Origin of the sequence: Siminovitchia thermophila (assembly GCF_016909185.1) — a bacterium.
GTDB classification, from domain to species: Bacteria; Bacillota; Bacilli; order Bacillales; family Bacillaceae_C; genus Siminovitchia; species Siminovitchia thermophila.
Genome location: NZ_JAFBFH010000031.1, coordinates 1 through 57,671, shown reverse-complemented (window position 1 = coordinate 57,671; position 57,671 = coordinate 1). Strand labels below are relative to the sequence as shown.

The following is a 57,671-nucleotide window of genomic DNA, read 5'->3' as shown; positions in this document are numbered from 1 at the left end:
TGAATGCGGAGAGCTTCTAAGCCAATTTTTTCGTGAACTTCGCAGGAAAAAGAAGGGATAAAGTGAAGCTTCAATAGCCGGATAGTTCCACAGAAGGTGGACCATGCAGACATTGCCATAGGATATGTTCTTAGCTTGCCAGTTAACTGTATCCGACTGATTGTTAGTAGAACCAATCGGGCATATACTGGCAGTCGATATCCAATGTCATTTCACTCACAATTTTTTAAAAAGGTGATTTTACTGCCAGTTAATGCCGGACAAACTTTCCTTTAGTAAAGATTGATTTTATGCTGAAAAAGTGGTACAATAATCCTTACCGTGCTAGACGGGGAAATAGCGGAGCCCTGTACCCGCAATCCGCTCCAGCGGGGTTGAATCCCTTCCCGAGGCTGTTGTTTTGTAAGGATCTGCCTCAAGTAAGTGGTGTGGACATCTGGGTCCTGCGCAATGGGAACCCATGAACCATGTCAGGTCCGGAAGGAAGCAGCATTAAGTGGGCCATCCCATGTGCCGCGGGGCAGCCTGGATCGAGCTAACTGCTAGAGTAACGCTTATGAAACACTGTCGACGGAAGGTGCACGGCAATCCATTCAATATCAAATCCATCTGCAATGGCAGATGGATTTTTTAGTTTTCAGTGAAAAAAAAGTATATCCGAGTGTATGTGTATTCGATTCGACGGATTGCTATCTGAAACTTTTTCCTCCTATATCCCGTATAAGAGGAAAGTGAGGTGTTTGTGATGAAGAAAAAGCTTGTTTTCATATTGATTTTGTTTATGATTGGGGCATGGCCTATTCAGACTATGGCAGTGGAATTTTCGATAACGGATGTAACCATCGATGCCTATTTGCAAAAAAATGGGGATGTGCGAGTGACTGAAGTCCATTCTTATTCTTTTGATGACAAATTTCGCGGAATTACCCGGGAAATAATTCCGAAGAAAGGTGCGGAAATAACCGATTTTACAGCGAATGAAGGCGAAAAAGAGCTAAAAGTAAAGAAAGAAAAAGATTTATATAAAGTTTCTCGAAGCGGGAGCGATGAGAATATTAGTGTAGAACTCCATTATATGATTAAAAACGGTCTTTCTAAGCATCCTGATATAACAGAGTTTTATTGGCCTTTTTTGGATAAACGCAATGAAGCGGATTATGGGAACATGACTATCACGGTCCATCCCCCTGCTGAAACGGATGATGTGATTGCCTTTGGGTATGATGAATCGTTCGGTAAGGAGAAGGTTGGAAATAGCGGTGCTGTTACATTCCAGTTACATAAAGTGGAAGCTGGTGAAAATGGGGATATTCGGGTGGCATATGATTCGGCATTATTTCCGGACTTGACTGAAACCTCTGATCAAGAAATGCGCCAAACATTGCTGGATGAGCAACAAAAGTTGATTGACAAAGCACAAACATTTGCGGAAAACAGGGAGAAAACCTCATCAGTTGGAAAATGGTTCTTATTGATATTTGGTGCTCTTTTTATTGGGGTGATCACATCTGAGGCAATGAAGAGTAAACAAAGAAAACGAGCAGCCAAAAATGAAATTAATAGCAGGAAATATATGATTCCAAAACAAAAGTTGAGCATGCCGGCTATTCTTTATTTTTTATATCAATTTTCACCGGAACTGCTGGCGGCAGCTTTAATGGATCTTGTACGAAAAGGATATGTCCGGCAGGTTTCAGAGGACCGGTTTTTGCTGCTGGATGGGGAAGCGGAAAAAGCTCATGAAAAGATTTTGCTTCGTTTGCTCTTTGAAAAGGTGGGGGGGAATAAAACATTTACCCTGAATGATTTGGAACAGTACATACAGTTGGAATCGAACCATGATCGATATGAGGAAGAAATAAGCCGATGGAAAGATGCAATCAAAAAAGAGATCGATCAATCAAATCTCCATGAAAACAATCCATTATTAAAATGGACGCTTGGAACGACGGGTACGGCTATGCTTATTGCTTCTGCTTTTTTCATCGTCTATGACCTATATGGACTCATGTTCCAGGCAGGGGCATTGGGACTCGCCAGCTTATGTTTGGCTATATTTTATAAGCCTATCTCATATGAAGGTATGCTTTTAAAGGAGGAGTGGAACAAGCTCGAAAAAGAGTATGAGCAAATTCCTGTCTCCGAATGGGAACAATCAAGCGAGGATGATAAAAAGCGTTTGCTAATATATAGTATGGGGACGAAAAAGAACCGTCTGGCGGATTATTTTAGCCAAGTTATTCAAAAGAATGAAACAAGCGTGGCCAGCTACTCTACGGTGGACGTTTTCTTCTATTCAGGGTTGAACACTGCTTCTTCATTTGCATTAGCAGATGAACATATAATGAATACGGCTTCTGCTGACAGTTCCGACACCAGCTATTCCGGAGGTGGCGTTGACGGCGGCGGAGGAGGCTCAGGTGCTTTTTAAAGACATTCGTCATTACGGATTGTTTCTGTAATTTCTTGCCTAATTAAGGTATAATATAAACAGCGAAATTCACTAAAATGGCAAAGAAAGGGGGAGAGGCATTGAGTTACCAAGCATTGTATCGAGTTTGGCGCCCACAGGCTTTTATAGATGTAGTCGGCCAGGAACATGTCACCAAAACGTTGCAAAATGCTCTCCTCCAACAAAAAATATCCCATGCTTATTTATTTTCCGGTCCCAGAGGAACTGGAAAAACAAGTGCGGCCAAAATACTGGCAAAGGCAGTAAATTGTGAACGCATGCCGGTATCTGAACCGTGTAATGAATGTGCGGCCTGTCAAGGCATCATGGACGGGTCCATCTCTGATGTGATTGAAATTGATGCCGCATCCAACAATGGAGTTGAAGAAATCCGCGATATTCGTGATAAAGTAAAGTATGCGCCCAATGCCGTATCCTACAAAGTATACATTATTGACGAGGTGCATATGCTGTCCATCGGAGCCTTCAATGCATTATTAAAAACATTGGAGGAGCCGCCCCGACACGTGATTTTCATTTTGGCAACGACAGAGCCCCACAAGATTCCGTTAACGATCATTTCTAGATGTCAGCGTTTTGATTTTAAAAGAATCACCGCGCATGATATTGTAAAAAGAATGGTTCATATTGCAAATGAAACAGGTTTGAAATATGATGAAAAGGCATTACACGTAATCGGCGCTGCTGCCGAGGGAGGCATGAGGGACGCTTTGAGTCTGCTCGATCAAGCGATTTCCTTCAGCACGGATATGGTAACGGTGGAAGACGCACTGACGGTAACCGGCTCCATTTCCCAAAGCAGTTTGAACAAGTTGGCGAAGGCCATTCACGAGAAAGAAGTTGCTGTTGCTTTGGGCGCCCTTGAGGAGTTGCTTTTGCAGGGGAAGGATCCAGCTCGGTTTTCGGAAGATTTTATTTTATACTTTCGCGACCTTTTGCTTTACAAGACGGCACCCGAGTTGGAAGAAGCAATGGTCCGCGCCCGATTGGACGAGGATTTTAAACAGTTATCTGAATCAATGCTTCCTGAGCAGATTTATGAATACATCGATATATTAAGCAAAACACAGCAGGAAATGCGATTTTCAAATCATGCACGCACTTATTTAGAGGTTTGCCTTGTGAAACTATGCCAAACGCAAGTGAAATCTTTCCCAAATGACGCGCCTGAAATGACAGAACTGTATAAAAAGATCGAGGCGCTTGAAAAAGAGATAACATTATTGAAAGAACAATCAACCAAAAGATCGGCAGAAGCAAAAAGCGATCCGGCTCCAAGAAAAGCGGTCCGAAGCAATGCAAAAGATTTTCGGGTCAATGCCCGACCCATCATGCAGGTTTTGGAGAATGCAACACGCCAGGATTTAAATGCCATTAAAAGCCGCTGGGGAGACTTGCTTGAATCGTTGAACGGTCAAAAAATGGTGCAACTGGCGGCACTTCTCCACGATGCAGAACCATCTGCCGCTTCATCGAATGCGTTTGTACTAAAATTTAAACATGATATACATTGCCGGATGGCTATGGAAAATGAAACATATTTTCAAACGCTGTCTCAAACGTTGGAAGAACTGGCCGGTACAGCTTATCAAATTATCGCGGTTCCCGAAAAACAATGGTCGGAAATCCGCCGGGAATTCATAGAAAAGAAAAAGCCGGATGGCGACCAGGTGAAAACGAATGAAGAAGATCCTCTCGTTGCCGAGGCGCTCAAGCTTGTCGGGGAAGATCTTCTCGAGATCAAAAACTAATTTTCTATGTTGGAGGTTTTTAATGATGCGAGGAATGGGAAATATGCAAGGCATGATGAAGCAAATGCAAAAAATGCAAAAGAAAATGGCGAAAGCCCAGGAAGAGCTTGGTGAAAAGAAGATAGAAGGCACAGCTGGCGGCGGTATGGTCACCGTTATTGTTTCAGGCCATAAGGAAGTGCTTGAAGTCAAAATTGATGAAGAAGTTGTCGATCCCGAAGACATTGAAATGCTTCAAGACCTTGTATTGGCCGCGACAAACGATGCGCTTAAAAAGGCCGAAGAATTAACGAGCCAGACGATGGGACAATTTACAAAAGGATTAAACCTTCCTGGCTTTTAGGAGGTTAACAACATGCACTATCCAGAACCAATATCCAAGCTGATCGACAGCTTTATGAAACTGCCGGGAATCGGGCCGAAAACAGCTGCCCGCCTGGCGTTTTTCGTTCTTGGCATGAAAGAAGACACCGTCCTTGATTTTGCGAAAGCATTGGTCAATGCAAAAAGGGATCTTGGATACTGCTCGGTTTGCGGGCATATTACTGATCAGGACCCTTGTTATATTTGTAAAGAGGAACGGCGTGACCGCAGCGTCATTTGTGTTGTTCAGGAGCCGAAAGATGTGATTGCCATGGAAAAAATGAAAGAATATACAGGTCTTTATCATGTCTTGCACGGATCTATTTCTCCTATGGAAGGAATTGGACCGGAAGATATCAACATTCCGGATTTGCTTAAAAGGCTTCAAGACGAAACCGTTCAAGAAGTGATTTTGGCGACGAATCCCAATATAGAAGGGGAAGCGACAGCCATGTACATTTCCCGGCTTCTAAAGCCATCCGGCCTTAAAGTGACAAGAATTGCCCACGGACTTCCGGTTGGCGGCGATCTTGAATATGCGGATGAAGTCACTTTATCAAAGGCATTGGAAGGCAGAAGAGAAGTTTTGTAAGGAGAGGCGCCGCATGTTTCAGAGAAAAAAACTCCGGAAAGAATATGATCAAAAATTCGTTGAACTGATTGAAGAGACAAAAAATAATTGGCTTCATTTAAAACAATTGATGCATTTAAGTTACGGGGAGCATGATGAATTAAAATACAAAGCGCTCATGGCAAAAGCAAAATATATTTATCTTTTACGTGAAGCGAAATTAAGAAAAGTATCAATAAAAAAATAACTACCAAGCCGCCTGCCGTTCTTTTTGGACAGACCGTTCATACAATAAATAATATAGGACGGGAGAACAGGAGGGGAAAGCTTGGAGTCCATTATCATTATTTCATCATTGGCTGGTCTTATCATTTTTTTGCTCATATCGGGAAGGCCCGGTCGGCTGATTCGATTCATCGGTCAATCAGCAATGAAGCTGGTCATCGGAGCGCTATTTTTATTTTTTTTAAATGCCTTCGGCAATCAATTTGGTTTGTACGTCCCAATTAATTGGATCACCGCCGCAATTTCAGGTTTTCTAGGATTGCCGGGTGTTGCAGCTTTGTCTCTCATTCAACTATATGTGATTCCATGAAACATTCGCCAAACCGTGGCGGGTGTTTCGTTTTTTTCTGTTTTTTAAAAGACAAACACAGTAACTGTCTACCCTGCATAGAATTTACAAAGCAATGATTTTAAAAACTAACAAATCTTATAAATTGTGTATACAATTTATCCAGCTGGGTACACTACTTTGTGTGGAGGTGGAGAGATGGAAAAGTGCATTATTTGCGAGCAGCCGAAAAAAATCGGTATACATCTTTATACATCGTTTATCTGTACGGACTGTGAGAGAGAAATGGTCAAAACGGACACGGATGATCCAAAATATAAGTTTTACATTGAACAAATGAAGGTTATTAAAGAAACGAAAATCGTGACATAAAAACCAGGCTTTTGCGGATAAAGCCCGGTTTTTTTTGTTTTTTCCACCCCGAATTAACTGGCAGTATGCCCCCACTGCAAGAAATCGCTGGAAGATGAGAATGTACGGGGGATCAACTGTCAGTAAAAGCCCGATTGGCTTAACTAACAATCAAGTTTCGCTTTATAGTAAAATATGATGCGGGGAGGCAGTTCGCTTCCTTCTTGCTGGGGGATGAGTGATCAATAAAAGATCTGGTGTCAATCATGACAGGTTTCAAGGAGACAGCAAAAGGTTCATTTCCGGTAAAAAGAACGTTATACTAAACGACATATATAGTTTGCGGAGGTAAAGGGATGTGTGGATTGTTTATTACTGTAGAAGGTCCTGAGGGAGCGGGAAAAACGACTATTATTGAAAGACTGCGTATGGATTTTTCCGCTTCCGGGGTACCTGTTCTTGCTACCCGTGAACCGGGAGGAATAGAAATTGCCGAGAAGATCCGAACGATTATTTTGGACAAAGAACATACGATGATGGACGGAAGAACGGAAGCTTTGTTATATGCGGCCGCGCGCCGTCAGCATTTAACGGAAAAAATTATACCGGCACTTCGACGCGGCACGCTTGTATTATGTGACCGTTTTATTGACAGCTCCCTTGCTTACCAAGGATTTGCCAGAGGGCTTGGGATAGATGAGGTATATGCGATTAATCAGTTTGCCGTCAATGGCTTGATGCCTGATATAACGCTATATTTTGATATTGAACCTGAGGCGGGGCTGAAACGAATTGCCAAACATGCGGGAAGGGAGATTAACCGCCTTGATTTGGAAACGATTGAATTTCACCAAAAAGTACGAGAAGGTTATAAATTGCTGTTAAACCGTTTTCCTGAGCGTATGATGGAAATTGATGCGAGCCAACCGATGGATAATGTTTACGAGGCTGCAAAGAATATTATTGAAGAACAATTGAAATCATACGAAACAAAGTAATGGTACTTTTTATGGCTGCAAAGAATATTATTGAACAACAATGTAGAAATATGGTTGATTCGAAATAGAAGATGTTTGGATATAATGGTTCATATAACGATGTCACATATTCGTTTAACTGATATAATAATGATAATAACAAATATTTGTTTTTCACTTTTTTAAAGGGGTGATATACATGAAGTTGATAATGGCCGTAGTTCAAGACCAGGACAGCAACCGGTTGATGAACGCGTTGGTTGAACATAATTTTAGAGCTACTAAACTTGCGACGACAGGCGGGTTTTTAAAATCGGGAAATACAACATTCATGATTGGGACAGAAGATATCCGTGTGGAAAAGGCGCTCGAAGTCATTAGGGAAAATTGCAAATCTCGGGAGCAATTAATGGCTCCGGTTTCACCAATGGGAGGAAATGCCGACTCCTACATTCCTTATCCAGTTGAAGTGTCCGTTGGGGGAGCCACGGTTTTTGTCCTGCCAATCGAGCAATTTCATCAATTTTAGGGTAGCTTATGAAAATTAACGAGACATCCAAATCAAGATCAGGACACTTCGTGACCGGGCAAAAAATAAAACGTACGGACAACCCCAGATTTTCCGAGATGATTTCCTTTCAAGGGATGAAACTGCAAGAGGAGCAGCTTGCCAAGTTAATGGCCGATTTATCTGCAGCTGGCGAACGGCTTGGAAAGACGCGGAGTTTCCAAGACTTGGCTAAATATAAACAGCTTGTTAAAAGGTTTGTTCAGGAAGCTGTTGAATTCGGCATGAACTTAAAACAATCTCATAGTTGGAATCGATTTTCTGACGGAAGAACGCTTCAGATTGTTGAGACGATAGATGAAAAATTGATTGAGTTAACGAATGACATACTGAAAGAAGAACAGCAGTCCATTTATATTTTGGATAAGATTGGCGAAATAAAAGGGCTGCTCATTCATTTATACACGTAAGGGTGAGTTACCGGTGGCCAAAAACTGGGAACAATTTACACGCGAACAGCCCGTCGCGGCCAGACTGTTAAAAAATAGCATTCAATACGGCCGTATTGCCCATGCATATTTATTTGAAGGCGAACAGGGCACAGGGAAACGCGCGGCAAGCATGTTACTCGCATCCAGCATGTTCTGTGAGGATAGTCGTGATCATATGAATCCATGCGGCCGCTGCAGCAACTGTAGAAGAATTGAAAGCAGCAACCACCCTGATGTTCATGTCGTGGAGCCGGACGGTGCTTCCATTAAAATAGATCAAATACGTTCATTGCGGACTGAATTCAGCAAGTCGGGTATGGAATCAAAGAGGAAAATATACATTCTCATTGATGCAGAAAAAATGACCGTACAAGCGGCCAACAGTCTGCTCAAATTTTTGGAGGAGCCGCATGTGCAAACGATGGCAATCCTCGTTACAGAGCAGCCACAGCAACTGTTGCCGACCATTATGTCAAGGTGTCAAAAAGTACCATTTCACCCATTAAGCCGGGAACAGCTTTTGGAAAAGCTATTGCATTCGGGGGTTCATGAAACAAAAGCGGTGCTGTTGGCCGCTGTAACGAATGATTTGGAAGATGCCCTCAGGCTGAATGACGAAGATTGGTTTGCACAAGCCCGAATGATAGTGTTAAAATTATATGACATCTTAAAAGAAAATCCGCTCTATGCAATGACCGCATTACAAAATGATTGGTTGAGCCATTTTAAAGATAGGTCTCAGCTTGATTTAGGCTTATCGCTTTTACTGCTTTTATATAAAGATTTGTTTTATATACACTTGGGGAAGGATCGGCAACTAGTTTATCCGGATATAAAGGAAAAACTGGAAAAAGATGCGCTGCAAACGTCGCTAAGAAGGATTTCGGAACAAATAACAGCCATTTTGGAAGCCAAGAAAAAAATACACGCAAATATGAATCCTCAGCTGTTAATGGAACAGCTTGTGCTGAATTTGCAGGGGGGACCTTCTTTTGTATAATGTAGTGGGTGTCCGGTTTAAAAAAGCCGGTAAAATATATTATTTTGATCCCCAGGATCATCCTGTTGTCAGGAATGACTATGTCATTGTTGAAACGGCAAGGGGAATAGAATTTGGAAAAGCCGTTACAGACAAGAAACAAGTAAGCGAACATGATGTTGTGTTGCCGCTTAAAAAAATTGTCAGGATTGCCGATCAGGAAGATAAGCAAAACGTTGAAGAAAATAAAATACAAGCAAAAGAAGCATATGAAATCTGTGCAAAAAAAATCACCGAGCATCAACTTGATATGAAGCTCGTCGATGTTGAATATACGTTTGACCGCAACAAAGTCATTTTTTACTTTACCGCGGACGGACGGATTGATTTTCGGGAGTTGGTGAAAGACCTGGCCTCTATTTTCCGTACAAGAATCGAATTGAGGCAAATTGGCGTAAGAGATGAGGCCAAAATGCTTGGAGGGATTGGACCGTGCGGGCGTATGCTCTGCTGTTCCACTTTTCTGGGTGATTTTGAGCCTGTTTCGATCAAAATGGCAAAAGACCAAAATTTATCGTTAAACCCAACAAAGATTTCCGGATTATGCGGCCGGCTTATGTGTTGTTTGAAATATGAAAACGACGAATATGAAGCGGCTAAAGCAGAACTTCCTGATGTAGGGGATGTTATTCGTACGCCGAACGGCTCGGGAAAAGTGATTGGTTTAAATATTTTGGAAAGAATTTTGCAAGTGGAAATGTCCGGTCAGGAGCGGATTTTAGAATATACGTTAGAAGAAATTACAGCTAAGAGTGTGACGTCTGTTCAGGCCTCGGACTAATGGGGTGGTATGATGAAAGATAAGAAGGAACTCTATGATTCAGTCAGTAATATGGAAATGCAAATCGGCCAGTTATATCAGCAACTTGGCGAATTAAAGCAGTATTTGGGGGAGCTGATTGAAGAAAATCATGCCCTAAAACTGGAAAACGACCATTTGCGTAGACATTTGAATCAAGAAATGGATCAGGAAAATTTCTTATCGGCCGACAAAAAAAAGGACGAGCACGTTGAATATGATCGAATGAAAGAAATTGGTGAGGGCTATGATAATTTGGCCCGCTTGTATCAGGAAGGCTTCCATATTTGCAATATCCATTTTGGAAGCCCGCGCAGGGATGAAGATTGCTTATTTTGCCTATCCTTCTTGAATAAAAAATAAAGACGAACAAAGGCCTTCCTATAATTGGGAAGGCTATTTTCAAGTGCGGCAAGATGTCTGCTGTAATGGAGTGAGAAAACGTGATAGAGTTATACGAAGACGAACGGCTGGATTATCTTTTGGCCGAAAATCTTAAAATCATTCAAAGCCCGACAGTGTTCGCTTTTTCACTTGATGCTGTCTTGCTGGCCCGCTTTGCTTATATCCCGATTCAAAAGGGAAATATTATTGATTTATGCAGTGGTAATGGGGTTGTGCCGCTTTTACTAAGCAGTAAAACGAAAGCCGCCATTACAGGTGTGGAAATTCAAGAGCGCCTCTATCAAATGGCTGTCAGGAGCATTCAATACAACCGGCTTGAGGATCGAATTCGAATGATTCATGGTGATTTAAAGGAAATCACCGAAACAGTTGGTTACGGCAAGTTTGATGTTGTCACATGTAATCCTCCTTATTTCGCCTCTCCCTCCCCACATGTTATCAATGAAAATCAATATTTGGCCATCGCCCGCCATGAGATTCTTTGTTCGTTGGAAGACGTCATTCGTGTGAGCAGCCAGCTGTTGCGCCAGGGGGGCAAGGCGGCTTTTGTCCACAGGCCCGAAAGGTTGCTCGATATTTTAACGCTGATGAGGCAATATCGGCTTGAGCCCAAGCGCCTGCGCTTTGTATATCCGAAAAGCGGAAAAGAGGCGAATACGATTTTGGTGGAAGGGACAAAAAACGGGAATGCCGGTTTAAAGACGCTGCCTCCTTTGTTTGTCTATGACGAAAATAACGAATATACGCCTGAAATTAGAGAGATTTTATATGGAGAACAATAATAAACATTATTTTTACGTACTTGAATGCGGCGACGGATCATATTATGGCGGCTATACGGTGGACCCCAAGCGCAGGCTGGCGGAGCATAATGCTGGCAAGGGGGCAAAATACACAAGGGCAAGAGTGCCGGTGAGCATGATTTATCTTGAGGAGTTTGGGGAAAAAGGGGAAGCATTGCGGGCCGAATATGCTTTCAAGCGTCTGTCGCGGCACCAAAAAGAGCAATTTTTAAAGGCTGGTGAACAAGATGCGCAGTCAGAAAAGCAATCATGAAAGTGTCGAAGGAATCCTTTATTTAATACCTACTCCGATTGGAAACTTGGAAGATATGACGTTCCGGGCCATTCGGCTCATGAAGGAAGCGGATGTCATCGCTGCCGAAGATACGAGGAATACAAAAAAATTATGCCATTACTTTGAAATTGATACTCCCCTCGTAAGTTATCACGAGCATAATAAAGAATTAAGCGGCCGCCAGATCGTTGATCGATTAATGAAAGGGGAAAAAGTGGCGCTTGTAAGCGACGCCGGAACGCCCTGCATTTCCGATCCCGGTTTTGAAATGGTCAAAGCTGCGATTGAAAAAGGAATTTCGGTCATTCCTTTGCCAGGGGCCAATGCTGCGATTACAGCGCTTATTGCTTCGGGACTGCCGCCGCAGCCATTTTATTTTTTCGGTTTTTTGCCGCGGGGGAAAAAAGAGAAGAAAAAAGCGCTGGAACGTTTGAAGTTTCAACAAGGAGCGATCCTTATCTACGAAGCGCCCCACCGTTTGAAAGAAACACTCCAGCATATGCTGGATATATGGGGAAACCGGAAAATAGTCCTTTCCCGGGAACTGACAAAGAAGTATGAGGAATTTTTGCGCGGGACGATCCAAGAAGCGCTTGATTGGACGAAAACCGAAGAAATTCGCGGAGAATTTTGTTTGGTCGTTGAAGGAAGCAGAGAAGAGAAAGAAGAAGAACCATCATGGTGGGCGCCACTCACGATAAAGGATCATGTGAATCAGTATATATCAGAGAAAGGAATTCAGGCCAAAGAAGCCATCAAACTTGTTGCAAAAGACCGGAAGGTGCCCAAACGAGAAATTTATCAAGCTTATCATATCGGTGAATCATAATGAGGCTAACTATATAAAGTCAATACTGTTATTGGTGAATTCTATCCATTTTCTCAGTGAAAATTAGGCATGACAAAAAAGCTTGATGATTCAAAAATGTAAATTTGGATTATCGAGCTTCTTTATGCTGGGACACAACTAAATCAGCTAATGAAAAAACGAACAATAAAGTGAAACTTCATTCAGTAGGGCTTCTACTGAATGTTAGTTGAACCAATCGGGCACCTTATATGCGGGATAAATTGTCCCAGTGTATCATACGCAAGCTTTTAGCGTAGTCAAAATAGGTAGACCCCTGAGGGAATAGCTCGAGCTGAAGATCCCGCAGGAAAGCGACCTTTGCTTTCCGAGGAAGCTGAAGAGACCTGCGGAAAGCGATGATGGGGATTTTTTTACACAAATAAGGGCTGGAACATAGGTTAAAAGCTGATAGATATTCGTAAAAATCGTGAGAATAAAGCCGCGTGAAATCAAGGTTTTTAAACTTGATTCCATGCGGTTTATTTCATTTTCACAGGGTTTTGTCCCGGCCCTTTTGCTATTTCGTATTTGCTTATGTTCCAGTCTCTTTTTTGCTTGAAGAATACGCTAAAGGCCCATTGCTTTTTTAAAAATCAGATGGTACAGTAATTATACATTAATTCATAGTATTTTTATAAGAAAAGGGGGAAATGGGGTTGACGCGAAAATTTGATAAGTTGTTTGACGACTGGTCAAAAACATATGATCAAACGGTTAGTGGCCGTGACATTGAATATAAAGAAGTATTCGAAGGATATGATGACATTCTTTTGGAGGTTGCAAAAAAAGCAAAAGGGTATATATTTGAATTTGGGGTAGGTACGGGAAACTTGACAGAAAAAATGATCAAGATGGAGAAAGAGGTATATGGCATTGAACCTTCCAAAGGAATGAGAAACATTGCTCGCCATAAATTGCCTGGGGCGACAATTGTTGAAGGAGATTTTCTCGAATTTCCAATGCCGGAACGAAATCCGGATACAATTGTCAGCACATATGCATTCCATCATTTGACAGATGCGGAAAAAGCGGATGCCATTCAAAACTTTGGAAAAATGCTCGGAGAAGGAGGCCGAATTGTTTTTGCTGATACAATTTTCGTGAGTATTGAAGTGAAACAGGATATGATTAAGGAAGCGGAAAGCAAACAATTTAATCGCCTGGCAGCCGATTTGAAGACAGAGTTTTATCCGACTATTTCCACAATGAATCATCTATTTGGCGAAGCAGGCTTTGCTGTAACCTTTACACAAAAAAATCGTTTTGTATGGCTTATGGAAGCGACTAAAAAGGAGTGAGCGATGATGGCAAATCAAAAGATGAATGTTGAAAGTTTTAATTTGGATCATACGAAGGTGAAAGCCCCATATGTCAGGCTTGCAGGTGTCATCAAGGGAGAGAAAGGAGATATCATCAAGAAATATGATATCCGTTTCTGTCAGCCGAACAAGGAACATATGAAGATGCCGGCACTGCATTCATTGGAACATATGATGGCCGAATACAGCCGGAACCATTCCGACAAAATAGTGGATATCAGTCCAATGGGGTGTCAAACTGGCTATTATATGTCTCTTGTGAACCATGATGATTATGAAGAAGTGTTACACATTTTAGAGAAAACATTGAACGATGTGTTGGAAGCGACAGAAGTACCGGCTTGTAACGAGGTTCAATGCGGATGGGCTGCTAGTCATAGTTTGGAGGGCGCCAAAGAAATCGCTCGGAAGATGCTGGATCATAAAGATGAATGGAAGGAAGTTTTTTGAATCACTACGTGAAAAAAGCCGTTTCCTTAAGGATGCGGCTTTTTTATCGTTATACTCCTAGTTCTTTCGCTTTAAAAGCTTCCTGAATTTCATTGATGAGCTGGTCCGCGCCTTCCTTGCTTAATACCAATTTTCCCCCTGCGAGTAGCACGTTGTCATCTGAAACATTTCCTGTTATATGGCAGGTCATGGTTGGCTTGTACTTTTTCAAAATAATTTTCTCATCATCAACATATATTTCCAACGCGTCTTTTTCTTCAATGCCAAGTGTCCGCCTAAGCTCAATCGGGATGACAACCCGTCCAAGTTCATCCACTTTTCGCACTATTCCGGTAGATTTCATTACATTGCCCTCCCCAATTTCTCTTCTCTCTTTCACCCATTTATATCAAAACGATCGTGTTTTATAGCCTATGTAGCTACATCAATAGTACCAGTCTTTCCCATATCCGTCAATTATTAAATAAAGAATTTGTAAATTTATTGAATATAATGGCCTATGAAAAGTTGACTAGTTTTGTCGATATATTGGTAATTAAATAAGAATTTCTATTTGTTATAATAGCCCTCAAGTTGCAGGATTGTTATATTTCACGTATATTTTTACTGTAGAAGAGGACATGATGATGGCAAAAACCGTTTAATATATAGTCCATTAGTAGAGGCAATGATGAGAGGGAGGAAAATAGTGTGAAGGAGAAACTGAAAACTTTTTACTTAACAACACCGATTTATTATCCGAGCGGCAACTTGCACATCGGCCATGCGTATACGACGGTGGCCGGAGATGCGATGGCTCGTTATAAAAGAATGCGCGGTTATGATGTGATGTATTTGACGGGAACGGACGAGCATGGACAAAAAATACAGAAGCAGGCGGAAAAGGAAAACATTACGCCGAAGGAATACGTAGATCGAATGGTGAGCGGCATCCAGGAGCTGTGGAAGTTGCTGGATATATCATATGATGATTTTATCCGCACAACACAGCCGCGCCATAAAGAAGTCGTTCAAAAAATATTCAAGCGCCTTCTGGATCAAGGCGATATATATTTAGATGAATATGAAGGTTTTTATTGTACGCCCTGCGAGTCATTTTTTACGGAGCGCCAGCTTGAAGACGGCAATTGCCCGGATTGCGGCCGCCCGGTGGAAAAGGTGAAAGAAGAGTCGTACTTTTTCAGAATGAGTAAGTATGTCGACAGGCTTCTTCAATATTACGAGGAAAATCCTGAATTTATTCAGCCCGAATCAAGAAAAAATGAAATGATCAACAACTTCATTAAGCCAGGCCTTGAGGATTTGGCCGTATCAAGGACGACATTTGACTGGGGGATTCCCGTTCCTGGTGACCCGAAGCATGTCATTTACGTATGGATCGATGCGTTGACGAACTACATAACCGCTCTTGGATACGGCTCGGACGACGATTCAAAATACGTAAAATATTGGCCGGCAGATGTACATCTTGTAGGAAAAGAAATTGTCCGTTTCCATACGATCTATTGGCCGATTATGCTGATGGCTTTGGATTTGCCGCTACCCAAAAAAGTGTTTGCCCATGGATGGCTGCTCATGAAAGACGGCAAAATGTCCAAATCGAAAGGAAATGTCGTCGACCCGGTTATGCTTGTGAAACGTTACGGTCTCGATGCTGTTAGATATTATCTACTGCGGGAAGTGCCGTTTGGTTCTGATGGCGTTTTTACTCCGGAAGGGTTCATTGAAAGAATCAATTTCGATCTTGCAAATGATCTGGGAAATTTATTAAACAGAACGATCGCGATGATCAATAAATATTTTAACGGTGTCATACCAGCTTATGAAGGGTCTATTACTCCTTTTGACAATGAATTGCTTGATGAGCATAAAGAAACCATTCAAAATTATGAAAAAGCGATGGATCATATGGAGTTTTCCGTAGCCCTTTCGTCTATCTGGCATATGATCAACCGGACGAATAAATATATTGATGAAACACAACCGTGGATTTTGGCGAAAGATGAAGAAAAGCGCCGGGAATTAGGCAGTGTCATGGTGCATTTGGCCGAGTCACTTCGCAGGGCGGCGGTTTTATTACAACCGTTTTTAACAGAAACACCGAAAAAGATATTTTCCCAATTAAATATCGCCGATGACCAATTTACATCGTGGGAAAGCTTGGAAACGTTCGGTAATATCCCGGAAGGGACGAAAGTTGTTGAAAAGGGGGAACCTATTTTTCCGCGGCTTGAACTGGAAGAAGAGGTCAGCTATATCCAACGCGAAATGAGAGGACCCCAGCCGGCAAAGGAACCTGTAGAAAAGCCGGAACAATCACCTGAAATTACGATCGATGATTTTATGAAAGTGGAGTTAAGAGTGGCGGAAGTGATTGACTGTGAGCCGGTTAAAAAAGCGAATAAGCTGTTAAAATTACAGCTGGATCTCGGATACGAAAAGCGGCAGGTCGTTTCCGGCATTGCGGAATTTTACAAACCTGAAGATTTAATCGGTCGAAAAGTGATTGTGGTTGCCAACTTAAAACCTGTCAAACTTCGTGGCGAATTGTCGCAGGGAATGATTTTAGCCGGCGAAGAAAATGGTGTTTTGTCGGTAGCATCTGTTGATCAAAGATTACAAAATGGCGCTATTGTAAAATAAACTTAATGTAAATAAAAATTCAGAAAATGTCCAAAGTATTGGGGGCATAGAGAGAAAGGCTGATTAAGTCCCTATTCCAGCCCGACTCCCTATGTTCTTTTTTTGTAATATAAATGTTATCTTGTTGTGACTTATGTTACTTTTAAATACTTTATACTCGTTAAAGGAGAGAAGAGCCCATGTTATTTGATACGCATGTCCATTTAAATGACGAACAATTTAACGATGATTTGGAAGAGGTTATGAAACGGGCACAAGAAGCAGGGGTAGAGCATATGGTTGTTGTCGGTTTTAATCGGGAAACGATCGAAAGAGCTCTCCAAATAGTTGATAAATATGATTTTTTATATGCAAGCATCGGTTGGCATCCAGTTGATGCCATCGACATGACGGAAGAGGATTTGGTGTGGCTTGAAGAAAAGGCCCGCCATCCGAAAGTAGTTGCTTATGGGGAAATCGGGCTTGATTATCATTGGGATAAGTCCCCGAAAGATATTCAGCAAGAAGTATTTCGCAAACAGATCAGGCTCGCAAAGAAGTTGCGCTTGCCGCTGATTATACATAATCGTGAAGCGACAGAGGATATCATTCAGATCCTGAAGGAAGAAGATGCCAAGGAAATCGGCGGCATTATGCATTGTTTTAGCGGAAGCGCAGAATCTGCCAAAGAATGTTTAAGACTTAATTTTTACATCTCTTTAGGCGGTCCCGTTACGTTTAAAAATGCCAAAAAACCAAAGAGAGTAGCCGAGCAAGTTCCGCTGGACAAGCTGCTGATCGAAACGGACTGTCCTTACTTGGCGCCGCATCCGTACCGGGGAAAAAGGAATGAACCGGCGTATGTAAAGCTTGTGGCTGAACAAATTGCCGAATTAAAAGGAATATCCTATGAAGAAGTCGCCCGGGCGACAACAGAAAATGCGAAAAAATTATTTGGCATACATGAATAATCCTTCATACCCCTAAACTTTACAAACTCTTCCTGATAAACATTGAATGAAAGTAAATCGAAGCAATTCCCGTAAAGGATTGGCTCAAATATAGAAAACGCTCATTCATGAGACGAAAAGGAGGAGTCGTTCCATGGCCAGTTTCATGCAGATGGAAAAACGAAAAAAAATGGGACTCGCCGTTGCGAGTTTTCTCGTTTTTACAGCAACCCTCATTACTTTGATTAACGAGGGAACAAAAAAAACAGTGGCTTTAACTCTGGACGGAGAAAAAGTTGTTGTCAAAACACATGCCGACACGATTCAGGATATGCTAAATGAATTAAATATCGATATAAAAGAATCGGACTATCTATCACATCATCCGGAAACAGCTTTAATTGATGAACTCTCTCTTGTTTGGGAACCGGCGAAAAAAGTTGAGATCACGGAAGGCAGCAATTCACAGGTTGTTTGGACGACTGCGAAAACAGTAAAACAGCTTTTGGAAGAAAATCAGATTGAATTGAAAGAACAAGATCAGGTGAACATGTCTCTAACCGCCCCCGTTGTTGCCGGTATGGACATTCAAATAGAACGGGCTTTTCCTCTTGTTCTCAATGATGGCGGCAACGTGAAAGAAGTGTGGACTACTTCAACGACAGTCGCCGACTTTGTAAAACAACAAGGAATCACTTTCGGACCATTGGACAAGGTGCAGCCTCGGCTAGAAGAAAATATTTCTCCTAATAGCGAGGTACATATCATTCGCGGTCAAAAAGTCACTGATGTAGTGGAAGAGCCGATTGATTTTGAAGTTATTACGCAGAAAGATCCTTCTTTGCCCAATGGCACGGAGAAAGTGATCCAGGAAGGTAAACAAGGTCTTGTAAAAAAAGAGTACGAAGTGACAGTTGAAAACGGCAAGGAAGTGAACCGGACGCTTATTTCAGAAAAGAAAATAAGAGAAAGCGTCCAAAAGGTTGTGGCTGTCGGAACGGGAACGAAACAGAGCACCCCGGCCCCGCAGATCACTAAACAGAGCACCAAGGAAAAAACGCCACAAATTATACAAACAGTGGAAAAAGATAGCGGCGGAAAAGAAATATACGTGAGCGCAACGGCCTATACGGCAACATGCGGTGGCTGTTCAGGTGTCACGGCTACTGGAATTGACTTAAAGGCCAATCCGAGTGCCAAAGTAATTGCGGTTGACCCGAATGTCATACCACTCGGTACAAAAGTTTGGGTTGAAGGTTATGGTTATGCTGTGGCCGGCGACACAGGTGGTGCCATTAAAGGGAATAAAATTGATGTGCATGTTCAAACGAGTGGCGAGGCACACAGCTTTGGAAGCAAAAAAGTCAAAGTGAAAATTTTGGACTAAGCGGGGGAATTGATCCTCTGCTTTTTCTTTTTTCTCATAAGGCGGGTTATAATAAAATTAAGATAAAAAGATCTTTGGCGATTCACTATATGGAGGAAAAATGAAAATAAAAGAAGTTATCGTTGTGGAAGGAAAAGATGATACAAAGGCAATCAGACGGGCGCTTGATGCCGATACGATTGAAACGAATGGTTCTGCCGTATCCAAGGAAACGATTGAAAAAATCAGGCATGCCCAGCGGAAAAGGGGCGTAATCATATTAACGGACCCTGATTTTCCGGGAGAAAAAATCCGTAAAACAGTCAGTGACAATGTGCCTGGCTGCAAGCATGCTTTTATCGATAAGGAAGAAGCAATGGGAAAAGGCGGGAAAGGTGTCGGTGTGGAGCATGCCTCTCCTGAAGCAATTTGCCTTGCCATAAAAGCAACGCACACGCTGACAGAAGAAGTTAAGGAGGTTATTACAAAAAAAGAGTTGCTCGATGCGGGGCTCATCGGTGGAATGCATGCCGCAAGGCGGCGGGCGCGACTTGGTCAGTTGCTTAAAATTGGTTACACGAACGGTAAGCAGCTTCATAAACGATTAATGATGTTTCAAGTGTCCCGTAAAGATTTTTTAAAAGCCCTGGAAAAGGTGCGACAGGAGGAAGGCCAATGACGCAGAAAGATATTGCCACCCCAATAAGGACGAGAGAAATTTTGCGGAAATATGGGTTTTCCTTTAAAAAAAGTTTGGGGCAAAACTTCTTGATTGATGCGAATATTTTAAGGAAGATTGTTGAACATGCGGGTTTGACGAAAGATACAGGGGTGATAGAGATTGGTCCGGGAATCGGCGCTTTGACGGAACAACTGGCGAAAAGTGCCCAAAAAGTCGTTGCTTATGAAATCGATCAACGGCTTTTTCCCATCTTGGAAGACACGCTTTCCCCTTATGACAATGTCCATATCATTCATGAAGATATTTTAAAAGCGGATATTCAACAAATGATCCAGACAAAATTTACAGAGTCAACAGAAATAATGGTTGTTGCTAATTTGCCGTATTACGTCACAACGCCAATCATTTTTAAGCTGCTTGAAGAAAACTTGCCGATCCGCGGGATAGTCGTCATGTTGCAAAAGGAAGTCGCTGACCGCATTTCTGCGCGCCCTGGCACAAAAGAATATGGCTCACTTTCCATCATGATACAATACTATACGTTGGCGGAAACAGCGATGATCGTGCCTAAATCGGTGTTTATGCCCCAACCGAATGTGGAATCGGCCGTTGTCAAAATGATATTGCGGGAAAAACCGGCTGTTGAGGTTAAAAATGAATCATTCTTTTTCCAAGTTGTGAAAATGGGTTTTTTACAAAGGCGAAAAACCATTATGAATAATTTGGCTGGCGGTTTGCCGGGAGGAAAATCAAAAAAAGCGGAGATATTGGCGGCACTTACAGCGGCCGGAATCGATTCTGGAAGGCGTGGTGAAACGCTGTCTGTCGAAGAGTTTGGAGTATTAAGTGACGCGCTCTTTGAAGAGTTTGGCGAAGGAGAACAATAAACAGACACATTGAACAGGAAGGGCGCATAGCCTATGGCAAAGGAATTTAATTTGCGCTGTTTATGGAGTTGACGACCGTGATATCAATTAATACGATTGTCGGCCGCTTATCCTATCAATGTGATCTTTTATTTCGGGTCATTGACATCATGGAGATTGACGGTCAAACAACAGCTGTTCTCTATGGAGAGGATTATCGGCTGGTGGCAGATGCGCCGATTGAAGATCTTGTCCCATTTTCCGAAGAAGAAAGGCTGACAAGATCATCGGCAGTCCGTTTACTGGAGGAACAGTCGTTGAAGCTTTTTCGACAGGATTTGGAGCTGATTAGGTCTAAGCAGGAATATACGGCTACGGACGGCTATAAGAGGGAGTATAATTATTTTCAAATACCCGGACGTGTCCTTCATATGGATGGAGACCCGAATTATTTGAACAGGTGTCTGGACTTATACAAAAAATTTGGGGTATCTGTCAGAGGAGTTCATTGTGATGAAAAAGAGATGTATAGAAAAATTCCCATTCTCATCGATGAATACCACCCTCATATCCTTGTCATTACAGGCCATGATGCCTATTCAAGAGCCAAGGGAAAGAAAATGGATTTAAATGCTTACCGGCATTCCAAATATTTTGTAGAAGCTGTCAGGGCCGCGCGGAGGAAAAATCCAAATCTTGACCAGCTCGTTATATTTGCCGGTGCTTGCCAGTCGCATTTTGAATCTTTAATTCTGGCTGGAGCCAATTTTGCCAGCTCGCCGCAACGCGTCAACATCCATGCACTAGATCCCGTCTATATCGTCACCAAAATCAGCTTTACGCCATTTATGGAGAGAATCAACGTGTGGGATGTCCTGCGGAATACATTGACAGGTCAAAAAGGATTGGGTGGCCTTGAAACGAAAGGCGTCCTCCGTACAGGCATGCCGTTTAGGCCAGTTGATGATGAATAAACGATACATTTGTGAGCGGGTCAATTTTCAATAAAGGAAGTTGGCCCCTGTATTTTAGAGGCTTTTTTTGCTTATACAAAATTTTTGCTGCACAGCACATATATTTATATCGTGGTGTAATACTAAGGTTGTTGTAAAATAGGTCATAATGTAGAAAAAAATTGATTGACAACACCCGGTTTTCATTGATAAAATAATAAATTTGTTTGACCTTTTTTACCAGGCGTGATATAATGGGAAACAGTGAGGTGGAGCGAAAAAATGCCAAAAACATTAGCGAGCATTAAGAAAGCCCTTGATTCTAATTTGGGCAAAAGATTGATGTTAAAAGCCAATGGAGGCCGAAGAAAAACAATCGAACGTTCCGGAGTATTGGCAGAAACTTATCCATCGGTTTTCGTTGTTGAACTGGATCAGGACGAAAATGCATTTGAACGTGTATCTTACAGCTATGCTGACGTTCTGACAGAAACGGTTGAACTTACTTTTTATGATGAAACGACAGGTAATATAGCAATAGGACAACAGTAATGCAGTCTCAGCTTGTAGAGAAAGCGGGTGTTTTTCTTTACAGGCTTTTTGTTTTTTCTTAAAACAGCTTTTCTCGGAAAACGCGATAATTTTTCAGTTTTTTCTGGTAATTTAACCAATAGGCTTGCCTTCGGTTCAGCAAACATTGGCAGTTATAATCGTTCGCGTTTGTATCAAAATATAAAGGCGGGTGGCGAAGGGGGAATTCGCTTTGGGACGGAGAAGAGGAGTCATGTCGGATCAATTGAAAGAAGAATTGGCGAAAGAGTTGGGATTTTACGATGTCGTCCAGAAGGAAGGTTGGGGCGGAATTAAAGCCCGCGATGCGGGAAACATGGTGAAAAGAGCCATTGAAATGGCTGAACGGCAACTCGGCCAATCAAGGCAATCGTGAAGAATGATGTGTTTCTAGCCTGAAGTAAATAAACTACCCGCGAAAAAAGCCGGAGCATTTGCTTCGGCTTTTCTTAGCTGAATGGTCGGCTTATCAAGGGTGATGGATCGAATGGTTTTTCAGAAAAGATCATGGTAAAATGGAAAAAATACGGTAATACGCCAAAGACGAACAAAGGCGCCAAATACATCAGGCTCCTGTCTGTTGCAGTCAGAATGCGAAGTAGGTGAAGCAGTTTGAAACTTTTAATCAAGGCGCCGGCAAAAATCAACTTGACTTTAGATGTGCTCGGTAAAAGAAGCGATGGTTACCATGAAGTAGAAATGGTCATGACAACCATTGATCTGGCGGATCGCTTGGAACTAAACGAAGTGAAGGAAGACAAAATAGCGATTCTTTCCCATAGCCGATATGTTCCAGGAGATGAACGTAATTTGGCTTATCAGGCAGCCAAGTTGTTGAAAGAGCGCTTTAGTATCCGCCAAGGCGTTGAAATATCGATCAATAAGGTGATTCCGGTAGCGGCTGGACTCGCAGGGGGAAGCAGTGATGCAGCAGCCACATTAAAAGGTCTGAACGAATTATGGCAGATCGGTCTTTCGGTGGAAGAACTGGCTGCTCTTGGCTCGGAGATTGGTTCGGATGTGGCGTTTTGTGTTCACGGAGGCACGGCATTGGCTCGTGGCAGGGGCGAAAAAATTACAAAGCTTCCGCCGCCTCCATCTTGCTGGGTAATTTTGGCCAAGCCATCTATCGGGGTTTCCACTTCCGAAATATATGGCAATCTGGATATGAGCCGTATTCAGCACCCGGATACGGAAGGGATGATCCAAGCCATTATGCAAAAGGATTATGAAGGTGTGTGCCAGCATATGGGCAATGCTCTGGAGGGTGTCACGTTTTCCAAGTATCCCGAGGTATTGCACATCAAAAAGCAGATGGAACGATTTGGGGCAGATTCCGTGCTGATGAGTGGAAGCGGGCCTACCGTTTTTGGCCTCGTAAGGCGTGAGTCAAGACTACACCGAATTTATAACGGATTGCGAGGTTTCTGTCATCAAGTCTTTGCAGTCAGGATGTTGGGCCGTTCATAACAATTCTTGCCTAAATACGTACAATTGTGTATATTTGCATTAAAATATTCGCTTATACATATTACTGGAGGTTACAGAATGAAATTTCGCCGTAGCGAGCGGCTTGTTGATATGACGCATTACTTAATGAATCATCCTCGCGAACTCGTTTCTTTGACTTGGTTTGCCGAGCGTTATCAATCTGCAAAATCATCCATCAGCGAAGATCTTGTCATCATTAATGACATTTTTAAACACCAGGGCATTGGCGTTTTGCAAACCATCCCCGGCGCCGCAGGCGGAGTAAAATTTTACCCAATGGTGAAAGAGGATCAGGCAGAAGCGATTATCAACAAGCTTTGTTCATTAATTGCAGACCCAGAACGCCTTTTACCCGGCGAATATTTATTTATGACCGATTTGCTGGGAAATCCAAAAATGATGAATGAAGTAGGAAAGCTGCTCGCAGCCGCAGTGGCAGACCGGGAAATTGATGTTATCATGACTGTTTCCACAAAAGGCATTCCGATCGCGCAGGCTGTAGCGAATCAATTGAACGTCCCTTTTGTGATTGTCAGACGTGACCCGAAAGTCACCGAAGGACCGACCGTGACGATCAATTATGTTTCCGGCTCTTCAAAACGGATTCAAACGATGGTTCTTTCAAAGCGCAGCTTGAAGGAAGGCGCGCGCGTGCTGATTGTCGATGATTTTATGAAGGCCGGCGGAACGGTAAACGGGATGATCAATTTGCTCGAGGAATTTAATGCGTCTGTTGCGGGAATCGCCGTATTGGTTGAATCCGAACATGTTGAGGAAAGGCTTGTTGATGATTATATTTCTTTAGTAAAATTGACTGATGTAAATATGAAAGAAAAAAAGATCAATGTGGTGACAGGGAACTATTTTTCCAAAAAAATAAACTTTCTATGAGGGAGAGAACGAAGATGCGTACGATTTCAACGAATCAGGCACCTGCTGCGATTGGCCCCTATTCTCAAGGCATCGTGGTAAACAATATGTTTTACAGCTCGGGACAAATTGCGCTCACGCCGCAGGGGGAACTTGTTGAGGGCGGTGTCGTGGAGCAAACCCATCAGGTGTTCCGCAATTTGCAGGGAGTATTAGAAGCGGCAGGAGCATCATTTGACACTGTCGTAAAAACGACTGTATTTATCAAAAACATGGACGACTTCGCAACGATCAATGATATTTATGCCCAATATTTTTCCAATCACAAGCCGGCCCGTTCATGTGTGGAGGTTGCCCGCCTGCCAAAAGACGTCCTATTGGAAATAGAAGTCATTGCACTTGTAAAATAAAATGAGGGCCGCCGTTTGATTTCTTAAGCCCTTCAGGGTTGTCGTTTTCACCTTCATAAAAATAAATCGCTCATATATTAAAAAATTCAAAAAAGTTATCAATTTTAGAAGGAGAATAGCAAGTTACGTTGAATAACTACATTATGGTACCTAATTAGAGCGAGAAGGTGGTGAACAAACAATGGAAGTGACTGATGTGAGGCTGCGGCGAGTCAACACCGAGGGAAGAATGAGAGCAATCGCCTCAATAACCCTTGACGATGAATTTGTTGTTCACGATATACGTGTCATTGACGGAAACAATGGGCTGTTCGTAGCCATGCCAAGTAAAAGAACACCAGATGGGGAATTTCGGGATATTGCTCATCCAATTAATTCAAACACCAGAAATAAAATTCAGGAAGTGGTTTTGGCAGAATACCACCGTCTAGGTGACATCGAGGAGCCGGAATTAGAAGAAGCTGGCGCTTCCTAACCATATAACTCATTATTACATCGAGAGCCTACTGAATAGTAAGGCTCTTTTTCATGTTTTCTCTTTTCGGTTCTATCCTTTTTTCCCCTGGCGTTCTTGTGAACATTTTTTGAAGCATACATGGCAAGAAAATGGTGGAATTTTATGGGAATCCGACATGGGGCTTATTCTATATGCTGATCACGTTTGATTGAGCAGCCGCTTGTCCGAAGAACTCCCTCCATGAGAGTGTTTTTATGCTTGTCGGGACATATCCGGGCACCTCCGCATTTCTTATTTTCTTGAAAAAAACCTCTTTTTAGGCTATATTCATTATGGAAAAAAATAATTGGAGGACCGTTTATGTCAAATAGATTCGCGGTAATATTGGCTGCGGGGCAAGGGACAAGGATGAAATCCAAGCTTTATAAGGTACTCCATCCAGTTTGTGGAAAACCAATGGTTGAACATGTCGTTGACAATATATCCGAGCTTCAAGTTAACGAGACTGTTACAGTCGTAGGATTTGGAGCGGATATGGTCAGGCAACACTTGGGTGGAAAAAGCCGATTCGTCATTCAGGAGGAGCAACTTGGCACAGCCCATGCAGTTATGCAGGCAAAAGATGCTTTGGGGGATAAAAAAGGAACGACCCTTGTCATTTGCGGCGATACTCCGCTCATTAAGTCCGAAACGATGTCAGCATTGATTAAGCAGCATGAAGAAACAGGCGCCAAAGCCACTGTTTTGACGGCTTTTGCGGAAAACCCGCATGGTTACGGACGCATAATCCGCAATGCGGAAGGCGCTGTCGAACGGATTGTCGAACATAAAGATGCGAATGAAGAAGAGCTTCGCATTCATGAGATTAATACAGGAACATACTGCTTCGACAATGAAGCTTTATTTGAGGCGCTTGAAAATGTTTCCAATGACAATTCTCAAGGTGAATATTATCTTCCCGATGTCATTGAGATATTAAAGTCTAAAAAGGAATTGATTACTGCTTTTCAAACGGAGGATTTCGAAGAAACTCTTGGGGTGAATGATCGTGTGGCTCTTTCAGAAGCAGAGCGCATTATGAGAAAGCGTATCAATGAGGCCCATATGCGAAACGGAGTTACATTGATTGACCCGGCTAATACTTATATTGATAAAGATGTACTCATCGGCCAGGATACAATTATTTTTCCAGGAACAAGCATTTGTGGAAAAACGGTGATAGGGGAAAACTGCGAGATCGGCCCGAATACTGAAATCAACAATTGTGAAATATCTCACAATGCGACCATCTGCCAGTCTGCTGTATTCGATAGTGCGGTTGGGGCAAACGTAAATATTGGTCCATTTGCACATATCCGGCCTGAATCCACTATCCATGACGATGTAAAAATAGGTAATTTCGTAGAAATAAAAAAATCGATATTCGGAAAAGGCAGCAAAGCATCGCATTTAAGTTATATCGGGGATGCAGAAGTGGGCAAAGACGTCAACATCGGTTGTGGTTCCATCACAGTCAATTATGACGGGAAAAACAAATACCTCACGAAGATCGAGGACGGCGTGTTTGTCGGATGCAATTCAAACCTTGTAGCCCCGGTAACGATTAAGAAAGGCTCCTATATTGCCGCCGGTTCTACGATTACGGATGATGTTCCACAAGATGCTTTGGCGATTGCACGGGCCCGGCAAGTCAATAAAGAAAATTATACTAAAAAGTTAAATTTAAAAAAGTAATGGAGGCTCCCCATGTCTAACGAATATCTTGACTCGTCTTTAAAAATTTTTTCATTGAACGCAAACCGTGTCCTTTCGGAAGAAATCGCCAAAACGATCGGAGTGGAGCTTGGCAAATGTACGGTCAGTCAGTTCAGCGACGGTGAAATTTCAATCAATATTGAGGAAAGCATCCGCGGCTGTGATGTATATGTGATCCAGTCAACGAGCGATCCGGTCAACAAGCACTTAATGGAATTGTTAATCATGACTGATGCGTTAAAGCGTGCTTCGGCCAAGAACATCAATCTTGTCATGCCTTATTATGGATATGCACGCCAAGATCGGAAGGCGCGAGCCCGGGAACCAATCACGGCAAAGCTTGTCGCCAACCTGATCGAAACGGCAGGCGCGACAAGAGTGATTACACTAGACCTTCATGCTCCGCAAATTCAAGGCTTTTTCGATATTCCGATTGACCATTTAATGGGTGTTCCGATTTTAGCGGACTATTTTAAAAGCAAGCAGTTAGTGGAGGACGGGCTTGTGATCGTGTCGCCGGACCATGGAGGCGTAACGCGGGCGCGAAGATTGGCTGACCGCTTGAAAGCACCGATCGCTATCATCGATAAACGCCGCCCTCGTCCAAATGTGGCAGAAGTGATGAATATCGTTGGAAACGTGGAAGGAAAAACGGCGATTTTGATTGATGATATCATTGATACTGCCGGAACGATTACGCTGGCTGTAAATGCATTGATGGAAGCAGGAGCCAAAGAAGTGTACGCTTGCTGTACGCATCCTGTTTTATCCGGACCTGCCATTGAGCGGATTCAAAATTCCAGTCTGAAAGAGCTTGTCGTAACAAACACGATCCCCCTTCCCGAAGAAAAGAAAATCGACAAAATCAAAGAGCTTTCCGTCGCATCTTTGATTGCCGAGGCCATTATCCGCGTTAATGAAAACAAGTCAGTAAGCACTTTGTTTGATTGATCGTGAAAAAATACAAAAATAGAGGTTTAAGTTATTGTATGATAAGGTATAGATAAGGATAGTGATTATTTCATTATTACTTATTACAGGAGAAGGTGTTTATGGTTAACGTATTGAAGGCAAAAGAAAGGACAAGCGAACGCCGCTCACAGGTAAGGGAGTTGCGCGAGCAGGGAGGCATTCCGGCTGTTGTGTATGGTTACAGAATTGATAATACGCCAATCGCAATCAACATGGGCGATTTCATGAAAACGATGCGCGAAGTTGGCCGGAACGGAGTAATCGATCTTGATTTGGAAGGTAAAAAACTCAATGTGATTCTGCATGAATACCAAGAGGATCCGATCAGGAAAGAAGTGATCCATGCCGACTTTTTGTCTGTTGATATGTCACAGGAGATTGAAGCGAGCGTCCGTGTAGAATTGTCGGAAGATGCGGAAGGCCTCAAGGACGGAGGCGTTCTCCAGCAAATCATGCACGAGATAAATGTTACGGCAAAACCGGATGAAATTCCGGAAGCAATCAAGGTTGATATATCTCATCTAGGTATAGGAGAAACAATTTCTATCGGCGAAATTCGCGGAAAGTACTCGATTACAATCAATCATGAGGATGACGAAGCAATTGCAACAATACTGACACCAAGAACGGAAGAAGAAACGGAAGAAGCAGGTGAAGCTGCTGAGGTTTCGGGAACGGATGAAGGGAATGCAACAACTGAATCGGAAGAGTAAAAATAGATTCAATATAGGCGCAGCCAACAAGGTTGCGCTTTTTCCCCGCTTGTTCAGCAGGATTGGGAAAAGTGCGATTGGGGGGTAGGCAGTGAAAATAATTGTCGGCTTGGGAAATCCCGGTTCTCGATATGAAAAAACAAGACATAATGTCGGATTTGAAGTGATTGATGAACTGACCGAAAGACTTGACATCAGCTTACAGTCATCAAAATTTAACGGCTTGTACGGAACAATACATCATGACGGTGAAAAGACCTTATTGGTTAAGCCGCTTACCTATATGAACCTTTCAGGCGAATGTATACGGCCCATAATGGATTACTATCGGATTCCGACTGAAAATCTCCTCGTCATCTATGATGACTTGGATTTGCCAGTGGGAAAAATCCGACTTCGCCAAAAAGGTTCTGCTGGTGGACATAACGGGATGAAATCAACGATTCAACATCTTGGAACAAATGAATTTAATCGGATTCGGATTGGAATTGACCGTCCGCCTTCCGGAATGTCCGTTCCGGATTATGTACTGGGAAAATTCACGGAAGAGGAATGGGGCACAATGCAATCCGTCATCCAAACGTGTGCTGATGCTTGCGAAGAATGGTTGAAAAAACCATTTTTGGAAGTGATGAATCGTTTTAATTCCAATGGATGAATAAGTACGGGCCTCGGCGTTTATACTATAAAGTGTATTTACAAAGCCGAGGAGAGAGTGTTATGCTGATTTCTTATTTTTGCCGCCACTGTTCGGCACAATTAGGTACAATAGAAGATGTTTCTGTGCACTCCGAGGAGCTGGGATTGCATAAATTAACAGAAGAAGAAAGGCAAGAAATGGTAATATATGAATCGGATGGGAATATTCATATTAAAGCAATTTGTGAGGACTGCCATGAGGCACTGTCCCGAAACCCCGAATTGCACCAATATGATTATCTGATCCATTAGTTTGTACGGTGAGGGGCAGATTTCTACCCCCATTTCTTGAAAAGAGGAGAAAGACATGCATGGTCTACGAGATATAATATTACAGCAGAGCGAACTGCAATCTGTCATTACAGGAATAAGGGAAGGATTGCGCGAACAGCTTGTTGCTGGTTTATCAGGCTCAGTAAGGGCGCTCTTTACGGCCGCGATGGCGGAACATACAAACAAGTCCGTCGTCATTGTCACCCATAATTTGTTGCAGGCGCAAAAGCTTCACGAAGACCTTTTACAAATAATTGATGAAAACCAATTGTTTCTCTACCCTGCGAATGAGCTGATCGCTTCCGAGATGGGAATTGCCAGTCCGGAGCTGAAGGCTCAACGAATCGAGACGCTGAATCACATGGTGTCTGGACGACAGGGTGTTTTTGTCGTTCCAATGGCAGGATTGAGAAAAGTGCTTCCTCCGCCAAGTTTATGGAAAAGATACCAGATTAATTTGAAAGTAGGATCTGAATTACATTTGGAGGACACTTTAGAACGGTTGATCCAAATGGGATATAACCGGACTGATATGGTAAGCGCCCCCGGGGAATTCAGTCTGCGCGGCGGAATATTGGACATTTATCCATTAACGGAAATTGACCCGATTCGTATCGAATTGTTTGATATAGAAATAGATTCCATCCGGACCTTCTCAGTTGATGACCAGCGCTCAAAAGAAAAGTTATCAGAAGTGACGATCGGTCCTGCAACCGAGTCTCCCGTCGAATCGAAACATTTGCTCGATGCTGCGGACAGTTTGGAAGAACATTTATCCGCCTCTTTAAAGAAAATAAAAAAGGATGCGGTAAAAGAACTGCTCGTTCAAAATGTGAAGGCTGATATTGAGTTGCTCCGAAATGGACAAAAACCTGAACAATTTTTCAAATACCTCCAGTTTGCCTATAAACCGGGTACAAGTTTATTAGACTATGTTTCTTATAATGGACTCATTGTGTTTGATGAACTAAGCCGAATCCAGGAAATGAATGAACGCCTTGAAAAAGAAGAGGCTGAATGGTTTATGACGCTTCTTGAACACGGGGAGATTCCCCATGATATTGCCATTGCTCATTCGTTCAACAAATTACTGGCGGAATCCAATCTTCCACGTGTTTATTTGTCCTTGTTTTTGCGGCATATCCCAAATACAAATCCTCAAAACATTGCAAATGTTTCGTGTAAGCTCATGCAAAACTTTCATGGACAGATGCATTTGCTTGCGTCTGAAGTGGAACGATGGCGAAAAAACAATATGAAAGTGCTGTTTTTAGCACCAGATCAGGAACGCAGTGTAAAATTGGAGTCGGTATTGCGGGATTATGGAATAGAAGCTCGAATCGCTGGTGATTCAGAAAGCTTCTCCGGGATTCAGATCATTGAGGGTTCGCTGAATACGGGTTTTGAACTTCCGGCCCTGAAACTGGTTGTTGTGACAGAAGAAGAAATATTCAATAAAAAGACACGGAAGGCACGGCGCAGGCAAAAACTTTCCAATGCCGAGCGGATTAAAAGCTATTCTGAGCTGAGTCCCGGTGATTATGTTGTTCACGTAAATCACGGGATCGGTAAATACTTGGGAATTGAAACATTGATGATCAACGGGGTGCATAAAGATTACTTGCACATTACGTATAAAGGCAATGACAAATTATACGTTCCGGTTGATCAAATCGATCTTGTGCAAAAATATGTCGGAGCCGAGGGCAAAGATCCGAAAATGTACAAGCTCGGCGGCAGTGAATGGAAGCGGGTCAAGAAAAAAGTAGAGTCTTCTGTCAAGGATATTGCGGACGATTTAATCAAGTTATACGCAGAGCGTGAAGCGACGAAAGGGTATGCGTTTTCTCCCGACAGCGATATGCAGCGTGAGTTTGAGATGTCTTTTCCATATCAGGAGACTGAAGACCAACTTCGTTCCATTGCTGAAATTAAACGCGACATGGAGCGGGAACGACCAATGGATCGCTTATTATGTGGTGATGTCGGTTACGGGAAAACGGAAGTTGCCATTCGTGCTGCTTTCAAAGCTATCATGGACGGCAAGCAAGTAGCATTTCTTGTTCCGACAACGATCTTGGCTCAACAGCACTATGAGACGATTAAGGAACGATTTAATGGCTATCCGATTAATATTAGCATTATGAGTCGTTTTCGCACGAAGAAACAATTGTCCGAAACGGTCAAAGGATTAAAAAACGGCACGATCGACCTTGTGATCGGCACTCACAGACTTTTGTCAAAAGATGTGCAATTTGCGGACCTTGGCCTTCTCATTGTAGATGAAGAACAGCGTTTTGGTGTAACACATAAAGAAAAAATAAAACAGTTAAAAACAAACGTGGATGTATTAACGTTAACCGCGACACCCATTCCGCGGACATTGCATATGTCGATGCTTGGGGTTCGTGATTTGTCTGTCATTGAAACGCCGCCGGAAAACCGCTTTCCGGTTCAAACGTATGTGATGGAATATAATGGTGTTTTTGTGAAAGAAGCGATTGAACGGGAACTGGCACGCGGGGGACAAGTTTATTATCTTTACAATCGGGTGGAAGATATTGAAAGGAAAGCGGAGGAAATTTCGATGCTTGTCCCTGATGCGCGTGTTGCCTACGCGCATGGGCAAATGGCGGAAACGGAGCTTGAGGCCGTCATATTGAGCTTTCTTGATGGTGAGTTTGATGTGCTGGTGACGACAACGATCATTGAGACGGGCGTCGATATCCCGAGTGTCAATACATTAATTGTTTACGATGCTGATCGAATGGGGTTGTCTCAGTTGTATCAGTTGAGGGGGCGCGTTGGCCGTTCAAACCGGGTGGCGTATGCCTATTTTACGTATCGAAAAGATAAAGTCCTCACAGAGGTAGCGGAGAAAAGACTGCAGGCCATTAAGGAATTTACTGAGCTCGGATCAGGCTTTAAAATTGCCATGAGAGATTTGTCTATCCGGGGAGCGGGAAATCTTCTGGGGGCCCAGCAGCATGGCTTTATTGACTCTGTCGGCTTTGATCTGTATTCGCAAATGCTGAAAGAAGCAATTGAAGAGCGTAAAGGGACATTACTCGAAAATGTTCCGCCGCCGTTTGAAGTGGAACTTGAATTGGATGCCTATATTCCGGATGCATATATTGCCGATGGACAGCAAAAAATTGAGATGTATAAGCGCTTTAGAAACATTGAGACAATGGAAGAGCTTGAAGAGCTGCGCGAAGAAATGATAGACCGCTTCGGCGACTACCCCAATCAGGTAGAATACTTGTTTAAAGTTGCGGAAATGAAAGTGTATGCACGAAAAATCAAATTGGAAGCCATAAAACAATCTAAAACAGAAGTCTCCATTTATTTTTCGGAAGAAGGAACAAGTGAAATGGAAGGCAGGCGCGTTCTCCAGGCAACAACCAAACATGGAAGGAACGTGGGTCTTGGCATGGAAGGAACCCGTCTGAAAATCACGATTCAAACGAGCCGGATGAAAACGGACGAGTGGTTTGCCATCGCGCTTGAAATGATTAAAGAACTGGGAGAGGCCAAAAAAGTTCCCCAGCCATAATAAAAGCGCTCTCCAGCCGATCAAGATTTTATGAAATTGATCCAAAAAATGCACATCATTTGAATAAAACCCTGATTTTGAAAGATACTATTTTCAATCACATATGGAAATGAATTGAAAAACGTTTTTGTGGGAACCTATACAAAGTAGCATTTACTTAAAAAACTCAGTCATCTGATGAAAGAGAGGCAACTATGATGAAGGCAACAGGTATTGTTCGTCGTATTGATGATTTGGGAAGAGTAGTCATACCAAAAGAAATCCGCAGAACATTGCGAATCAGGGAAGGTGATCCGCTGGAAATATTTGTGGATCGCGAAGGGGAAGTTATCCTAAAGAAATATTCCCCGATTAACGAATTGGGCGATTTTGCAAAAGAATACGGAGAAGCTTTATTTGACAGCCTGGGGAGCCCCGTCCTTATTTGTGACCGGGATGCAGTTATTGCGGTCGCCGGCGGGCCGAAAAAGGACTATATGAATAAAAATAATAGCGATATGATTGAAGAGGCTATGGCGAACCGTTCGGCCAAACTGGAAACGAATCCGGGCTCCGTTTCGCTTGTCGAGGGGCATGAGGAAGAACTTTCCTCTTATACGATTGCCCCTATTATAGCGGGGGGCGATCCGATCGGCGCTGTAATTATTTTTTCCAAAGATAAGGTAATCGGTGAAATTGAACAAAAATCTGCCGAAACGGCAGCCAGCTTTTTGGCTCGACAAATGGAATCGTAATGCTCATAAAACAATATTGGAAGAGGGCTTGGCGTCCGCCAAGCCTTTTTCTTATGCTATAATAAATGGAGATTTTTTGTAGAAAGGCGAGAGGTAGCTTGCCAGAAGAAACGAGACCATTTATCAAAGGCGCCTTTATATTGGCGGCAGCAGCGCTGTTTATTAAAATATTGAGTGCCGTGTACCGCGTCCCTTTTCAGAATATCGTTGGTGACACGGGTTTTTATATTTACCAGCAAGTTTACCCACTATACGGAATCGCTTATGTGCTTGCTTCAACCGGCTTTCCTGTTATTATTTCAAGAATAGTCGCTGCAAAAGATCAGCAAAATAAACAAAGTGTCATAAATAAGCTTCAAGCCGCATTTATCGTTTTAATGTTTGTGGGACTCGGCTTGTTTTCCTTTTTTTTCTTTGGCGCAAATATGATTGCTCGCTGGATGGGCGATCCTCTGTTGGGACCCGTTATTCAAGTAACCGCGTTTCCTTTTTTGCTGCTTCCCTTTCTGTCTCTGTGGCGGGGGATATTTCAAGGGAACGGCAATATGGTGCCAACTGCTTTAGCCCAGGTGATAGAGCAGGTCTTCCGGGTCGCGGCCATTTTACTCATCTCCTTTCTTTTAGTGGATAAAGGATATTCCTTTTATGAAGTGGGGCGGGGTACTTGGGCAGGCGCAGTTGTAGGAAGTGCGGCGGGTGCTGTCTTACTGGCTATATTTGCCGGAAGGAACATCAGAATCTTCATAAATGCCGTCCGCCTTCCTTTTCATGAGTTTGTTGCGGTGGGAAAATTGGTTCTTGTACACGGGACGGCGATTTGTTTTAGCGGCCTTCTGCTTATTTTATTTCAACTTGTTGATTCGTTGAATATGTATTCTCTTTTGCTCCATTCCGGTATGGAGAGTGTGGATGCAAAAGTGTTAAAAGGCGTTTTTGACCGGGGGCAGCCGCTTATACAGCTTGGAACGACTATCGTAGGGGCAATGTCGTTAGCCCTTGTTCCAGCCATAGCCGCCGCCTGGTCCCAAGGAAATATAGGAATCCTCCAAAAAAAGATGGAATCAACTATAAAACTGAGTGCTGTTATAGGGGCAGGGGCGGCAATCGGGTTAATGAACATTATTAAGCCAACCAACATGATGCTTTTTAAAAACCAGGATGGCTCCTTAACACTTGGTATACTTGCCGCCGCCATTTTCTTCGCATCTATGGTTATGACGTTTACCGGAATATTGCAAGGGATGGGAGCGGCGCTCGTTCCGGCAAAGTATTTACTCGTAGGAATTGCGTGCAAATATGTATTAAACACATGGCTTGTTCCACAATATGGAGCATTTGGCGCCGCTTTGGCTACCAATATAGGGATGGGCGTCATTTTCATTTTACTGTTAAACGAGTTAAAAAAACGGTTTCCTGTACACATGGTCATATTCAAAACCTTGCCCCGATTGTTGATGGCCTGTACCGCCATGACCGCTGTACTTCAGGTATGGCTGTTTCTTTTTGAAGTATGTGGGCTTGAAGGAAGGCTGTGGAGTACTGTAGCGGCACTTGGCGGAGTGTTAGTCGGCGGATTCATTTATATATCGTTTTTACTTTACAGTAACCTGTTCGACAATGAGGAATTAAAGCATGTTCCGTTTTATGCGAAAGCAACTGCTTTCCGATGGAGAACAACAGAAGAAGGGAGAAGGAAATGAACGAAATATTTGTCGTTGGCTTGGGAGCGGGAGAGCTTGACCAGCTTCCGCTCGGTGTCTATAAAAAGTTGAAAGAAACAGACCGGCTTTTCTTTCGAACAAAGGAGCATCCCGTTGTAAATGAATTGAAAGCGGAAGGAATCGTTTTTCAAGCATTTGATGACGTATATGAAAAACATGACACCTTTGAGGCGGTTTATGAAGAAATCACAGAAAAGCTGCTGGATGAAGCCCGGAAAAAAGAACTGGTGTATGCTGTGCCGGGACATCCGCTTGTGGCCGAAAAGACTGTCCAAATGTTGCTTCAAAACGGTCCGCAACAAGGGATTCAAATTACGATCGGCGGCGGGCAAAGCTTTCTTGATAGCCTTTTTTCAGCTGTTAAAATCGACCCGATTACAGGATTTCAGTTGCTTGATGCGACAATGCTTCGCCGGGATGATATTAACATCGGGCAGCATGTCATCATCGCTCAAGTATACGACCAGTTCGTTGCTTCCGAAGTTAAACTGACCCTTATGGAAAAATACCCGGATGATCATAGCGTGATTATTGTTACAGCAGGGGGCAGCAGCCGGGAAAGTCTCAAAGAGATTCCTCTTTACGAATTGGACAGGCAGGCAGCCGTGGACAACTTGACGAGTCTTTATGTCCCTCCGCTGACGTGCCGGGAGGAAACATTAAAAGAATTTTCGTCATTAAGGGAGATAATAGCCGAACTTCGAGGTCCAAATGGCTGTCCATGGGATAAAAAGCAGACAAACAAGTCTTTAAAGAAATACTTGATTGAAGAAGCATATGAATTGCTCGATGCGATTGACCGCGATCATATAGATGACATGGTGGAGGAACTTGGTGATGTGTTGCTCCAAGTGATGCTGCATGCTCAAATAGGGGAAGATGATGGAATGTTTTCCATTGAAGATGTCATTGAAAGTATTTCCAAGAAAATGATTCGCCGCCATCCACATGTCTTTGGTCATGTCCACGCAGAAACATCTGAAGCTGTTGCAGCCAACTGGGAGCAAATTAAAGCTGCTGAAAAAAACGCTCAGGACGAAGGGGCTTCCTTGCTCGATCATGCTGAAAAGGGAATTCCCGCCTTGCTTCGCGCTTATACATATCAAAAACTGGCAGCAAAAATCGGTTTTGACTGGGAATGCGCGGAAGATGCCTTAACAAAAGTAAAGGAAGAAGTGCAGGAATTTGCGGATGAATTGGCGAAAGAAAACAAAGAGGCTCAGCTTGATGAAATGGGAGATGTGCTTTTTGCGGTTGTCAATGCAGCAAGGCTGGCCGGCATTCATCCGGAAGAAGCCCTTCAGCAGGCAAACGAAAAGTTTTATCGCCGGTTTACGTATGTGGAGTCCAAAGTGAAAGAGAGCGGGCGTCCATATAGTGATGTATCACTCGAACAACTTGACCAGTATTGGAATGAAGCCAAAAAACAAGGCAGGTGAATGGTATGACCGAGATGCGTTTAGATAAATTTCTTAAAGTTTCCCGACTTATCAAAAGAAGGCCTGTAGCGAAAGAAATGGCCGATAAGGGCAGGATCCACATCAATGATCAGCAGGCAAAAGCAAGTTCAAGCGTAAAAGCGGGTGATGAACTGACGATCCGTTTCGGGCAGAAGCTTGTCACTGTCAAAGTGAAAGAATTAAAGGATTCTACGAAAAAAGAAGATGCCGCCGCCATGTACACATTGGTAAATGAAGAACGGCTGGAACAATAAAAAACCTGTAGAAACTGGAAAGAAGGCTTGTTCTATTTCATTCCCCCGATACATACATTTATCACAAACGGTATGAAAAAGAGGGGATGAAGATGAGCCAATATTATGATTCAACGCAAACCGGAACGAAGCCGGCTCCAGAGCATGATTTGATTATGCGCGGCCGCAGATTGATTGATATAACGGGTGTAAAGCAAGTTGAAAGCTTTGATAATGAGGAATTTTTGCTGGAAACCGTCATGGGATTTCTGGCCATTCGGGGTCAAAACTTGCAAATGAAAAATCTCGATGTGACCAAAGGGGTCGTATCCATCAAGGGCAAAGTGTATGACATCGTATATCTTGATGATCACGACGGAGGAAAAGCTAAAGGGTTCTTTGGCAAGTTATTCAAATGAGTTTATCCGTCCAATTCCAAACATTACTTGCCATGATTGTCATGGGAAGTCTATTTGGAGCCATGCTTGATACGTACCAGCGCTTTTTAAACCGTGTAAACCGCAAGCGTTGGATCGTATTTATTAATGATTTGCTATTTTGGTTTATTCAAGGCATCCTTATTTTTTACATTCTTTTTTTGGTCAATTCGGGTGAATTGAGGATTTACTTGCTCCTCGCCCTTTGTCTTGGGTTTGCCGCTTACCAGGCTTTGTTCAAGCAGAGTTATGAACGTTTGCTTGAATGGGCCATTCGCCTTGTCAAAGCAGCCGTTCACATCATAAAAAAGCTTGTTCATCTCCTCATCTATCAACCGGTCAGGGGCCTGTTTTTACTGATCAAATATATCGTAATCTCTCTCCTTTCAGTTGGATTAGCGCTTGTAAAAACAGTTGGGAAAGTGTTAAAATGGTTGGTAACGACTGTCTTTCGACCAATATTATGGATCGGAAAGATGATCGTTCCAAAAAAAGTGGAAAAGTTTGTCGTGAAAATGGGAAGCACTTTAGAAGGGTTTTTTCAAAACACGAAGAATAAAGTAAGTAAAATCATAGAATTTCTTCGTAGAAAGAGATAGGAGGCGACAGAGACAGGATGGGAACCAAGCAAAGACAGGCTATTGCTTCTCTTGAAAACAGTTATACAAAACAGCAGGAGGTTGCAGCCCGTTCGGCAGCTAGAAGGAGAAAGTTATTGTTTCGGCGGCTTACCGTTTTCTTTGTCATGGCCATCGCAGTCAGCGCCTTATTAATTTCTACGCTGATGTCACGAGAAGAAAGTTTAGCGGAAAAAAAAATGGAAAAGGTGCAAATGGAAGAAAAATTGGCCAAGCTGGAAAAAGAGCAACTCATACTTGAAAATGAAATTGCCAAATTGAATGATGACGAATATATTGCCAAGCTCGCCAGAAGCGAATACTTCCTCTCTGATAAAGGTGAAATCATCTTTAATATCCCAAATTCCGAAAAGAAAGAAAAAGAGAAAAAGAGCTCATATTGACACTTTTTTTTGCAGTTAGCTATAATATAAAGTAAAGCTTTATTTTTTTATACACTTTAAGGAGGAAAAATTTTTTTATGTCGATCGAGGTAGGCAGCAAGTTACAAGGTAAGGTAACAGGCATTACTCATTTTGGGGCTTTTGTGGAGTTGCCCGAAGGCTCAACCGGACTTGTCCACATAAGTGAAGTGGCCGATAATTATGTGAAGGACATTAATGAGCATTTAAAAGTCGGTGATGAAGTACTTGTCAGGGTTTTAAATGTTGAGAAGGACGGAAAGATTGGATTATCTATCCGCAAAGCGAAAGATCAGCCCCAGTCACAATCTCACTCCGGTCAACGCCCGCGTCATGGCAGGATGAATGATTTTCGCACCAAAGAAAGTTTTGAACAAAAAATGAATCGCTTTTTGAAAGAAAGTGAAGATCGTTTATCATCGTTAAAACGCCATACTGAGTCCAAACGGGGCGGCCGTGGCTCAAGGCGTGGCTAATAACTTGCTGTCACTTTCCATATAGCAGGTACGGACGTTAAATGGGAGAATCTCTTGGAGATCCTCCCATTTTTTTATGGTAAATATTGGAGCGAAGCGTGATCTATGTAAATAATATCCATGGGGTTTTTTTGTTTTCCCTGTTCCGCTAATGAATATTGTTCAAGCCATTCCAATCCATTTTGGCCGATCAATTGAAGGAGAAACGGCAACGGTTCTGATCGGATGCTCCCGCTTGATTTTATCAAGCGCTCATCTACGATATCTTCCTCAAACATTGCGCCAGTATTGTAAACCATCTTCATCGCGAACAATGATATTTAGTTTTGCCAGCTCATTTTTCAAATCTCTCATTGCTTCTTCATCGTCGTTTTCAATCGCTTTTTCTCTCGCTTTCATAAGCGCGTTTTCAGGTATTAATAAATCTGGAGAATCCTCAAACCATAATTGATAGTGATCTTTATACGGATCTCCCTCACTTCTCCAAGGATAGCCATGCTTGTTAAAAGCTTGTTCAATCTTGTGTTTGCTCGTATCATGCGGCTCACGTAAAAGTTCATGTCCCGAAAATCCGACAATAACCAATTCTCCATTATCAAGGAAAACATGCTGGATGTCTTTTCGAAGGATTTCCATATTCAGTAACTTATTTTGAACAGTGACTGTTGCATCTGTCATCTTAATTGAAATGTTCTGTTCCATTAGCCAATGAACAAGAAACAAACCACATAATAAACCTATGACGGACAGCAATACACTGGACCAATCTCCCGTAAAGCTTTGTATTTTTTCAAGAAGGTTCATCAGGAACACAAATGTATTAGAATCACCGATCCATTTCATAAACCATTCTAAATCTATCAGCCAATGTACAATTCTAGTGAAAAAATAGCCTAACGTCATACCTCCGACAGAGAAAATAACGTACCATATGATCTTTTCCGCCATAGACATACTGATCACTGTTTCTCTTGTATCTCGCAATATTTTCAATCCCCTTGTCACTTTCCATCTTAGTAACTTATACGAACATGAAAGCGAAGAGTTTCAATCCAATCGATATTGGATCCCCATGCTCCAGAAATTTTTTAAATGTTTTCATTCTGAGGATAGGTTTTGACACTGGAATATGTTCCACTCAAATCCATTCACCAATGCCCATTCACCCACGACCATTCACTTTCATGTGTTGCGATCATGCCTTTTAACCCTTGAAGAAAGCCTGGCGGTGGAATGCCGGCGTGAAGTCCAGGTGAGCGGCTACGTTCCATAACCTGTTTCGACTCCTCTTTATCTCACTCGGCAAAGGTTGTCTTGCTTTCTTGCTTATTTTTAATAATTCGTGTTCATTATCGGCAAAAGTACAACATATTTTGGCGGAACAACGGAAGGATCGTATGAAACTTGATGGGAAAATCAGCCAAAAAACCGCGCCATTAAGAAGACAAAAGGGTTTTTTATAATGTCGGATATTTGTATCTGAAAGAGTCGAACGATTCTGTCTTTGTTATCCATAAAAATGACAAACTTTTATTCATCGCCGCTATATAATGGGCTTCAATATTTGGAATCGGGGGAGATGAAGATGGGTAAGGGAGAACAGATGCTGATCGGAACTGTTGGAAATATGGAATTGGAGAAAGCGGACTTCGATCTTTTTAAAGGACTAAGAAATGTTCGGAAAAAGCTGGAATACGTTTTTTTGGATAAAGGGATTGCTATGGTGCTGGTCGGCTTTTTGCTTGGACGAGCTTTAATATTATCGCAGCTCAGCCCATTTGCCCTCCCGTTTTTCGCTTGTGCCTATATGTTGCGAAGGCGAAGATCGCCGCTTGTCCTGCTGGGATTGATGGCCGGGGCATTGACCATATCCCTCAGCAATGTGATCTTTATTTTTACAGCAAGTATTCTATTTTTAATTTCATTCAGAATGATGGAAAAAATCCACGAAGCACCTATAAAGGCTGTTCCTTACTATGTGTTCTGTATTTCTTTTTTGATCAAATGCTCAGTTACATATTTCCAGAACGGACAAATTTTACAAAATTATGATCTCATGATGGCTGGCGTGGAAGCGGGATTAGCCTTTGTGCTCGTTTTTATATTCATGCAAAGCATTCCATTTTTGACGACACTAAGGAAGACGAAAGCTTTAAAAACGGAAGAAGTGATCAGCTTGATGATTATGCTTGCTTCTGTGATGACCGGGACGATTGGCTGGACGATATATGACTTGTCCATTGAACATATTATGTCGCGTTATCTTGTTTTGGTTTTTGCTTTTACCGCGGGGGCAGCGGTAGGATCGACCGTCGGTGTTGTAACAGGGCTGATTTTCAGCTTGGCGGACATGTCCAGCTTTTATCAGATGAGTTTGCTTGCTTTTGCCGGTCTGCTCGGCGGCCTTTTGAAGGAAGGGAAACGGGCTGGAACCGCCATTGGTCTCATGATTGCCACGTTGCTTCTAGGAATGTACGGAAGCCAAGGAGGCGCGTTAAGCATTTCCATGTATGAGTCCATTCTAGCTGTGCTGTTGTTATTTTTAACCCCTTTGCCTTTCACAGAACGATTGGCGCGCCATATCCCCGGTACTGCGGAACATGCGCTTCATCAACAACAATACGCCCGAAAGGTAAGGGACATAACTGTTCGCAGGGTGGAGCAATTTTCCTCTGTGTTCAAAGCGCTGTCAACCAGTTTTTCGCAACCCGAGAAATGGGCTGATCCTGAAAAGGAAGAACAAGAGTATGACCTGTTTTTAAGCAAGGTGACAGAAAAGACATGCCAAACTTGTCATAAAAAATCCCAATGCTGGGGAGCGCAGTTTGATAAAACATATGAATTAATGAAGCAAGTTATGCATGAAATGGACGATAAAACCGGTTTTATCCCCGTACAAGTGTATCGGCCGCTGGAAAAGCATTGCAGCAAGGCTGGAAAGGTAAGGGATGTGATCCATCAGGAACTTGTGTTTTATCAAGCGAATAAGAGGTTGCAAAAGCAGGTGCAGGAGAGCCGGAAGCTTGTGGCCGAGCAGCTAATGGGCGTTTCAGAGGTGATGATTGATTTTGCAAAAGAGATGAAACGCGAGCAAAACAATCATCATCGACAGGAAGAACTTCTTTTGGAATCTCTTCAGGACTTTGGGATCGATATTGAACAAGTTGAAATATACAGTTTGGAACCGGGTGGGATTGATATTGATCTTATGATCCCCGGCTGGTACGGAAACGGGGAGGCGGAGAAAATCATCGCCCCACTTTTGTCAGATATTTTTAACGAGACCATTATCGTGAAACATCGGGAAACGGCTGACTTCCCGCAAGGGTTTCATTACGTAACGCTTAGGTCCGCAAAAGCCTATGCGGTTGAAACTGGTGTGGCCCATGCGGCAAAGGGCGGTGGGTTCTTATCAGGAGACAGCTACTCAACAATTGAGCTTGGTTCGGGAAAATTTGCCCTTGCGATCAGCGATGGAATGGGCAATGGCGAAAGAGCCCATCAGGAAAGCAATGAAACATTGAAATTACTTCAAAAGATATTGCAGTCCGGAATCGAAGAAAAAGTGGCGATCAAATCAATCAACTCTGTCCTTTCTTTACGGACAGATGACGAAATGTTTTCCACTCTTGATTTGGCCATGATCGACTTACAGACGATAGAAGCAAAATTCATTAAAGTAGGTTCTGCTCCAAGCTTTGTCAAAAGGGGGAATAAAATTAAAAAAATAGAGGCCGGGAACTTGCCGATAGGGATTCTGGATGACTTTGATGTTGATATTGTCAATGAACAATTGAAGCCGGGCGACTTGCTCGTCATGATGAGTGATGGTGTCTTTGAAGGGCCAAAGCATGTAGAAAATTATGAATTATGGATGAAAAGGAAGTTGCGGGAGATCCAGACTGATGAACCGCAGGCAATTGCAGATTTAATCATGGAAGAGGTGATCAGAACCCGCTCCGGTGCCATTCCGGATGATATGACGATTATCACTGCAAAAATTAAGCATAACACACCAAAATGGGCAGCCATTCCAATCAACAAGGCAACAAGAAAGATTTCAAGTGTCAGCTAGTATAAAAACCCCTATTTCCGGCGACGCTGGTAAAAGTTATCAGGCATGATAAGAGCCGAAAATGGAGGTAATAATTGTGAAAGCAGGCACTTTAAAACAAATACTTTTGATCACGGACGGCTGTTCCAATAAGGGCGAGGATCCGGTTGCCATGGCAGCCTTGGCCCAAGAGCATGGGATCACTGTCAATGTGATCGGCGTGCTTGAAAATGACTCGATCGATGAAAAAGGGATTACGGAAATTGAAGGCATTGCCCAAGCAGGTGGGGGCATCAGCCAAATCGTTTATTCGGAAAACCTATCCGAAACCGTTCAAATGGTAACAAGAAAAGCGATGACACAAACATTGCAAGGAGTAGTAAATCGGGAACTGCGACAAATATTGAGCAAAGAAACTTCCCTTGAAGAGCTTCCTCCGGAGCAAAGAGGAGAAGTCATGGATGTGGTTGATGAGCTTGGTGAAACTGCCGAACTGCAAGTGGCTGTTCTTATTGATACGAGTGCAAGCATGAAATTCAAATTGCCAACCGTAAAGGAAGCACTGCTCGATTTATCTTTAAGTTTGAATGCCCGGACAGGAAATAATCAATTTTCTGTCTGTATATTTCCCGGGAAACGAGTTGACACAGAACAATTGGTGGATTGGACGCCAAAGCTGGATGCGCTGACGAGTGTGTTTCCAAAATTAACGGCTGGCGGCATCACACCCACAGGTCCAGCCGTCCGAGAAGCGATTGGCATGTTCAAGAAAAAACGCTCATTAAGGGGGCTGTTCGCCAGAGATGATGACGAACAAATCCTGGACGAATCGATGTAATGTCCTTCCGGGCACGGTCATACGAGGGAAGTGGCATCACAACAGATACGTCATTATAAAAAAACTGGGGAGCGGTGCCAACGGAATTGTCTATCTTGCTGAAGGCGCAGGCGGTTATACCGCCATAAAGATGAGTGACGATAGTATGTCAATCATATCGGAGGTCAATGTCTTAAAGGAACTTGCAAAGGTCCAGGGATCTGTCCTTGGACCTTCCCTTTTGGATGTTGATGATTGGGAACAGCCGCGTGAAAAAAGCATTCCTTTTTATGCGATGGAATACATAAACGGCCCAAATTTGCTATCATTTATTCGGCAAAAGGGGACTTCTTGGGCAGGCGTGATGATTGTTCAACTACTGCATCATTTGGAGCAGCTGCATCGTCTAGGTTGGATCTTTTGTGATATAAAACCGGAAAATTTAATCGTATCCGTCAACCCGGCAAAAATCCGCTGTATCGATGTTGGAGGAACGACTAGAAGGGGGCGTGCTGTAAAAGAGTTCACTGAATTTTTTGACCGGGGATATTGGGGTCTGGGATCAAGAAAGGCCGAACCGTCTTACGATCTTTTTTCAACAGCGATGGTGATGATTAATTTATTTTACCCAAATCGCTTCCAGAAAAATAGCGGCGGGATTCACCAGCTAAGAGCATACATTCAAAAGTCGGCGGAACTGTCCCGCTACCAAGAGATATTGGAAAAAGCATTAACGGGGCAATATGCGTCAGCCGAACAAATGAAGAAGGAAATGTTATCCATCATGAGCCGGACCGCCATGAAAAACAGGCGTGTCAAACAGAAGAGAAGTCGAAAAAAGGGCTCCCTCATGGAGACAGCGGCAGTTATTTTTGTCACTTCTTTTCTCTACGGATTGTACATATATTTATTTTTATTATAACAGCAGTTTCATACCTTATTTTGGCCAAAAGTGTTAAACTATGTGCAGAGGGAATTGTTTTTTGAATCTAAATAAGGGAATAGGTAATATGCTGGAATTTGAAAGGAAAACGCTCGCTTTTATTGAAAAACATGGATTGATCACATATGGTGACAAAGTGTGTGCTGCTGTTTCGGGCGGTCCCGATTCGATGGCGCTCCTTCACTTTTTGGTAAAAAGAAGAAACAAGTTTCAAATTGAACTTGCAGCAACCCATGTAGACCATATGCTTCGCGGCAAGGAATCCAAGGCGGACCTTGAATATGTGCGCTCGTATTGCGAAAAGAACAACATCCCTTTTTTTTCAGCCTCTATCGATATTAAACAAAAAATGGAGCAAGATCGCGCAGGCATGCAAGAGACGGCCAGGAAATATCGTTATCTGTTTTTGGCGGATGTCATGAAGCAAATCCAGGCCAATAAGTTGGCTGTTGGACAACATGCTGACGATCAGATGGAAACCATTTTGATGCGATTGACACGGGGAAGCAGCGGCAAAGCTCGCGCAGGGATTCAAGCTATGCGCCCCTTTTCGCCGGGAATGCTCATACGTCCGCTCCTCGGTGTAACGAAAGAACAAATTGAAGAATATTGTATTTTTTACCAGTTGGAGCCCAGGAGGGACCCAAGCAATAACCACCCCGATTATACGAGGAACCGCTTTCGACTGGATGTGCTCCCCGTTTTGAAAAGAGAAAACGAAAAAGCGCATGAACATTTTCAGCGATTCAGCGAAGAAGTGTTACAAGATGAGAAATTTCTGGAAGAGCTTGCAAAACGGGAAATGGAGACCGTTTTAAAAAAAGATAAAAGAGAAATTCTTGTCAATATTCCTGCTTTTTTAAAAGTGCCTTTGCCTTTACAAAGAAGAGGTATTCATCTAATATTAAGCTATCTTTACAAGAAAAAAATCGGCCTGATTACAACTCGCCATTTATCGTCAATAGACCGTTTATTAAAAGGAGATCACCCATCTGCAACGCTACAACTTCCCCTTGGGTTGCATATCATCCGGTCTTACGAAAAGTGCCGGTTTACATTTGACAAAAAGGAACTGCCCTTGGAATATCACTATCATCTACATGCCGGGGATAAGGTTTACATCCCGAGCCAATTCACCATTCAATTGGATAAAGTCAGCGGCCAGCGTACTCAGGAAAAGGACGACTTTGTCATTCTGGATCCGGCTTCTATCCAACTTCCGCTCATGGTCAGGACACGGGTTCCCGGTGATCGAATGAGACTGAAAGGCATGAATGGGAGCAAAAAAATCAAAGATATTTTTATTGATGAAAAGGTTCCCTTGGCAAAGCGGGACAGTTGGCCGATTGTCTCGGATGCCGCAGGCCGTATTTTATGGGTGCCCGGAGTGAAAAAATCTTGCTATGATCTCTCTCCTCAAATGAACGAATCCTATTACATATGCATTGCAAAAAGCCTGGGAGGCAGCAAAGTACATGAAAAATGACATTGAAAAAATACTCATTACCGAAGAAGAAATTGAGGCGAAAATTAAAGAAATTGCCAGTCAACTGACAAAAGAGTATGATGGCCGTTTTCCGTTGGCCATCGGTGTGTTAAAAGGGGCTATGCCATTTATGGCGGACCTGTTAAAAAGAGTGGATACATATTTGGAGATGGACTTTATGGACGTGTCCAGTTATGGCAGATCGACCACTTCTTCCGGAGAAGTAAAAATCTTGAAAGACTTGAACACACCCGTTGAAGGCAGGGATATTTTAATTATTGAAGATATTATTGACAGTGGATTGACATTGAGTTATCTTGTGGAACTATTCAGGTACAGAAAGGCAAACTCGATCAAAATTGTCACTTTATTAGATAAGCCATCGGGCCGCAGAGCAGACATACATGCAGATTACGTTGGTTTTGTTGTTCCAAACTCGTTTGTTGTCGGCTATGGACTCGATTATGCAGAGAAATACCGGAACCTTCCTTATATAGGGGTTTTGAAAAGAGAGGTATATGGCAATAATGTTAAAGAATGAATAAGGATGCAATTTGGCGAGCCAATGTGGTTGTAAAGTCTGAAATGTCTATGATACTATTGAATATAGTTTTTTTACCGTGGGAGGAGGCTAGGGATGAACCGGATCTTTAAAAATACGATCTTTTATTTACTCATCTTTCTCGTTCTGATTGGAATTGTCAGTTGGTTCAACAATACCAATGAGACGACAGAAAATATATCGTATAACAAATTTGTCAATCATTTAGAAAACGGGGACATAGATAAGTTTTCCATCCAGCCTGAAAGAGGCGTTTATGAAATAATCGGCCATTTAAAAGGCACTGAAAAAGATAAACAGTTCACGACGTATGTGATGAACAGCCCGGCTATGCTTGACCGCATTGATAAAGCAGCGGCCAACGTTGAAGTATTGCCTGCCAAGGAAACGAGCGGATGGGTCTCGTTCTTTACGACGATTATTCCATTTATCATCATCTTTATTTTGTTCTTCTTCCTTCTCAACCAAGCGCAAGGCGGGGGAAGCCGTGTAATGAATTTTGGGAAAAGCAAGGCAAGGCTTTACACGGAAGAAAAGAAGAAAGTCCGTTTTAAGGATGTTGCTGGGGCCGACGAAGAGAAGCAAGAGCTTGTTGAGGTTGTTGATTTCTTAAAAGATCCGCGCAAGTTCTCGGAACTGGGAGCCCGTATCCCAAAAGGGATTTTGCTTGTAGGACCGCCGGGAACAGGTAAAACGCTTCTTGCAAGGGCAGTTGCCGGAGAAGCGGGAGTTCCTTTTTTCTCCATCAGTGGATCTGATTTTGTTGAAATGTTTGTCGGGGTTGGTGCGTCCCGTGTACGTGATTTATTTGAAAATGCGAAGAAAAATGCACCTTGTATGATTTTCATCGACGAAATTGACGCTGTCGGACGTCAGCGTGGCGCCGGACTAGGCGGCGGCCATGATGAACGGGAGCAGACGCTCAACCAATTACTCGTTGAAATGGACGGTTTTGGCGCAAATGAAGGAATTATCATCATTGCAGCGACGAACCGGCCGGATATCCTGGATCCAGCTTTACTCCGGCCAGGACGTTTTGACCGGCAAATTACGGTAGACCGCCCTGATGTGAACGGCCGGGAAGCTGTACTTAAAGTCCATGCCCGCAATAAGCCTTTAGATGATTCGGTTGATCTAAAAGCAATTGCCATGCGGACACCCGGGTTTTCAGGTGCCGATCTGGAAAACCTGCTTAACGAGGCTGCGCTTATAGCCGCACGGCGCAACAAGAAGAAAATTGACATGACCGATGTGGATGAAGCAACGGACCGCGTCATAGCCGGACCTGCTAAAAAGAGCAGGGTGATTTCGGAAAAAGAGCGAAACATTGTGGCGTATCATGAAGGCGGCCATACGGTGATCGGTCTTGTCCTTGATGAAGCGGAGATGGTCCATAAAGTGACCATTGTACCTCGAGGCCAAGCGGGCGGCTATGCGGTTATGCTGCCGAAGGAAGATCGTTACTTTATGACGAAACCGGAACTTTTAGATAAGATCGTCGGCTTGTTAGGCGGACGTGTGGCGGAAGAAATTGTGTTCGGAGAAGTTTCTACAGGAGCGCATAACGACTTTCAACGTGCCACGAACATTGCCCGCCGGATGGTCACTGAATTTGGGATGAGCGAAAAGCTTGGCCCCCTTCAATTCGGCCAGCCGCAAGGCCAAGTGTTCCTTGGTCGTGATTTGCATAATGAGCAAAACTATTCTGATGAAATCGCTTATGAAATTGATAAGGAAATTCAAAGGATTATTAAAGAATGCTACGAGCGGGCGCGAGCCATTCTCACTGAGCATCGAGATAAGCTTGAGCTGATCGCACAAACGTTATTGAAAGTAGAAACGCTTGATGCGGAACAAATCAGGAGCTTGTTTGATACCGGAAAATTGCCTGAAGCAACGAAAAAGACAATTGATCCGGAAAGTGATGACCAGAAAGTTGAATCCGAAGGCGAGGAGCCAAAAGTGACGATCCAGCCGAAAGACGATTCAACGGATTCATTGGCCATTGAGGAACAACGGCCGGATGATCCGATTGCTCCGCCTGATCATAATGATCCTAAAGATCCACCATCACGCAAAGATGACTAATAATACAAAAGACACCGATTGGGTTCGGTGTCTTTTTGTGCAACGAGTGGTCGTATTCGTGTTGAGCCCAAAGCAACTCTCATCACCATGATGAGCGGATGTGATCGGAAATGTAAGAGGGGAAGTTTTTTTCTGAAAAATGTGATTCTCTATCTACATCCAAATCACAATTATGGTATGATGTGTGAGAAAAAAGTCTGTCATAAAAGTGGTGAGAGTGTTGATTTTTGTCTTGGATGTGGGAAATACGAATACTGTCCTTGGCGTTTATGAAAACGACCATTTAAAATATCATTGGCGAATAGAAACAAGCCGCCATAAAACAGAAGACGAAGTCGGCATGGTCATCAAGTCTTTATTTGAACATGTCGGCCTTCGTTTTGAGCATATTAACGGTATTATTATTTCATCCGTAGTACCGCCACTCATGTTTACTTTGGAGAAAATGTGCGAAAAGTATTTTAATGTCAAACCGTTAATCGTCGGCCCGGGTATTAAAACAGGCCTGAACATTAAATACGAAAATCCCCGGGAGGTTGGAGCGGACCGGATTGTCAATGCCGTTGCCGGAATTCACGTGTACGGCAGTCCGCTTGTAATTGTGGATTTCGGAACAGCCACGACCTTTTGCTATATTAATGATAAAGCTGAATATACGGGCGGGGTGATTGCCCCCGGCATAGGAATCTCGACTGAGGCCTTGTATTCGAAAGCCGCAAAGCTTCCCAGAATTGAAATTACCCATGTTGATGAAATCATTGGGAAAAACACCGTCGCAGCGATGCAGGCAGGGATTCTTTTTGGTTTTGTTGGACAAGTAGAGGGTATCGTTAAGCGGATTATTGAGAAAAGTAAAAAGAGGCCAACGGTCATTGCTACTGGCGGATTGGCAAATCTAATTGCTTCAGAAACGAATATGATCGATATCATTGACCATGATTTAACCTTAAAAGGTTTACATCTCATTTACAAAAGAAATTTATTGGATTGAAAAGGAGAGCTTCTCATGAATGACTATGTCGTGAAAGCCTTGGCTTATGATGGTCAAGTAAGGGCTTATGCTGCTGCCAGTACGGAAACAGTCAACGAAGCCCAATCCCGGCATCATACGTGGCCAACCGCTTCAGCAGCGCTAGGGCGGGCAATGACTGCCGGAGTGATGATGGGAACAATGTTAAAAGGGGAAGAGAAGCTGACCATCAAGGTGGAAGGTGATGGCCCGCTTGGACCCATCATCATTGATGCTAATGCAAAGGGCCATGTAAGGGGCTATGTGGCAAACCCGCAAATCCACTTTGACTTAAACGAGCTGGGCAAGCTGGATGTTCGCCGCGCCGTGGGAACAAGCGGGACACTTACGGTTGTAAAGGATATCGGGCTGCGTGATCATTTTTCCGGTCAGGTGCCGCTCGTTTCAGGGGAGCTTGGAGAGGATTTTACTTATTATTTTGCCACGTCGGAACAAACTCCTTCTTCTGTCGGAGTGGGTGTTCTTGTGAATCCCGACAACTCCATTTTGGCTGCTGGCGGCTTCATTATCCAGTTGATGCCCGGAACGGATGAAGAGATTATTTCAGAGCTTGAGGAGCGGCTCCAACAAACTCCTCCTGTTTCCAAATTGATTCAACAGGGATTGACCCCCGAGGAATTACTTTTTCGCTTAATTGGCAAAGAACATGTTAAAGTCCTTGAAAAATTGCCCATTCAATTTGAATGCAATTGCTCTAAAGAGCGGTTCGCCCGGGCAATTATCAGCCTCGGTAAAGAGGAAATACAAGATATGATAGAGGAAGACGGCAAAGCGGATACACAATGCCATTTTTGCAACGCCGAATACCATTTTACAAAAGCCGATTTGGAAGACATTTTACATGAGGCAACGAAATAAGAAAACTTCTTGAAGCATAGGTGAAAAGGCGCATGTCATCATTGACACTGGGGAAACAACATGGTAAGTTTAAATAAACCAATACAATTACTCGGAATTAGAGGTGGAGAGAAATGGCGCAAATAGCGAACTCGATTACGGAACTTATTGGCAACACCCCGATCGTCAAGCTAAATCGAATAGTTGAAGAAGACAGCGCAGAAGTTTACTTGAAATTGGAATATATGAACCCGGGAAGCAGTGTGAAAGACCGGATTGCTTTAGCGATGATTGAAGAAGCTGAAGCCCAAGGGAAATTAAAAGAAGGAGATACACTCATCGAGCCGACAAGCGGCAATACAGGAATTGGCTTGGCGATGGTGGCGGCCGCCAAAGGATATAAGGCCATTCTTGTCATGCCGGATACGATGAGTTTAGAGCGGCGCAACTTGTTGCGCGCATACGGTGCGGAACTCGTATTGACTCCCGGAGCGGAGGGCATGAACGGAGCGATAACAAAAGCTTTCGAGCTTGCAAAAGAACATGGCTACTTCTTACCGCAACAATTTGAAAACGAAGCAAATCCAAAAGTTCACAGAGAAACTACCGGAAAAGAAATTGTGGAGCAAATGGGAGATCAGTTGGACGCATTCATTTCCGGAATAGGAACGGGCGGAACGATTACAGGAGCCGGAGAAGTCCTGAAAGAAAAATACCCCGACATTAAAATTTATGCTGTTGAACCGAAAGATTCACCAGTTTTATCGGGTGGAAAGCCTGGCCCGCATAAAATTCAAGGGATCGGAGCCGGTTTTGTTCCATCTATTCTTAATACGGAAGTTTATGAAGAAATCATTCAAGTGACGACGGAAGAAGCATTTGAACAGGCAAGGAGAGCAGCTAAAGAGGAAGGAATTCTTGGCGGGATTTCTTCAGGGGCAGCCATTTCAGCTGCTTTGTCCGTGGCTAAGAAACTTGGAAAGGGCAAGAAAGTGTTAGCGATTATTCCAAGTAATGGCGAGCGCTATTTGAGTACGGCTCTTTATCAATTTGAAGATTAATACTTCGAATAGGAACTAGAATACATTTTTTATAATGACATCCGGCAAGCCCAAACGGGCTTGTCTTTTATTTTTCATTTTACAAATAAAACGGTAAACTAAAATGAGACAGTTAACCAAGGGGATGTGAGTGGCAGTGATGGAATGTGGACCATATACACTGGATTTTACAAAAAAAACATACATAATGGGAATATTAAATGTAACGCCGGATTCGTTTTCGGATGGCGGCCGCTATGAGAATTCCACCTTGGCGGTAGAGCATGCCAAGGAAATGGTAAGGAACGGTGCCGATATCATCGACATTGGCGGGGAATCGACGCGTCCGGGTCATGAACCTGTTTCCGCAGAGGAAGAAATTTCGCGTGTCATACCGACCGTTACAGCTATTGCTTCAAGTGTTCCAGTTCCAGTTTCAATTGATACGTACAAAGCGGAAACAGCTCAAGCGGCTGTTCTGGCTGGCGCTCATATGATCAATGATATATGGGGAGCCAAAAAGGACCCGGAAATAGCGGCGGTTGCTGCTGAAGAAAATGTCCCGATCATCTTGATGCATAACCGGGACAATCGACAATATACAAACTTTGTAAGAGATGTTTTGACCGACATTTATGAAAGTATTTCTATTGCTAAAAAAGCGGGGGTCCCTGACTCGCACATTATTCTTGATCCGGGGATCGGATTTGCCAAAGACATCCACGAAAATATAGAAATGATGCGCAATTTGGATAAGCTTGTTGGCCTCGGCTTTCCTGTTCTCCTTGGAACTTCGCGTAAACGGATGATCGGAACGGTTTTAGATCTGCCTGTAGGGGAACGTATGGAAGGAACGGGCGCTACAGTTTGTTACGGAATTCAAAAAGGGTGCCACATCATGCGGGTTCATGATGTAAAAGAGATGAGCCGGATGGCGGCCATGATGGACGCACTTGTCGGAAAGGGAGAGTGGAATGGATAAAATCTTCATGAATGAAATGGAGCTTTATGGATACCATGGTGTTTTTCCGGAGGAAGCCAAGCTTGGACAGCGATTTAGGGTCAGCGTGGTGATTGAAACGGACTTGCAGCCCGCTGGATTGTCGGACGCTTTGGAAAAAACGATTAATTATGCTGAAGTATATGACTTGTGCAAGGAGATTGTGGAAGGCAAACGATACCAATTAATTGAAGCTGTTGCGGAACAGATTGCTGCTGCAATCCTGGACAGTTTCACAATGGCGCATAGCACAACTATTAAAGTCATCAAGCCAAATCCGCCCATCCCGGGGATTTACGAATCAGTTGCCGTGGAAATTACAAGGAGGCGCCATGGATAACATCGCTTATTTATCCTTGGGTTCAAATATAGGTGAAAGGGAAAAATTCCTTCTGGATGCTGTAAGGGAATTAAAGAATACGGAAGGCATTTGTGTTAAGCAAGTTTCTTCCATCTATGAAACCGATCCGGTTGGCTACACAGACCAAGCCCCTTTTTTAAACATGGCCGTCAAAATCGCGACGTCCCTTTCGCCAGAGGAGTTGTTATCCAAGTGTCTTTTCATAGAGAAAACGCTGGGACGGGTGCGTAAATACAAATGGGGTCCCAGAAAAATCGACCTTGACATTTTATTATATAATACCGAAAATATTGAGATGGAGGTTTTACAAATCCCTCACCCTCGAATGACGGAAAGAGCATTTGTCCTCGTTCCGTTATTGGAGATTGATGGAACATTAGAACTTCCAAACAACGATGTTTCTTTAGCTAAACGATTGGACGAAATACCTGACAAAGAAGGTGTTCGCTTATGGAAACAGATAAATGGGGAAGGCGCATCCGCGCTTTTCGAAAATTAAAAGGTTACACGCAAGAGGGTCTTGCGAAAGATATCGGTGTTTCCGTTTCGGTATTGGGAGAAATTGAAAGAGGCAGCCGTTTGCCTTCCGATCATATACTTGTCCAAATTTCAGAGTTACTGAACGTTTCTGTCGAGGAATTAACGCCTCCAGATGAATTGGGCGATGAAAACTAAAGAAAGGAGGATGTATGTAATGTTAAAGATTGGAAATATTAAAATGAAGAATCCTGTTGTGCTGGCACCAATGGCAGGAGTTTGTAACTCCGCTTTTCGTCTGACGGTGAAAGAATTTGGAGCCGGACTTGTTTGCGCTGAAATGATCAGTGACAAAGGAATTGTATTTAAAAATGAAAAAACGATGAATATGCTTTATATTGATGAAAGGGAAAAGCCGCTATCCCTGCAAATATTTGGCGGTGAGAAAGAAACCCTTGTTGAAGCAGCCAAATTTGTTGATAAAAATACGAATGCGGATATTATCGACATCAATATGGGATGCCCCGTCAATAAAATTATTCGTTGCGAAGCAGGAGCCAGATGGCTTTTGGAACCCAATAAAATTTATGATATGGTTGCAGCCGTAGTAGATGCAGTTGAAAAACCTGTTACAGTAAAGATGCGGATCGGCTGGGATGATGAACATATTTTTGCCGTGGAAAATGCCCAAGCCGTCGAGCGGGCAGGGGGCGCCGCCGTATCCATGCATGGGCGAACCCGCGTTCAAATGTACGAAGGGGAAGCGAATTGGGACATTATACGAGAAGTGAAGCAGTCCATTAACATTCCGTTGATTGGAAACGGAGATGTAAAAACCCCGCAAGATGCCAAGAGAATGTTGGAAGAGACTGGAGTGGACGGGGTTATGATCGGCCGCGCGGCATTGGGTAATCCCTGGATGATATACCGGACGGTCAAGTATTTGGAAACGGGCGAACTTATGGGAGATCCGACGGTTAAAGAAAAGATTGATGTATGCAAACTCCATCTCGATCGCCTGATAGCGTTAAAAGGAGAAGAGGTAGCAGTGCGGGAAATGCGCAAACACGCTGCGTGGTATCTGAAAGGCATCCGTGGGAGCGGCAAAGTGAGAAATGCAGTAAATGAATGCAATAAAAGAGACGAGCTTGTCCGCTTGCTTGACACACTTGTGGACGAAGTGGAAGGCAGAGAGAGAAAAGCGGGATAAAGAATGGATCTTATTTTTACTGCCAGCTAATGGCAGTTTTTTTCATAGAGGGTGTTCCTGACATTAATTTTATGTAAAATGAGGGTATTATGGAGAATGGAGTGGAAAAAATGAGCCATGAAGAGTTGAATGATCAAATTCAAGTCCGGCGCGATAAAATGGGCGCTTTGCGGGAAAAAGGAATAGATCCGTTTGGCAAACGATTTGAGCGTACGGGGCTGACAGACGAAGTTATAGAATTATATGGGGAAAAAACGAAAGAAGAGCTGGACGAGCTTGCCAAGTCGGTTACGATTGCCGGCCGCATTATGACAAAGCGCGGAAAAGGAAAAGCAGGCTTTGCACATATTCAAGATCTTGCCGGACAAATTCAAATATATGTACGAAAAGATGCGGTAGGAGAAGAACAATACGATCTATTTTTATCTGCCGACCTTGGTGATATTGTTGGCGTAACTGGCACTGTATTTAAAACAAAAGTTGGCGAGTTGTCGATTAAAGCACAGCAATTTATATTCCTAACAAAAGCGCTCCGCCCGCTTCCTGAAAAATTCCATGGCTTAAAAGACGTGGAACAGCGGTACCGCCAGCGTTATCTAGATTTAATCACCAATGAAGAAAGCAAAGAAACATTTATTGCCAGAAGTAAGATCATTCAGGCGATGCGGCGCTATTTAGATGGTCAAGGGTTCTTGGAAGTGGAGACGCCTATGCTTCATGCCATAGCAGGCGGAGCAGCGGCACGTCCTTTTAAAACACATCATAACGCACTGGACATGCCTTTTTACTTAAGGATCGCTATTGAACTTCACTTAAAGCGCCTTATTGTCGGCGGAATGGAAAAAGTATATGAAATTGGCCGGGTATTTCGGAATGAAGGAATTTCTACAAGGCATAACCCGGAGTTTACGATGATAGAATTATACGAAGCGTATGCCGACTTCAATGATATTATGGAGCTTACTGAAAATATGATTGCCTCTATCGCCAAGGAAGTTTTGGGAACAGTATCCATAAAATACGGCGATCACGATGTAAATTTGGAACCGAAATGGCGGCGTCTCCATATGGTGGATGCGGTCAAAGAATATACAGGCGTGGATTTTTGGCGTGAAATGACGGATGAGGAAGCCATTCGACTTGCAAAAGAGCATAATGTGGAAATTACGGATCATATGACTTATGGGCATATTGTCAATGAATTTTTCGAGCAACTCGTAGAAGAAAAATTAATCCAACCAACATTTATATACGGGCATCCGGTAGAAATTTCACCACTTGCGAAGAAAAACGAAGAAGACCCGAGATTTACAGACCGCTTTGAATTATTTATCGTAGGCCGTGAACATGCAAATGCCTTTACAGAGCTGAATGATCCGATTGATCAACGGCAGCGGTTTGAAGCTCAGCTTCAGGAGCGTGAACTTGGAAATGATGAAGCGCATGAAATGGATGAAGACTTCCTAGAAGCGCTTGAATATGGAATGCCGCCGACAGGTGGTCTCGGAATAGGAATTGATCGGCTGGTCATGCTATTAACGAACTCTCCCTCTATCAGAGATGTTCTGCTCTTCCCTTTAATGAGACAGAGAGATTAAGATGGCCTTGTGAAAGAACCCTATACGTTAGGGTTCTTTCCTCTTCATATCATTTTTAAAATAAAATTTCAAAAAACCTATTGCCAAGCAAGTGAAAAGGTGTTATATTAATAATCGTTGTCTGAACGAGCGAGAGCGTCGCGATAAAAAAGATTTTAAAAAGTTGTTGACATCTTCTCGTCAGATTGATATACTAATAAAGTCGCTCAAAAGAGCGGCGCCAAGTTTGATCTTTGAAAACTGAACGAAACGAAACGTCAATCAATAATTGATTAGTCAGCTTTAATTATGAGCTAACCAAACTTTTACATGAGAGTTTGATCCTGGCTCAGGACGAACGCTGGCGGCGTGCCTAATACATGCAAGTCGAGCGGACAAAAAGGAGCTTGCTCCTTTTTAGTCAGCGGCGGACGGGTGAGTAACACGTGGGCAACCTGCCTGTAAGACTGGGATAACTCCGGGAAACCGGGGCTAATACCGGATAATTTCTTTTTCCGCATGGAGAAAGGATAAAAGACGGCTCTGCTGTCACTTACAGATGGGCCCGCGGCGCATTAGCTAGTTGGTGGGGTAACGGCCTACCAAGGCAACGATGCGTAGCCGACCTGAGAGGGTGATCGGCCACACTGGGACTGAGACACGGCCCAGACTCCTACGGGAGGCAGCAGTAGGGAATCTTCCGCAATGGACGCAAGTCTGACGGAGCAACGCCGCGTGAGTGATGAAGGTCTTCGGATCGTAAAACTCTGTTATCAGGGAAGAACCCGCACCGGAGTAACTGCCGGTGCGTTGACGGTACCTGACCAGAAAGCCACGGCTAACTACGTGCCAGCAGCCGCGGTAATACGTAGGTGGCAAGCGTTGT

Annotated in this window: 63 protein-coding genes, 1 rRNA gene and 1 other RNA gene (1 of these 65 running past the window's edge); 62 read left to right on the top strand and 3 right to left on the bottom strand. The window is 43.2% G+C overall.

All coding sequences use genetic code 11. The annotated features are described in order from the left end of the window. From tadA to JOC94_RS17770, 20 genes are all read left to right on the top strand, one after another. On the top strand, window positions 1-61 hold the 3' end of the coding sequence (gene tadA / locus JOC94_RS17865; protein ID WP_077111895.1) for a tRNA adenosine(34) deaminase TadA. It extends 404 nt beyond the left edge of the window; 61 of the gene's 465 nt are visible here — the last part of the coding sequence; its start codon lies off the left edge, out of view; its stop codon occupies window positions 59-61. 258 nt (window positions 62-319) lie between these two features. Further along, window positions 320-585: signal recognition particle sRNA large type (gene ffs, locus JOC94_RS17860), an RNA gene on the top strand. A gap of 160 nt (window positions 586-745) precedes the next feature. After that, on the top strand, window positions 746-2,431 hold the full coding sequence (locus JOC94_RS17855) for a DUF2207 domain-containing protein (RefSeq protein WP_205180017.1): 1,686 nt from the start codon (window positions 746-748) through the stop codon (window positions 2,429-2,431). 101 nt (window positions 2,432-2,532) lie between these two features. After that, window positions 2,533-4,224: a DNA polymerase III subunit gamma/tau gene (dnaX, locus tag JOC94_RS17850; protein WP_205180015.1), complete on the top strand. Its 1,692-nt coding sequence runs from the start codon at window positions 2,533-2,535 to the stop codon at window positions 4,222-4,224. 22 nt (window positions 4,225-4,246) lie between these two features. Beyond that, window positions 4,247-4,567: a YbaB/EbfC family nucleoid-associated protein gene (locus JOC94_RS17845; protein ID WP_205180013.1), complete on the top strand. Its 321-nt coding sequence runs from the start codon at window positions 4,247-4,249 to the stop codon at window positions 4,565-4,567. A 12-nt stretch (window positions 4,568-4,579) separates the two neighbouring features. Then, on the top strand, window positions 4,580-5,179 hold the full coding sequence (gene recR, locus JOC94_RS17840; protein WP_077111892.1) for a recombination mediator RecR: 600 nt from the start codon (window positions 4,580-4,582) through the stop codon (window positions 5,177-5,179). 13 nt (window positions 5,180-5,192) lie between these two features. Further along, window positions 5,193-5,405, top strand: coding sequence for a YaaL family protein (locus tag JOC94_RS17835; RefSeq protein ID WP_077111891.1), 213 nt, complete (start codon window positions 5,193-5,195; stop codon window positions 5,403-5,405). Between the two features lie 81 nt (window positions 5,406-5,486). Continuing rightward, the gene (locus JOC94_RS17830; protein WP_077111890.1) at window positions 5,487-5,753 is read left to right on the top strand and encodes a pro-sigmaK processing inhibitor BofA family protein; all 267 of its coding nucleotides are present in this window, start codon (window positions 5,487-5,489) and stop codon (window positions 5,751-5,753) included. A 177-nt stretch (window positions 5,754-5,930) separates the two neighbouring features. Further along, a complete protein-coding gene (locus JOC94_RS17825; RefSeq protein ID WP_077111889.1) occupies window positions 5,931-6,104 on the top strand; it encodes a sigma factor G inhibitor Gin in 174 nt (57 codons plus the stop codon). Between the two features lie 335 nt (window positions 6,105-6,439). After that, window positions 6,440-7,081 carry a dTMP kinase gene (tmk, locus tag JOC94_RS17820; RefSeq protein ID WP_205180011.1) on the top strand — a complete coding sequence of 214 codons (642 nt, stop codon included), beginning with the start codon at window positions 6,440-6,442 and terminating at the stop codon, window positions 7,079-7,081. 178 nt (window positions 7,082-7,259) lie between these two features. Beyond that, window positions 7,260-7,589: a cyclic-di-AMP receptor gene (locus JOC94_RS17815; protein WP_077111887.1), complete on the top strand. Its 330-nt coding sequence runs from the start codon at window positions 7,260-7,262 to the stop codon at window positions 7,587-7,589. Between the two features lie 8 nt (window positions 7,590-7,597). Then, entirely contained in the window at window positions 7,598-8,038 is a 441-nt protein-coding gene (locus JOC94_RS17810; protein ID WP_205180009.1) for a YaaR family protein, read from the top strand. A gap of 13 nt (window positions 8,039-8,051) precedes the next feature. Then, window positions 8,052-9,059, top strand: a complete 1,008-nt coding sequence (gene holB, locus JOC94_RS17805) for a DNA polymerase III subunit delta' (RefSeq protein ID WP_205180007.1) — start codon at window positions 8,052-8,054, stop codon at window positions 9,057-9,059. Further along, entirely contained in the window at window positions 9,052-9,879 is an 828-nt protein-coding gene (locus tag JOC94_RS17800) for a PSP1 domain-containing protein (RefSeq protein ID WP_205180005.1), read from the top strand. Before holB ends, JOC94_RS17800 begins: the two co-directional genes overlap by 8 nt. A 12-nt stretch (window positions 9,880-9,891) precedes the next feature. Next, window positions 9,892-10,260 (top strand): DNA replication initiation control protein YabA, encoded by a 369-nt coding sequence (gene yabA / locus JOC94_RS17795; RefSeq protein ID WP_077111883.1) that lies wholly within the window; start codon window positions 9,892-9,894, stop codon window positions 10,258-10,260. A gap of 83 nt (window positions 10,261-10,343) precedes the next feature. Continuing rightward, the gene (locus JOC94_RS17790) at window positions 10,344-11,084 is read left to right on the top strand and encodes a tRNA1(Val) (adenine(37)-N6)-methyltransferase (RefSeq protein WP_408021930.1); all 741 of its coding nucleotides are present in this window, start codon (window positions 10,344-10,346) and stop codon (window positions 11,082-11,084) included. After that, window positions 11,071-11,358, top strand: coding sequence for a GIY-YIG nuclease family protein (locus JOC94_RS17785; protein WP_205180002.1), 288 nt, complete (start codon window positions 11,071-11,073; stop codon window positions 11,356-11,358). The genes JOC94_RS17790 and JOC94_RS17785 overlap by 14 nt, the downstream gene beginning before the upstream one ends. Further along, window positions 11,333-12,208: a 16S rRNA (cytidine(1402)-2'-O)-methyltransferase gene (gene rsmI / locus JOC94_RS17780; RefSeq protein ID WP_077111880.1), complete on the top strand. Its 876-nt coding sequence runs from the start codon at window positions 11,333-11,335 to the stop codon at window positions 12,206-12,208. Before JOC94_RS17785 ends, rsmI begins: the two co-directional genes overlap by 26 nt. A 677-nt stretch (window positions 12,209-12,885) precedes the next feature. Next, complete coding sequence (locus tag JOC94_RS17775) at window positions 12,886-13,527, top strand: class I SAM-dependent DNA methyltransferase (RefSeq protein ID WP_077111879.1); 642 nt, start codon at window positions 12,886-12,888, stop codon at window positions 13,525-13,527. Between the two features lie 3 nt (window positions 13,528-13,530). Continuing rightward, window positions 13,531-13,998 (top strand): S-ribosylhomocysteine lyase, encoded by a 468-nt coding sequence (locus tag JOC94_RS17770; protein ID WP_077111878.1) that lies wholly within the window; start codon window positions 13,531-13,533, stop codon window positions 13,996-13,998. 49 nt (window positions 13,999-14,047) lie between these two features. Here the strand turns inward: JOC94_RS17770 and JOC94_RS17765 are convergent, their stop codons facing one another. Continuing rightward, window positions 14,048-14,341 carry an AbrB/MazE/SpoVT family DNA-binding domain-containing protein gene (locus JOC94_RS17765; RefSeq protein ID WP_077111877.1) on the bottom strand — a complete coding sequence of 98 codons (294 nt, stop codon included), beginning with the start codon at window positions 14,339-14,341 and terminating at the stop codon, window positions 14,048-14,050. A gap of 347 nt (window positions 14,342-14,688) precedes the next feature. On the opposite strand from JOC94_RS17765, the gene metG reads away from it, so the two are divergent. The 26 genes from metG (at window position 14,689) to JOC94_RS17635 (ending at window position 39,303) form a co-directional block, all read left to right on the top strand. Further along, window positions 14,689-16,641, top strand: coding sequence for a methionine--tRNA ligase (gene metG / locus JOC94_RS17760; RefSeq protein WP_077111876.1), 1,953 nt, complete (start codon window positions 14,689-14,691; stop codon window positions 16,639-16,641). A 179-nt stretch (window positions 16,642-16,820) separates the two neighbouring features. Then, window positions 16,821-17,591, top strand: a complete 771-nt coding sequence (locus JOC94_RS17755; RefSeq protein WP_077111875.1) for a TatD family hydrolase — start codon at window positions 16,821-16,823, stop codon at window positions 17,589-17,591. A 133-nt stretch (window positions 17,592-17,724) separates the two neighbouring features. Continuing rightward, on the top strand, window positions 17,725-18,957 hold the full coding sequence (locus tag JOC94_RS17750) for a G5 and 3D domain-containing protein (RefSeq protein ID WP_236017145.1): 1,233 nt from the start codon (window positions 17,725-17,727) through the stop codon (window positions 18,955-18,957). Between the two features lie 100 nt (window positions 18,958-19,057). After that, a complete protein-coding gene (gene rnmV / locus JOC94_RS17745; protein WP_077111874.1) occupies window positions 19,058-19,615 on the top strand; it encodes a ribonuclease M5 in 558 nt (185 codons plus the stop codon). Then, the gene (rsmA, locus tag JOC94_RS17740; RefSeq protein ID WP_077111873.1) at window positions 19,612-20,505 is read left to right on the top strand and encodes a 16S rRNA (adenine(1518)-N(6)/adenine(1519)-N(6))-dimethyltransferase RsmA; all 894 of its coding nucleotides are present in this window, start codon (window positions 19,612-19,614) and stop codon (window positions 20,503-20,505) included. The genes rnmV and rsmA overlap by 4 nt, the downstream gene beginning before the upstream one ends. A gap of 62 nt (window positions 20,506-20,567) precedes the next feature. Further along, window positions 20,568-21,458, top strand: a complete 891-nt coding sequence (yabG, locus tag JOC94_RS17735; protein ID WP_171973903.1) for a sporulation peptidase YabG — start codon at window positions 20,568-20,570, stop codon at window positions 21,456-21,458. Window positions 21,459-21,719: 261 nt separating this feature from the next. After that, window positions 21,720-21,989 (top strand): biofilm formation stimulator Veg, encoded by a 270-nt coding sequence (gene veg, locus JOC94_RS17730; RefSeq protein WP_077111872.1) that lies wholly within the window; start codon window positions 21,720-21,722, stop codon window positions 21,987-21,989. A gap of 211 nt (window positions 21,990-22,200) precedes the next feature. Beyond that, window positions 22,201-22,383 carry a small, acid-soluble spore protein, alpha/beta type gene (locus JOC94_RS17725; RefSeq protein WP_077111871.1) on the top strand — a complete coding sequence of 61 codons (183 nt, stop codon included), beginning with the start codon at window positions 22,201-22,203 and terminating at the stop codon, window positions 22,381-22,383. Between the two features lie 236 nt (window positions 22,384-22,619). Continuing rightward, on the top strand, window positions 22,620-23,477 hold the full coding sequence (ispE, locus tag JOC94_RS17720; protein WP_077111870.1) for a 4-(cytidine 5'-diphospho)-2-C-methyl-D-erythritol kinase: 858 nt from the start codon (window positions 22,620-22,622) through the stop codon (window positions 23,475-23,477). Window positions 23,478-23,555: 78 nt separating this feature from the next. Beyond that, complete coding sequence (gene purR, locus JOC94_RS17715; protein WP_077111869.1) at window positions 23,556-24,389, top strand: pur operon repressor; 834 nt, start codon at window positions 23,556-23,558, stop codon at window positions 24,387-24,389. Window positions 24,390-24,403: 14 nt separating this feature from the next. Beyond that, window positions 24,404-24,778, top strand: coding sequence for a RidA family protein (locus tag JOC94_RS17710; protein ID WP_077111868.1), 375 nt, complete (start codon window positions 24,404-24,406; stop codon window positions 24,776-24,778). A gap of 181 nt (window positions 24,779-24,959) precedes the next feature. After that, on the top strand, window positions 24,960-25,253 hold the full coding sequence (spoVG, locus tag JOC94_RS17705) for a septation regulator SpoVG (protein ID WP_077111867.1): 294 nt from the start codon (window positions 24,960-24,962) through the stop codon (window positions 25,251-25,253). Between the two features lie 342 nt (window positions 25,254-25,595). Further along, window positions 25,596-26,969 carry a bifunctional UDP-N-acetylglucosamine diphosphorylase/glucosamine-1-phosphate N-acetyltransferase GlmU gene (glmU, locus tag JOC94_RS17700; RefSeq protein WP_077111866.1) on the top strand — a complete coding sequence of 458 codons (1,374 nt, stop codon included), beginning with the start codon at window positions 25,596-25,598 and terminating at the stop codon, window positions 26,967-26,969. Window positions 26,970-26,981: 12 nt separating this feature from the next. Further along, a complete protein-coding gene (locus JOC94_RS17695; RefSeq protein ID WP_077111865.1) occupies window positions 26,982-27,941 on the top strand; it encodes a ribose-phosphate diphosphokinase in 960 nt (319 codons plus the stop codon). Window positions 27,942-28,042: 101 nt separating this feature from the next. Next, entirely contained in the window at window positions 28,043-28,675 is a 633-nt protein-coding gene (locus JOC94_RS17690; RefSeq protein ID WP_077111864.1) for a 50S ribosomal protein L25/general stress protein Ctc, read from the top strand. A gap of 91 nt (window positions 28,676-28,766) precedes the next feature. Further along, window positions 28,767-29,333 (top strand): aminoacyl-tRNA hydrolase, encoded by a 567-nt coding sequence (gene pth, locus JOC94_RS17685; protein WP_077111863.1) that lies wholly within the window; start codon window positions 28,767-28,769, stop codon window positions 29,331-29,333. A 62-nt stretch (window positions 29,334-29,395) separates the two neighbouring features. Further along, entirely contained in the window at window positions 29,396-29,626 is a 231-nt protein-coding gene (locus tag JOC94_RS17680) for an anti-sigma-F factor Fin family protein (protein WP_077111862.1), read from the top strand. A 55-nt stretch (window positions 29,627-29,681) separates the two neighbouring features. Further along, on the top strand, window positions 29,682-33,203 hold the full coding sequence (gene mfd / locus JOC94_RS17675) for a transcription-repair coupling factor (RefSeq protein WP_077111861.1): 3,522 nt from the start codon (window positions 29,682-29,684) through the stop codon (window positions 33,201-33,203). Window positions 33,204-33,400: 197 nt separating this feature from the next. Further along, window positions 33,401-33,937, top strand: coding sequence for a stage V sporulation protein T (gene spoVT, locus JOC94_RS17670; protein WP_077111905.1), 537 nt, complete (start codon window positions 33,401-33,403; stop codon window positions 33,935-33,937). Window positions 33,938-34,035: 98 nt separating this feature from the next. Continuing rightward, window positions 34,036-35,637 carry a putative polysaccharide biosynthesis protein gene (locus JOC94_RS17665; RefSeq protein ID WP_171973902.1) on the top strand — a complete coding sequence of 534 codons (1,602 nt, stop codon included), beginning with the start codon at window positions 34,036-34,038 and terminating at the stop codon, window positions 35,635-35,637. After that, complete coding sequence (yabN, locus tag JOC94_RS17660) at window positions 35,634-37,097, top strand: bifunctional methyltransferase/pyrophosphohydrolase YabN (RefSeq protein WP_077111859.1); 1,464 nt, start codon at window positions 35,634-35,636, stop codon at window positions 37,095-37,097. The genes JOC94_RS17665 and yabN overlap by 4 nt, the downstream gene beginning before the upstream one ends. A 14-nt stretch (window positions 37,098-37,111) precedes the next feature. Continuing rightward, a complete protein-coding gene (locus JOC94_RS17655) occupies window positions 37,112-37,372 on the top strand; it encodes an RNA-binding S4 domain-containing protein (protein ID WP_077111904.1) in 261 nt (86 codons plus the stop codon). A gap of 92 nt (window positions 37,373-37,464) precedes the next feature. Then, complete coding sequence (gene yabP / locus JOC94_RS17650) at window positions 37,465-37,770, top strand: sporulation protein YabP (RefSeq protein ID WP_077111858.1); 306 nt, start codon at window positions 37,465-37,467, stop codon at window positions 37,768-37,770. Then, window positions 37,767-38,387 (top strand): spore cortex biosynthesis protein YabQ, encoded by a 621-nt coding sequence (yabQ, locus tag JOC94_RS17645; protein ID WP_077111857.1) that lies wholly within the window; start codon window positions 37,767-37,769, stop codon window positions 38,385-38,387. Before yabP ends, yabQ begins: the two co-directional genes overlap by 4 nt. 17 nt (window positions 38,388-38,404) lie before the next feature. Continuing rightward, the gene (locus JOC94_RS17640) at window positions 38,405-38,809 is read left to right on the top strand and encodes an FtsB family cell division protein (RefSeq protein ID WP_077111856.1); all 405 of its coding nucleotides are present in this window, start codon (window positions 38,405-38,407) and stop codon (window positions 38,807-38,809) included. Window positions 38,810-38,886: 77 nt separating this feature from the next. Continuing rightward, entirely contained in the window at window positions 38,887-39,303 is a 417-nt protein-coding gene (locus JOC94_RS17635; RefSeq protein WP_077111855.1) for a S1 domain-containing RNA-binding protein, read from the top strand. 270 nt (window positions 39,304-39,573) lie between these two features. Here JOC94_RS17635 and JOC94_RS17630 read toward each other — a convergent pair whose 3' ends face one another. Together JOC94_RS17630 and JOC94_RS23240 are read right to left on the bottom strand one after the other, a co-directional pair. Beyond that, a complete protein-coding gene (locus tag JOC94_RS17630; protein WP_083717531.1) occupies window positions 39,574-40,287 on the bottom strand; it encodes a YqeB family protein in 714 nt (237 codons plus the stop codon). Between the two features lie 164 nt (window positions 40,288-40,451). Further along, window positions 40,452-40,574: a hypothetical protein gene (locus tag JOC94_RS23240; RefSeq protein WP_268921005.1), complete on the bottom strand. Its 123-nt coding sequence runs from the start codon at window positions 40,572-40,574 to the stop codon at window positions 40,452-40,454. Window positions 40,575-40,888: 314 nt separating this feature from the next. Here JOC94_RS23240 and spoIIE point away from each other — a divergent pair, with 314 nt between their 5' ends. From spoIIE to JOC94_RS17550, 16 genes are all read left to right on the top strand, one after another. Further along, window positions 40,889-43,378 carry a stage II sporulation protein E gene (spoIIE, locus tag JOC94_RS17625; protein ID WP_077111853.1) on the top strand — a complete coding sequence of 830 codons (2,490 nt, stop codon included), beginning with the start codon at window positions 40,889-40,891 and terminating at the stop codon, window positions 43,376-43,378. Window positions 43,379-43,454: 76 nt separating this feature from the next. Next, window positions 43,455-44,195 (top strand): VWA domain-containing protein, encoded by a 741-nt coding sequence (locus tag JOC94_RS17620; RefSeq protein WP_077111852.1) that lies wholly within the window; start codon window positions 43,455-43,457, stop codon window positions 44,193-44,195. Then, on the top strand, window positions 44,164-45,096 hold the full coding sequence (locus tag JOC94_RS17615) for a protein kinase domain-containing protein (protein ID WP_077111902.1): 933 nt from the start codon (window positions 44,164-44,166) through the stop codon (window positions 45,094-45,096). The genes JOC94_RS17620 and JOC94_RS17615 overlap by 32 nt, the downstream gene beginning before the upstream one ends. Window positions 45,097-45,157: 61 nt before the next feature. Next, complete coding sequence (gene tilS, locus JOC94_RS17610; protein WP_236017143.1) at window positions 45,158-46,603, top strand: tRNA lysidine(34) synthetase TilS; 1,446 nt, start codon at window positions 45,158-45,160, stop codon at window positions 46,601-46,603. Then, window positions 46,593-47,144: a hypoxanthine phosphoribosyltransferase gene (gene hpt / locus JOC94_RS17605; RefSeq protein WP_077111850.1), complete on the top strand. Its 552-nt coding sequence runs from the start codon at window positions 46,593-46,595 to the stop codon at window positions 47,142-47,144. Before tilS ends, hpt begins: the two co-directional genes overlap by 11 nt. A 96-nt stretch (window positions 47,145-47,240) precedes the next feature. Further along, the gene (gene ftsH, locus JOC94_RS17600) at window positions 47,241-49,253 is read left to right on the top strand and encodes an ATP-dependent zinc metalloprotease FtsH (RefSeq protein WP_077111849.1); all 2,013 of its coding nucleotides are present in this window, start codon (window positions 47,241-47,243) and stop codon (window positions 49,251-49,253) included. A gap of 220 nt (window positions 49,254-49,473) precedes the next feature. Next, entirely contained in the window at window positions 49,474-50,244 is a 771-nt protein-coding gene (locus JOC94_RS17595; protein WP_171973905.1) for a type III pantothenate kinase, read from the top strand. 15 nt (window positions 50,245-50,259) lie between these two features. Next, window positions 50,260-51,141 carry an Hsp33 family molecular chaperone HslO gene (gene hslO, locus JOC94_RS17590; RefSeq protein WP_077111847.1) on the top strand — a complete coding sequence of 294 codons (882 nt, stop codon included), beginning with the start codon at window positions 50,260-50,262 and terminating at the stop codon, window positions 51,139-51,141. Window positions 51,142-51,254: 113 nt separating this feature from the next. Beyond that, window positions 51,255-52,181: a cysteine synthase A gene (cysK, locus tag JOC94_RS17585; protein ID WP_077111846.1), complete on the top strand. Its 927-nt coding sequence runs from the start codon at window positions 51,255-51,257 to the stop codon at window positions 52,179-52,181. A gap of 139 nt (window positions 52,182-52,320) precedes the next feature. Continuing rightward, window positions 52,321-53,142 (top strand): dihydropteroate synthase, encoded by an 822-nt coding sequence (folP, locus tag JOC94_RS17580; protein WP_077111901.1) that lies wholly within the window; start codon window positions 52,321-52,323, stop codon window positions 53,140-53,142. After that, complete coding sequence (gene folB, locus JOC94_RS17575) at window positions 53,135-53,500, top strand: dihydroneopterin aldolase (RefSeq protein WP_077111845.1); 366 nt, start codon at window positions 53,135-53,137, stop codon at window positions 53,498-53,500. The genes folP and folB overlap by 8 nt, the downstream gene beginning before the upstream one ends. Then, a complete protein-coding gene (gene folK / locus JOC94_RS17570; RefSeq protein ID WP_077111844.1) occupies window positions 53,493-54,020 on the top strand; it encodes a 2-amino-4-hydroxy-6-hydroxymethyldihydropteridine diphosphokinase in 528 nt (175 codons plus the stop codon). The genes folB and folK overlap by 8 nt, the downstream gene beginning before the upstream one ends. Beyond that, on the top strand, window positions 53,972-54,196 hold the full coding sequence (locus JOC94_RS17565; protein WP_077111843.1) for a helix-turn-helix domain-containing protein: 225 nt from the start codon (window positions 53,972-53,974) through the stop codon (window positions 54,194-54,196). The genes folK and JOC94_RS17565 overlap by 49 nt, the downstream gene beginning before the upstream one ends. A gap of 19 nt (window positions 54,197-54,215) precedes the next feature. Continuing rightward, window positions 54,216-55,208, top strand: a complete 993-nt coding sequence (gene dusB / locus JOC94_RS17560) for a tRNA dihydrouridine synthase DusB (protein WP_077111842.1) — start codon at window positions 54,216-54,218, stop codon at window positions 55,206-55,208. Between the two features lie 110 nt (window positions 55,209-55,318). Beyond that, complete coding sequence (lysS, locus tag JOC94_RS17555; RefSeq protein WP_213089110.1) at window positions 55,319-56,806, top strand: lysine--tRNA ligase; 1,488 nt, start codon at window positions 55,319-55,321, stop codon at window positions 56,804-56,806. A 305-nt stretch (window positions 56,807-57,111) separates the two neighbouring features. Then, window positions 57,112-57,671, top strand: a 16S ribosomal RNA gene (locus JOC94_RS17550); the annotation flags it as partial.

Coding starts and splice junctions, on each gene's coding strand:
- JOC94_RS17855 (WP_205180017.1), top strand. CDS start 746: ATGAAGAAAAAGCTTGTTTTCATATTGATTTTGTTTATGATTGGGGCA.
- JOC94_RS17845 (WP_205180013.1), top strand. CDS start 4,247: ATGATGCGAGGAATGGGAAATATGCAAGGCATGATGAAGCAAATGCAA.
- recR (WP_077111892.1), top strand. CDS start 4,580: ATGCACTATCCAGAACCAATATCCAAGCTGATCGACAGCTTTATGAAA.
- JOC94_RS17835 (WP_077111891.1), top strand. CDS start 5,193: ATGTTTCAGAGAAAAAAACTCCGGAAAGAATATGATCAAAAATTCGTT.
- JOC94_RS17825 (WP_077111889.1), top strand. CDS start 5,931: ATGGAAAAGTGCATTATTTGCGAGCAGCCGAAAAAAATCGGTATACAT.
- tmk (WP_205180011.1), top strand. CDS start 6,440: ATGTGTGGATTGTTTATTACTGTAGAAGGTCCTGAGGGAGCGGGAAAA.
- JOC94_RS17815 (WP_077111887.1), top strand. CDS start 7,260: ATGAAGTTGATAATGGCCGTAGTTCAAGACCAGGACAGCAACCGGTTG.
- JOC94_RS17810 (WP_205180009.1), top strand. CDS start 7,598: ATGAAAATTAACGAGACATCCAAATCAAGATCAGGACACTTCGTGACC.
- yabA (WP_077111883.1), top strand. CDS start 9,892: ATGAAAGATAAGAAGGAACTCTATGATTCAGTCAGTAATATGGAAATG.
- JOC94_RS17785 (WP_205180002.1), top strand. CDS start 11,071: ATGGAGAACAATAATAAACATTATTTTTACGTACTTGAATGCGGCGAC.
- rsmI (WP_077111880.1), top strand. CDS start 11,333: ATGCGCAGTCAGAAAAGCAATCATGAAAGTGTCGAAGGAATCCTTTAT.
- JOC94_RS17770 (WP_077111878.1), top strand. CDS start 13,531: ATGATGGCAAATCAAAAGATGAATGTTGAAAGTTTTAATTTGGATCAT.
- JOC94_RS17765 (WP_077111877.1), bottom strand. CDS start 14,341: ATGAAATCTACCGGAATAGTGCGAAAAGTGGATGAACTTGGACGGGTT.
- JOC94_RS17755 (WP_077111875.1), top strand. CDS start 16,821: ATGTTATTTGATACGCATGTCCATTTAAATGACGAACAATTTAACGAT.
- JOC94_RS17750 (WP_236017145.1), top strand. CDS start 17,725: ATGGCCAGTTTCATGCAGATGGAAAAACGAAAAAAAATGGGACTCGCC.
- rnmV (WP_077111874.1), top strand. CDS start 19,058: ATGAAAATAAAAGAAGTTATCGTTGTGGAAGGAAAAGATGATACAAAG.
- rsmA (WP_077111873.1), top strand. CDS start 19,612: ATGACGCAGAAAGATATTGCCACCCCAATAAGGACGAGAGAAATTTTG.
- yabG (WP_171973903.1), top strand. CDS start 20,568: ATGGAGTTGACGACCGTGATATCAATTAATACGATTGTCGGCCGCTTA.
- veg (WP_077111872.1), top strand. CDS start 21,720: ATGCCAAAAACATTAGCGAGCATTAAGAAAGCCCTTGATTCTAATTTG.
- purR (WP_077111869.1), top strand. CDS start 23,556: ATGAAATTTCGCCGTAGCGAGCGGCTTGTTGATATGACGCATTACTTA.
- JOC94_RS17710 (WP_077111868.1), top strand. CDS start 24,404: ATGCGTACGATTTCAACGAATCAGGCACCTGCTGCGATTGGCCCCTAT.
- spoVG (WP_077111867.1), top strand. CDS start 24,960: ATGGAAGTGACTGATGTGAGGCTGCGGCGAGTCAACACCGAGGGAAGA.
- glmU (WP_077111866.1), top strand. CDS start 25,596: ATGTCAAATAGATTCGCGGTAATATTGGCTGCGGGGCAAGGGACAAGG.
- JOC94_RS17695 (WP_077111865.1), top strand. CDS start 26,982: ATGTCTAACGAATATCTTGACTCGTCTTTAAAAATTTTTTCATTGAAC.
- JOC94_RS17690 (WP_077111864.1), top strand. CDS start 28,043: ATGGTTAACGTATTGAAGGCAAAAGAAAGGACAAGCGAACGCCGCTCA.
- JOC94_RS17680 (WP_077111862.1), top strand. CDS start 29,396: ATGCTGATTTCTTATTTTTGCCGCCACTGTTCGGCACAATTAGGTACA.
- mfd (WP_077111861.1), top strand. CDS start 29,682: ATGCATGGTCTACGAGATATAATATTACAGCAGAGCGAACTGCAATCT.
- spoVT (WP_077111905.1), top strand. CDS start 33,401: ATGAAGGCAACAGGTATTGTTCGTCGTATTGATGATTTGGGAAGAGTA.
- yabN (WP_077111859.1), top strand. CDS start 35,634: ATGAACGAAATATTTGTCGTTGGCTTGGGAGCGGGAGAGCTTGACCAG.
- JOC94_RS17655 (WP_077111904.1), top strand. CDS start 37,112: ATGCGTTTAGATAAATTTCTTAAAGTTTCCCGACTTATCAAAAGAAGG.
- yabP (WP_077111858.1), top strand. CDS start 37,465: ATGAGCCAATATTATGATTCAACGCAAACCGGAACGAAGCCGGCTCCA.
- yabQ (WP_077111857.1), top strand. CDS start 37,767: ATGAGTTTATCCGTCCAATTCCAAACATTACTTGCCATGATTGTCATG.
- JOC94_RS17640 (WP_077111856.1), top strand. CDS start 38,405: ATGGGAACCAAGCAAAGACAGGCTATTGCTTCTCTTGAAAACAGTTAT.
- JOC94_RS17635 (WP_077111855.1), top strand. CDS start 38,887: ATGTCGATCGAGGTAGGCAGCAAGTTACAAGGTAAGGTAACAGGCATT.
- JOC94_RS23240 (WP_268921005.1), bottom strand. CDS start 40,574: ATGGAACGTAGCCGCTCACCTGGACTTCACGCCGGCATTCCACCGCCA.
- spoIIE (WP_077111853.1), top strand. CDS start 40,889: ATGGGTAAGGGAGAACAGATGCTGATCGGAACTGTTGGAAATATGGAA.
- JOC94_RS17615 (WP_077111902.1), top strand. CDS start 44,164: ATGACGAACAAATCCTGGACGAATCGATGTAATGTCCTTCCGGGCACG.
- hpt (WP_077111850.1), top strand. CDS start 46,593: ATGAAAAATGACATTGAAAAAATACTCATTACCGAAGAAGAAATTGAG.
- ftsH (WP_077111849.1), top strand. CDS start 47,241: ATGAACCGGATCTTTAAAAATACGATCTTTTATTTACTCATCTTTCTC.
- hslO (WP_077111847.1), top strand. CDS start 50,260: ATGAATGACTATGTCGTGAAAGCCTTGGCTTATGATGGTCAAGTAAGG.
- cysK (WP_077111846.1), top strand. CDS start 51,255: ATGGCGCAAATAGCGAACTCGATTACGGAACTTATTGGCAACACCCCG.
- folP (WP_077111901.1), top strand. CDS start 52,321: ATGGAATGTGGACCATATACACTGGATTTTACAAAAAAAACATACATA.
- folB (WP_077111845.1), top strand. CDS start 53,135: ATGGATAAAATCTTCATGAATGAAATGGAGCTTTATGGATACCATGGT.
- folK (WP_077111844.1), top strand. CDS start 53,493: ATGGATAACATCGCTTATTTATCCTTGGGTTCAAATATAGGTGAAAGG.
- JOC94_RS17565 (WP_077111843.1), top strand. CDS start 53,972: ATGGAAACAGATAAATGGGGAAGGCGCATCCGCGCTTTTCGAAAATTA.
- dusB (WP_077111842.1), top strand. CDS start 54,216: ATGTTAAAGATTGGAAATATTAAAATGAAGAATCCTGTTGTGCTGGCA.
- lysS (WP_213089110.1), top strand. CDS start 55,319: ATGAGCCATGAAGAGTTGAATGATCAAATTCAAGTCCGGCGCGATAAA.